Below are 54,470 nucleotides of genomic sequence, written 5' to 3'. Positions count from 1 at the left end.
GAGGTGTTGACATAGGCAACGACAGGCACGCCGGGGAATTTTTCGCGGAGCAGGCGGACGTCGGCGCCGGTGATGCTGGCAGCGAGCGAGCAGCCGGCGCGAGTATCAGGAATCAGCACCATCTTGTCCGGATTGAGCAGTTTCGACGTCTCCGCCATGAAGTGCACGCCGCACTGGACGATGATGCCGGCCTTCACCCTGCTGGCTTCGACCGCGAGCTGGAGCGAATCACCGCCGAGGTCGGCGACGCAGTGGAAGATCTCCGGCGTCTGGTAATTGTGCGCGAGGATCACCGCGCCCCGGGCCCGCTTCACCTCGTTGATCGCCTTGATGGTCGGCGCCAGCAGCGGCCATTCGATCGGCGGGATCACATGTTTGACGCGCTCGTAAAGCGGCGCGGTGGCGCGCTCGACCTCTGGCGTCCATTCCAGTGAAGGCATCGGCAATGCGGGCCTCGAGCCCGCTGGGACGGAACGCGGCGCAGCGGTGGTTTGGCCCTGCGGCCGGTTGGCAAAGTTGTCGGGGCCGTAAAGTCCAGAGATCGGCATGAAGCCTCCAGCAGATATTAAATAAGCTCAATTTGAGCACATATGGAGCCTGAGAAACCCGGCCGAGAGGCCGGGTTCGATTTCAGCAGCGTCAAATATGCTCAATGAGTACATTAGAGCAGGACAACTAACACTACTCCAAGAGCTCCACGGTTGAATTTTTGGATCTCGACTGAACCTATAAGGGGCGACCAGGCTGCAAAGTGTGAAGTCGCATAACCCGTCGAGTAACACGCGCTCGTGGACGGCAACTGCGACCGAGACGCGACAGCGCAATGCGCTTGAATCCCTCGTTCAGGCCATCAATTTCGATGAATTTCACCGCAGCGCCTGTGCGAGGTTGCGCCCCAAAGCTGCTCAGTATGGAAGCCATTTCGAAGCCGTTGCCCCGGATCCGGCAACAGACCTTCGAATTGGCGCTATCGAAGCGGACGAAACGCCGCGCCGCTGCGCGAGACTACGGATCGAGATCTTCCTTTGAACGTGCACTTCGGTGAGATTGCTAGCATTCGCAACTCAGCTAGGCGCGTCCGCCAACGGCGGGCCGAGATTCTCCTCGAAACACCAGTAATCCGAATCACTAGTAATCGTTCTTAAATCGTGGGCGCAGGTGAGCGCGTGATGCTTGCACAGGATCGCTGCAACGAGCAGAGATCCTCTGTTGAAATCTTGTCAGTGCGAACGAGCTCTGAGGATAGGGCCTAACATCCGGTGGCGCCGCATTTGACCAAGCCAGCAACGCAAGTCGGGAACGACTCTGCTGACACTCAGCTGCTGGTGCGGCGATTAACGTTGGAGGTCCGATCCCTCAACATCTGTCTGGAGGATTTTCTTCAAGTCCGGGCCAAGGCAATCGGCATCACTGGACCACAATTGACAATCTTGATGGCAGTGACAGACTTGGCGAGCGAGGGGGATGTTGCAGTCAGCACGGTGGCAAAATTGCTGAAAGTTGACCCGTCGTTCATTACAATAAATTCCAAGGCGCTGGAGAAAGCCGGATTTCTGCGGCGCAAGCCCTGTATCAGGGATGGTCGGGTCGTCCACATGTCACTGACGGACAAGGCTTGTAAGCGCCTCGCGAACGTCGCTGCACAACAGAAGGAACTCGATCAATTTGTGTTCGGTGAGCTTGGCGTTGAGGAATTGACCAAACTGTCCAGCCGATTTGCAGCGCTCAGGGGACGGTTGGACGGAGCTCGTTTAAAGGCCGCCATGGATATTGGCGCGGTGACAACCCGAGGCAGGGGACGACTTCAGTCGACGAAGGGAAGCTCGTTGGCTCGCTGATGGTTGCCTTTGCGAAGGTACCACGCACGTCCAGGCACCGTCATCATCAAGCGCCCATCGGCTCATCGCATTGCAATTCCACCTCAGCGTTCGACGAGCGCCGATCTATCAGGTGCTCGGGGCGACAACACGGTCACATCCGCTTCGTGAGACGTTGCAGCAGCAAGTAAGGGCGAACCTGGTTGGCTCATGTCATGAAGACAATGAGCAGATTTGCCATCCCCGCCCGTACGATGCTTGATCCTGGGCTCATGCCGCTTTTCTGGAAGTCCCGATCAAGATGGATTCGGTATGCGACCGAGCTCTACGCGTGGGGCGCAGAGTTCTGGAGTGGCTTGACTCATCGCACGCGAACTTGGTTTCTAAGCGTCTCGGTGCGGCATATCAAAGTGCTTGCAGATGGTGACGAACGCCTTTTTCGCCTCGACATTCTCGAAGCAAAAATGTGCCCCCTCATCGGCGCGCTCAATCGACCAGTCGATTTTGGCAGCCCGTGCAATGCGCGATGCCTCTTCGCGCAAGACATCCAATTGCCTCCCGTGGGCCCGAACGATCACACAATCTGGCATTTAGAACCCTCGCTAACCCGAATGTCCAGTTCACGATGTATGGCCGCCGGGCTCACAGCGCCATTCATCCAAACCATGGCACTTGCAGTCCTCGTGATATAGCTGACCTCGTCGAGGCAACACCGTTACGCGCTTTGATGCAAGCCACGCCGAAACAGGTCCGGGCCGATTGCACATGATTGGAAACAAGGCGGCAGTGATCTCTTCCGGACGCCTCCCCCTTTCGAGCAAACCCGGATCGGCGCGCGTAAAGGTTTCTGAACGGCGGAACTATGAAGAGAGACGTTTTGTGTGTAGGGTCGCTGGCACCGGGGCTGGACCGCATTTTTTCACGATAGGCATTTTGAACCCGGGAAGGCCGCCGCCAATATTGTCGGCGGCCTTTTTCAGCAATAACCCGATTTGGGACTGGCCTACATGCGACGGCTTCGGTGCTTATAGCCGCAGCTCGGATTATGATGAATTAGCTGGCCAGCACAGCAGTGCCGCATGGGGGCGTTAATGCACGATTGGAAGAACGAACTTGACGCACTGGTCGCGGAAACGATGGCATTTACCAAATCGCTGAAGCTAGAGAACCAGCTGCCCGGGTCTCTGCCGAAGGAAGCCGTCGAGCGGGGTGACCTGAGCGCGTCAGAGTATGACGGCAGCGAACGTGAAGAGATCAAGAAGCGGGTCGAGAGCTTCAAAGCGCACCAAAAGCACTTCACGCGCGAGCGCGAGGAATATGCCAATTCCCAACTGCGCCTGATCAGACCGATCACGAGAGCCTAGACGAGCTTGAGCCCGCCGAAGCTTCCCTGCACACTCAGCGGCACAAATTGAGGTAGCGATAGTCCGCCGATCTGGGCTTGATAAGTGCGCAGGTTTGCGGCTGTCCCAAACCGGCTATTGCCGCGCGCGGAGTTCCCAAGCTCGGATCGGCCTATTCTCCTAGGTTTTTCAAACGCACGAACCCCCACCGCGCTTAAAAAATGCATTCCATCCGCAAAACTCGCAGGAAAGCTGCTCCAAAACCCGAGTGCCTGACGCTTAGACTTACTTTGAAACCGATCGGTCAAACCGTCTACTAAGCGTTTTGCCATTGACCAAGATCAAAGCGTCAATTCTACACTCTCTATCCTCTCAAGACTTCACGGAGGCTAGATCATGCGCAACCTTCTTTATATTGCTGTGCTTGCACTTCCCATGCTCGTCTGCTTTGGATCACCTTCGACCGCCGCTCCGCGGGCTCGTTCGTACATCCCCCCAGCTCGGCAGGACGTTTATTGCCTGCAGGGACGTACCTGGGGATATCCTGGCAACTGCCAGTTCTCAACCTACGATCAATGCATGGCCACTGCATCCGGCACCCTCGCATATTGCGGTCTGAATCCCATCTACGCGTTCCAGCGACAGGCAGGACAATCACGCTGATCTGCGATCGCCACGAGATCGTTGTCAATTCCTGGTCGAGATTGTCCCTTTTGCGGAGCCTCACCATCCGATCGTGCGACAGGTTGATAATTCGGCAGTCGAGATTATTGCTATTGTCGATTTGCTGACCACGCCGGAAGAACACTCTCTTATCGATGATTCTGTTTGCATGGGATCATCAAGAGCTTCGACACGGACTCTTTGATGGAGGCAGACCGGGAAACACTACTTGAACAGCTATTCCAGGACCGTTTGGGCTAGCAAAAAACAAACTCTTGCGGGACTCGACCCCGCCTCTGCAACATACAACATACAACATACAGGTAACCGACCTTATCAGTCAGTGGAAAGAAGATTACATATACTGCGCGACGCGGCTTATGGACTGCTGGAAACAGGGTCGCAAAGGCATTGTTGTTGTCCTCGACAACACCGACCAATATTCTTCCCAAGGCCAAGACCTTTGTTTTCAAGTTGCCCAAGACATATCCAAAAGACTTCAGTGCGTAACCTTCTCTCGATGAGAGAGGAGCGATTTCCCGACCCTTAGACCAGTGTCAAACCTGTGCGTGGCCGGGCTCCATATTTCTGCATCGACGCGTGATCGTTTACGACCCGAGACCATAATTGCGTGCGATGGACATCGAGTACGACGTGAGCGCGAGGCAGTGCCGGCGATGAAGCTCGCCGCCGAAACCGATGGTGTAGCGCGCGGCCGCAGGCGACTGGGCCCTCGCGCCCCATGTAGACGACAACAAGCTAGATGAAGTGACACTGGGAAACGTTTGAGGGTAGCAGCATTGGGCAGTGCAGGACGAGTTAAAACCTGCCTTGTTTATTACGCAGAAAATGCCCAAGAGCAGGGCCGGCCGCAGCGTGCGCGGTGCCGGTGTCGCTGCGACAGTCGCCGGATCATTGCTTCCCGCGTGCCAGCAACGTCCAGACCGGTGACGTGCCGTCCCAGCGCCGAAGCCGCCCGTAGAACCGCACCCGAACCCCGGCCTCTTTCAGCCGCTCAACCACGAGATGCAGCGCGATCACGTCGCCCTCTGCCAGCTCCACGCAACCGCGCTTGCCAGACCACACCGCGCCCGGGAAGCGAAACAGGTTGTACTTCAGCCATCGGCCGCCGCGCTCGGATAGCGGTTCTAGGTCTACTTGTGCGCCGTTCCCAGGCCGCAGGCCGACATCCGGCCGACGGAGCAAATTGGCGATCCAACCCACTAAATTCGGCTCCTAAATCGAGGCAGTCTTTCGGTACAGTCGCAATAGCAGTGCACAGGCCATGTTAACGAGGCAAGCCGAATGACACGAGAGATGCTCCGCCGATCTCGGGAGCAGATCGCGGCGGCGAAGGCACTGCTTCAGTAAAAGGTCCGAGTATCTGGCATCCTGAGCTTCCAGAACAATAGAAACCTGGCGTTGAGCGGAATGGCGAAACAAGAAGCCAACTAGCTGCCGATCTGTGCAGCTGCAACAAGGCTATGGTCTTTACGGACGCAGTTCGTCGGACGGACTTGCGTGCGTCGGTTCGTGTACGATAGCTGAAGCGAGGAGCGCAACGACGTTGGTGGTGAGCTCTTAGTCAGTGTTTCTGACGGCCTCAGCCAGCATGGAGTAGAGCTGCTGCTTGCTGAATTCCTTGGGCTGTTGCCTCTCCGCTGTGTTCCGCGACACCTTCCGTGCGACTGGACGAGCGCAGGCTGCCGACGACGTCGGCCTCAGCTTCGGGGACGGCCTTATCTTGGGCGTTGCTGTGGGCGGCTTGTGGCCGCGCTTCAGGCCCAGACGGGTCAGCATGCCGCAGACCGCGTTACGACTGCACCCGAGACGACGCGCTATCTGCGCCGCGCTCTGTCCTGCGGACCAGAGCCTATTGAGGAGCGCTATGTCATTCGCATGCCAGCCCATGACAAATATTATACCCCTCGCTGCCGAACACGCTAGTCTAGTCGTCGTCCGGCTCGCGCAGGACCGGCGGTTCGTCAGCGTCATCTTCCTCTTCGTCGACTTCGTCCTCCTCGTCTTCATCGGGATCTCTTGGCGGCGTTGCGGTGCCCATAAGCACAAGCGGTGTCCAGTAGATCGCGGTGGTGGAAAATGCTTCGAAGGTATGTTGCTTCATGTGGCTGCTACTCCTCGAAAACACGCGTAGTCGCATATTCATGGCGGACGGCACGCGCGCCCAGGGCGCGATCGGTGCAAACGAGATGGGAACATCAAGTCGACGACATGAGCAAAGGAGGGCATCCGCCACGCAAATGGCAGCGTTTTCGGCTACTTTATGCCCGAGTACTCATTCGGCTCTACTGGACTGCACCTCTTAAGTGAGACACGATACTTTCATGCGGGGCTTCGTTCAAGGTGCGGATCGCCAGCAGATGCCGCTGTCGCCGGAATGCCTCGATGATTGGGTCGATGAGAGCAATTCTATTAGCGCGGTCGATGTGTGCGTGGATGCGTTAGATCCTCGCGACCTCGGGTTCGAATAGCCGCGCTCCCGAGCAGCCGACTACGGTTTCGGACCGGGCTTGAACGGGCCCTTCGAGATCGAGAGGCGAGGGTCAGGCTGCTGGCGGACAACATCGCCGATATTGTCATCGTGATGGATAGGAAGGGGTACCTGCGCTACGTGTCCCCCTTAGTCACCGTGCTGGGGAAAACTGAAACCGACTTCCTGGGACGTTTGTGTCTCGACGTAGTTCACGAGGATGATCGCGAAAGGGTCTTTGGCGGCAAGCCGGGAGTTGAAGGGCGCGACCGCTTCTCGTTTCGGTTCGCTTTCGCATGCGGCGCGGCGACGACGTGATGATCTGGCTCGAGGCCAATTTCAAGATCGCCGAACACTCGCCGGGCGATGACCTGGAACTTGTCGGCGTTCTTCTCGACGTTTCCAAGCAAAAGGCCGTTGAGGATGAGCTATCTTCAGCCAACCTGAAGCTGGGGCAGCTTGCGACGCCTGACGGGCTTACCGGGCTGGCGAACAGACGCAGCTTCGATGCATCCTTCGCGAAGCCTATGCCCAAGATCAAGTGCTTTCTGTGCTCTTGATGGACATCGATCACTTCAAAGGATTCAACGACGCTTTCGGTCACCAGGCCGGCGATGCTTGCCTTCGACGCATCTCCGAAGTGATTGGAAGTGGACGGCAAACACCGGAGGGCTCTCAGCGCGATACGGCGGCGAGGAGTTCGCGGTGGTCCTGCCGGGTGTAAGCGAGGAGAGACCAGTCAAAGTTGCTGACGCAATCCGGTTGCTGGTCACCCGATTGCACATCTACCATCCTGGAGCACAACGACAATATGTGACGATCAGTGTTGGCATCGCTGCGAAGAGCGATGCGACGGCAGATGAACTAAGGCTGACGCGCAACGCCGACATAGCCCTCTACACCGCCAAAGAGCACGGAAGAGATTGCACCATCGCGAGTTCCACGATGGTCGCCTCGCGACAGGAACTGACATCTCTCGCGTCTTCGCTCCCAGATATGGAGCGAGCCCAATTATCCCTGACAAGAGAGCAACGCACCGAGTGTCGTTCGAGAGGCCTGTCACTGCCAACATGATAGCGATAGATGGGACATGGCGGCGCGCCTGTACGCTCAAGGATGTCTCAGACACTGGAGCGAAGCTGATGGTCGAGGGTTCAGTCCAAGGACTTCCCCTCAAGGGATTCCTCCTGGTGCTCTCCTCAGTACGGTTGGCCTATCGTCGCCGCGAGCTTGCCTGGGTGGATGGCGAGGAGTTGGGAGTCACGTTTATCGAGACAAACCCGAAAAACAGGAGAGTCCGGGCGGCAGTGCCTGCCGGGCCGTAGCGAACCGGCTCCGGTGTCCCGCCCCGGCACAATGAACCTTGGCACAGTATGTGCTGACACATGGTATCGGGATTTTGCAATTTTCCCTCCCGGGGCTGGAAGCCGCCGCCTGCGACCATTTAAGCAGGCGGCGGCCTCTGCGAGCAGAACGGTGTCCGGGTGTGGCTCAAGAGTGTCCGAAGGCGGACGGCACCGGCCGCCCGTAGTGGCCTGTTCTCGAACATCACTCCTCGATCCGGACAGCCCCAGGCCCAGGATGCGTTCCTGATTGGTGGAGCGCGTCAGCCTCTGCTGAAGACCGTTTACCAATCCCAGTATGGAATGGGCGGGCGGGCGATCATCAGCCAGAAGATCACCAGCACGGCTGCGAACGCCGGAAATCCGAAGGCGAACCACCATCGAAAGAGTTGGTAATACCGGGCAGGCAGCTTGACGTTGGTCTCTATCGCACCGACGGCAAGATCGCGCATTTGCATCTGCATCCACACCACCGGGAGCCAGCAGGCGCCGGTCACCAGGTAGAGTGCGATGGACGCCGCAATCCACCCATCGCGAAGGGAATATCCGCTCGACCAAGCGAGCCATGTGCCGGTGATCGGCTGCAGGACCACGGCACTTGCCGTAAACAGGAAGTCGGCCAGTACTACCGTCCGCGCAACCCCTGCGATCTCGCGCGGGTCACCGCGCAGATGCGCCACCAGCATGAAAAAGGCGATGCCAGCCCCCGTACCGAGCAGGACGGCAGCACCGATGATGTGCACCATCTTGAGAAGGAAATAGAACATCAGCGATCCTCCCGGATCGCCATGGCAACCAGATTGAGCATCAGCACCGGCCAGATCTTCAGCATTGGCCCAAGCGGATCGGCCCACAGCCGCGGCACCAGCGCCGTGCCGATCACGACGTAGGTTAGCGAGATGATCAGTGCTGCCCAGAGCCCGTAACGGCTCAGAGGCCGCCAAAGAATCGCGACGCCGATACCGATGTCGGCGAGCGCGCCGGCGATGACGGTGAGAGAAGCGAATTTTTCCGGCATCCTGCCTTCCCGTAGCAACGACATTCCAATTTCCCAGCCAGGGCCGAGGGAGATGATGCCTGTGACGATCCAGAACAGGCCGAAGACGCCGAATATCAGCGGCTTGAGCGCATATAGCCGGGCAAACCAGCGTTCCTGCACGGACCCGGGCTCGCGTGCGAGCGCGCCTTCAAGATCGCGCGGCCTCAAGCCGGTAAGCTGACGCCAGGGCTCGGGATCGCCGGTCGCGCCGCGCCGCATTTCCGCCTTTGCCGTCGAACTGATGGGCGTTCCCCAACCCAGCATCTGGGCCAGGTCTCCCGCGAGGTAAGCGCCCGAAGCCACCCAACCACGCAGGTGCAGGCGGTAGGCGGGCCTCCAGCGTAGCCATGCGCGAAACAGCGCCACCGCGTCGCTGAAGGCGATCTGCCGTGGACCGGCTAGATCAAGTGCGATGCGCGAAGGAGCCCCGGGTTGCAGGAAGAACAGAACCGTTTCTACCACATCGTCGAGATATACGGGCTGAATAGCTGCCGTGTCCGGCATGACGGGTAGAACCGGGAGTGATGCCAGCCCTCGCAACAGCGCGCTGCCCCCATAGGCGGGCCGGCCCACCACCACGGAAGGCCGCAAGACGACCCAATCGAGGTCGCGCGCCATCAAGGCTGCTTCGCCTTCCCGCTTGGTACGAGAAAAATCAGTGGGCGCATCGCGGTCGATGCCGATCGCCGAGAACAGTATGACACGGCGGACGCCCGCGCTTTCGCACGCCGTATAAAGAGCTGCGCTGCCGGCGACGTGAACCCCTTGCATGTCCTGACCCTGCAGGGCACCCGCCGCATTGATGACGGCATCGAGGCCGGCAACAATGCCCTTCCATTTCGCAGCGTCGGTGGTCCTTGCAACATCGAGGGTGACGTGTTGAGCAGGCGCCGCGCCCGGATGGCGCGACACCAATACGCATTCATGCCCCTCGGTGGACAGCCTGTCGTGGATCGCCGATCCAACAAGCCCCGTGCCGCCGACGAGAAGGATGCGCATTGACCGGGTCCTTCGATCGGCGGCCGGATATCGCAAGCCGCCATCAAATTCTTGAAGGTGCGGAACGACTAAAGCGGAACTGATGCAATCGTTCCTCCGGGCGGAACGGATGAGTCGGGGCCGCAGGCAGAGCCTTGTCTTTGGCAAGCATCGCCTTCGGGAGACGACGCTTGCGATTAATGTTGCGGCGCCGCCGATATCGATGAGCCGTTCGTTCAAACACCCTGGATTAACGCAGTTACGGCCTTCCGCTCGTGGGTCCATTGCGCTGGTCGGCGAAGCAGCGACATTTCTGAAGCGAGAGGTAGAGCGAAAGTCGTCCCACTGAGTGGCCTACCGCCACCTCTGACCCGCAGCAGACATTTGCCGGAGGATTCACGCGCCGCGCAGACAGGCATTCGCCTGCAGAATTTCTCGCTGGCGGTAAAAATTTGCGGGGCGCTACGGCTCCTGCTTCTCGCGCAGCTAAGCTAAGCTCCAGCTCTCTGAGCTGCTCGATCAGCCGATCAAGATCTGCTCGCAGTCCGATGGCGTCAGTGAATGCACGCCGTGTAACGTCAGTTGGTTCTGGAGGATCGTCGCCATCGTGGCTTTGACGCTCATGGGGACCTCGACTGAAAATCAGTTCGTCATCGAATTCAATCTGAAGTAGATGCCAAAGATGGCGGATGCACAATGGCCGTAAGATTGCATACGCGAGGTGGCAAAAGCTTTCGCGCTGCCCAAAGGCGAGATGTGTCGCGTCGCGCGCTTTTTGGTCTTTCGAGCTGATCCGCCGCCGGCGAGGCGCCGCGGCTACTTCTTCAACAATATCCCCATCATTCGCGCCATTCGCCTCACTGATCCGGCGTGGCGGCCCAGTTCGGCGGCAATCTTCGATACACCAGCTCCTGCCCGCGCCACTAAACAATTGCTGGAGCTCGCGCTGGGCCATTGCTTCGGCTTCGGTGTTTTCATTGTGCGGCGCTCACAACCTGCCGCTCTGCGTACCAGTGAGACTGGTGCCAACACTTGGGAAATTTACGGGTGGTGTCTTTCCGCAATCACGAAGCTAACGTGCGACGCCGACTAGCCACTGCGAGCTCGCCAGATGGCCGTGTGCGCGTCCCGATATGTTGCGGAGTTGGGATCCGATCGTAGCAGGGGAGAGTTGCGCGCGGGTGGGCTAGGTCCTCGTAGAACCTGCCGTATGCGAGCGCCGGACCGCCGCTTCTGGCGTGTCGCGTCAGTTGGCACAGCGCAGGTCCTAAGCAAGGTTGGCGCGCTAATTTGCCGTTGTGTATCGTTTGATACGTCGCGATTGGGTCTGCCTTGCTACTGTTTCCCGAACAATGGGGAGCGGGCATGGACCGGCAAAAGAAAGCACTTGGGCAGTTCGAACACCCGGGCTGTGCGAATTGCCGCACCACCATGAGATGGTTTCGCTCGGATCTGGTGCGAGATACTCTAGAACCGATAATCGCCCACCTTTTCGTCTGCCCCAACTGCAAGCGCGCTTAGCGGAGCGATACAGCCCTGACCGCGGTTCGCGGCCCGCCTGACAAATTGGCAATCCCCCGGTTTCGTGTCTTAAGGGGCGGAAAGTAGACACACCTCAATGGCCGTCCTCTTTGTTCCCGCATGCAAGTCCGCTGATGGCCTGAAGGCGTAGATCGCGATGGCGTCGGCCGTGTCGGGAAGTGAGGCGAGACCGGCCACGGCGGCCAGCAGTTCGACGCTGTTGACGTTAGCAGGCAACTTGTGCCGCTGGGCGACCGCCTGCTAGGAAAGTGCTGATTTCCGGGAACTACTTAGCCACGTGCCCGTACAAACTCTAATTGCCCGCTGGCACGCCTGCCAAGCTTAGGCCCTCGTAGATGCGCTCGCGCTGGGCCAGGAAGGTCGGGTTTTCACTGCGTCGCTCGTTCCGAAATCTTGCAACAGTAAAGTGCGGGTCCAGCTCGAGGCCGGCATTCCGCGCCTCCCTGCCCTCGGCAGCGCGGCCGCTCAGCGCGAAGGCCGCGGCCAGAAAAAAGTGAGCCATCGCGACGTTCGGATTCATTTCGACCGAGTTGCGCAGACGGTCCAACGCTGAGTTAAGCCTGCCGAGGAATAGGTCGGCGATACCAAGTAGGGCATACCAGCGATCGAGCCCGGGGTCCCGCGGGCTAAGCCGGATCGCGTTTGTGAGGTCAGCTTCTGCCTCTTCAGCGCGCCCCAGTAGAACCTTCAAAAAGCCTGCATCAGCATGGGCCCAAGCTAGATTACGATCGAGCGCAATAGCGAACTGAAGTTCGCGCAGCGCGCGTTCCGTCGCGCCTGAGACATGGAGGAGATTGGCGTGAACGAAATGGGCTAAAGCGTTGGAGGGAGCAAGCCTCAGTGCCTCAGTGATGGCCATGTGGGCGATACGTAGCTGTTCGTCCCGATTGGTCGAGGCGAAGGTGCGAAGGTCGTTGCCATGATAGAAAGCAAGACCGACCAACGCCTCGACGTTGCGATCGTCCAACCGGAGCGCCGCGTCGAACAGGTCACACGCGGCGCGGTCGCGGCGCAGCGACAAGGGTTGGTTGAGGATTGCCCAGCCGCGCATGGCCAAGTCCCCGGCATCCATATTGTTCGGTCGTTCGCGTTCGGCCCGGCGACCCTCTGCGGCAGCGAGCTCGACACCCACGGTCCGGGCGAGGCGCGTGGTGATTTCGTCCTGCATGTCGAAGATATCGGCGCGCGGCTTGTCGAAGCGCTCGGCCCAGAGGTGTGCGCCGGTTTCCGTGTCGATGAGCTGCGCGTTGACGCGAATGCGGTCCCCGCCACCCTGCACGCTGGCTTCCATCACGTAGCGCACACCAAGTTCTCGCCCGATCACCCGGACGTCCACTGGCTTGCCTTTGAAAGTGAGGCAGTGTTGCGAGCTATGACAAAGGCGCCAGGAATACGCGACAGGTCGGTTGTGAGGCTTTCAGTGACACCGTCGACGAAGTAGTCCTGCTCGCTGCTGCCATCGAGATTGACGAAGGGCAAGACAACGATAGAGAGTCGCGGTGCGACGGTCGTGTGCGGCGCTGCTGCTGCGGGTTGCGCGGGTGAAATCGAATAGATCTGCACCAGCTCGGCGATGTTCTTTAGCTGCTGCCGACCGCGATCTTGCGCGGTGATATCCATTTTGCCACGCACCTGGTCATAGACTGCAGTAGAAAGGCAAATACCACCAGGGTCGGCAGTGCCCTCCAATCGCGCCGCCACATTGACGCCGTCGCCCATGAGGTCGCCATCGTCCTCCACGACCACGTCACCGAGATTGATTCCGATGCGGAACTCAATGCGCCTATCCTGTACGAGGCCAGAATTGCTCTCGGCCATGGCCTGTTGCATAGCGATCGCCGAACGAACTGCATCCACAACCGAGGCGAACTCGGCCAGCAAGCCATCCCCATTAGTTTTGACGATACGCCCGCGATGGGCGGCGATCATAGGATCGATGAGGTCATTGCGGACCGTCCGGAGGCGATCGAGCGTGCCTTCCTCGTCAATTCCCACAAGCCGACTGTAGCCGACTGCATCAGCCGCGAGGATCGTCGTCAGCCGTCGGTTTGGCCGCTCGATCGCCAAAGCTCTCTCCTGGCTCGTTCGGGGCTAGTCTACGCATTTGGGTGCAGGTGCCAAGGGAGTCGACGATGAGGATCGCGGTCGAAATGTCCGGTGATCGCCCATCACGTCGGTTGGCACACCGCAGTGACATGTCTGGAGCGAGAGGTAGAGCGGAAGTCGTCCCAAGTCCGGGTCCGACCGCCGCCTTTGACCCAATGCAGAAGTCATCTACTCGGCCCGACAAACGCCGCCCCTGCTTCGGTATGACGTAGGCCAGCAATCGCGCCGGGGGTTGAAAGCGCGAATAGAGGGTGCGTTCAGGCCGTGCGTCACTGATGGTCATTCGTCGACCGCTTGATTGCTCCGATCGATCAACGGTGTCATCGGCACCTCACGAACACGTGTCCCGCAACAGAGCATGGACGCGAAAATCACCATTGAAGTACGATCGTAATTTCATATTATGACCGTAATGGCATTGAGCTGAGCCGCTGTTTGGCGGCAGCGGGATGCCGCCTAACAGCTCTTTGCGAGGATTTCATGGACGACACGACCGCCACTTCACGCCAGGTTGCATCGAGAGACACTACAGATCTGACCTCGCTTGGGCTCGCAGCCGCTGCAGCAGCGGTTCGCAACGGCGACATCACGTCGGAAGCCTACACTACTGCGCTTCTGCAGCGCGCCCGAACGCTTGCCGAACTGAACGCCTTCATCACCATCGACGGGGCCGCTGTGCTCGAGGCCGCGAGGGACGCGGACAAGGCGCATGCGGCCGGCTGGGCGGCTCCGCTCCTTGGCGTGCCCCTCGGGGTGAAGGACAGCTATTTGACGAAAGGGCTGCCTACCAGCCTGGGCGTCGAAGGTCTCGCTTGTTTCGTGCCGCGCGAAGATGCCGACGCCGTCCGCGCCATTAAGAGCGCGGGCGCTTTGGTCTTGGGCAAGAACAACCTCGTCGAGATGTCCTACGGCTTGACCGGTCACAACGCACGTTACGGCCAAGTGAAGAATCCGCGCGCACGAGATCGCGTGTCGGGCGGCTCCTCGAGCGGCTCCGCCGCTTCCGTGGCCGCCGGCCTCGTTCCCGCGTCCCTGGGCGGTGACACCGTCGGGTCGATCCGGGTGCCCGCATCGTTCTGTGGCGTCGTGGGATTCAAGCCGACCACCGGGCGTTGGCCGCGCAAGGGCGTTGCGCCGATCTCCCATACGCTCGACACGACGGGCGCATTCGCCCGAAGCGTCGCGGACTGCATATTGGTCGATCAGGTCGTGACTGGTGAACAGGCTGCGGAGTTCTCCGACGGCGGCTACAACCTGAAGGGAGCCAGACTGGCCTTCGCGCCGCGACAGTTCCTGGCTCTGGTGGACTCGGAAGTTGAGAGCCGCTTCCGCGAGGTGGTTCGGCGGCTGCAGGACGCCGGCGCCGAGGTCGTTGAGGTAGACCTTGGCGACGATTTCAATGCCCTCATCCAAACCGCGACATGGGGCATCTTCGCTCATGAGACGATGGGCGCAATTTCGGAATTCCTTCGACGCCACGACATTCCCACCACATTCGAGGCGATCTACGAGAGCCTCAAGCCCCAGCTTCGCCAGGCGTGGGGGCACATCGTACTGCCAGGCGGTGCGGGCGCTACCTCGGCAGAGGCCTACCAGACAGCGCTCAACGTGAGCCGCCCGGAAATCCAGCGCCGCCTCAACGCGGCGTTCGTCTCTCGTGGTGCGCAGGTCATTCTGCAACCGACCACGCCCTGCACGGCGCCGTTGATCGCGGAGCAGGCGACGGTCCATATCGCGGGGCAGGAAGTCAGCTACCTCGCTTTGGCGAACCACACCGTGTCGGCGAGCAGCGTGGGGCTGCCGGGTATCAGCCTTCCTGTTGGCTTGTCTCGCGCTGGGCTGCCGATTGGCCTTGAGCTGGACGCCTCCTTAGGGAGCGACCGGGGGCTTCTGCACCTTGCCCGCGGCATCGAAGGCATCTTGGACGAAGAGTCGCGTGCGATCTAACGCCGTAGCCCTTTCGCGTGGCGAAGGGACTACCTGCAAGCAACCACAACCGATTAGAGGATCAACAGATGGCCAATGCACGGTACTCAACGCGTGTCATTCCGGTCGAGCACGTCACCATCCGGTCAACACAATCTTTCGAGGACGTTCGTGCCAAGCTCGCGACCTTGGCACCCCGCATCGATGACGGGATCTTCACTCTCCGGCGATATGGTGAAAGCACGCGGGCGTTTCGAGAGTTGGAGGCATGTCCGCCGCTCACCATTTTCGGTCAGCGTGACCACGGAGCGCTCCTGGCTATTGCTGGGCTGACGCGCCGATCCATCCAGTTCGATATCGGAAATCCGCTCACCGCATCCAAGATGACCCGCCACCAATTGTCGGCCGGGCTCTATGCGCCCATCAGCGTTCTATTGCGCGAGGATGACGATGGCGGTGTCGCGTTTGAATATGACCGACCAGCATCCGTTTCGGCCAGTTTCGCAGCGATAATGTCGATGCAGTAGCCCATTGTCTTGATCGCGAGCTCCAATTCTTGTTGGAGGCGGCTGCAGCGTAGAGCTGCGGGATATTAGAAGAGTGGAGAGAAGATGCGTTTCGAGAAAGGTCATAAAGCAGCGACACGGCGGCACATCGTCGATGTAGCGTCGAAGTGCGTGCGCCGAGACGGCATCTCCGCCGCCGGGATCGCCGGGATCATGGGCGAGGCTGGCCTGACCAAAGGGGCTTTCTCTCCGCACTTCGAGTCCAAGGAGGCGCTCGTCCGCGAGGCGCTGGCGAGCGCGCTCGGAGACCAGCAACATCGGCTCGATGAAGATCAGCAGAGGGGCCTGGCCCTCGAGGGGGCGATCCGGAGATACCTCAACCGCGCTCACCTCGAAGACCCGGCGGAAGGGTGCCCTTCGGCGGCGTTGCTCCCGGAAATCGCCCGCCAGCCCCTGTCCACTCGGCAGGACTACGAGAAAGCGCTGCGAAGCTACGTTTCGTCTCTGGCCGCACTGCTTCCGGATGCCGATTCTGCAGCGAGCCGCCGCCGCGCGACCGCCATCTTCGGCCTCATGGTGGGCACCCTCCAGTTAGCGCGGGCCGTCCCCGACGCTGTCCAGGCGGACCAGATCCTGGAAGGCGGCGTTGAGGCCGCGTTGCACTTGGCGCGAGTTTGATCTTGCTAGATTAGGAAGGGCGGAGAGGTGCGAAAAGACTTTCCTTTCTGGCCCGTCGCCGAACTTCGTTTGCAGGGCCGCTATGCCTGACTTGAGGAGATAAGCCGACCTCGGTCCATGGCTGATAGAAGCTGCAGGGTGTCTACCGCCACACCTTGTCGATTCACGCCCTCAAATATGGTCGCAACCGTGGCGCGGTCCTCGATCGTCGAATACTGCACCGGCACTCGCATTTCCTTAAACACGGATTGCATCTCATTAATGCGCTTCGCGTCTTCGTCCTTGAGGTCTTTGGTTGCTGCGCGCTAGGGGACGGTGTCAAACAAGGCTTTCAGAGGAAAATACCTGCCTGGATCTGCTTCCGAGTCGGAGAGTGCAACGAATTGCGTGTCCTGTGCGCCGCTCTCGGCCTTCCCTCTCGAAGAAGATGTTCAGCCTGGGGCAACGACCCTAAACCAGTCGCGCATGGTCTGCCGATGCGCTCGACCTGTTCAACAGGAACCCGATTTTTCGAGTTCCTTTATCCGGAGCTCATTTACCCGTGCGCATCTAATAATGCGCGAACAGCCAAAACTGTGAACTGGCTCTCACAAGCAAAGCGCCGTCTAGCGTAACGTAGCGATAAGAAGCCAGTGATGTAGCATCGCTACCCGTCGAACAGGCCGATTGCTGCATACTTGGTGGTGCTTTTCGTCCCATGGGGCTTATTTTTGCAGGAGCATCCGAGATGCAGACGCTTGGACAGACTGCGCATTTCAACATTCAGTACGACGAAACCCTGCTCGGCCCCGATGGCAATCCGAACGCGATCTCGCGGGCTCAGCGAGTCCTGGGAGTCTGTGAAGCTGAATTCGGTCTCTTGGCTAGCTGGTATAAAATCACGGATGGGTTTGGACCCGACAATCGCATCACAGTTCAGATCATTGCGGACTTTGCAGCGGGTGGGGCAAGCAACAACGGGTACAAGGGAAGCAACACGATCATCAAGATCGGCAACCAGACGGCAAACGCCAACGCGATTGCTGCGGGTCAGAGCAGCTGCATGTCTTTTGTGGCTGAATTGGTCGAGGTTTTTGCTAGCTATCGCAACCAGCACGGAAACGCCGCCTGGAACGCGAGCAAGAGCGATGGCGAGGGCCTGTCGTTGCTTTGCGCCCGCGAGCGCTTCGGTACCGGGTATTCACTGTTTTTCGCAACGCCATGGGTGAACAGCTGGTTACAGTCCAGCCGCGACACGCAGTGGATCAACGCCTCCGAGAACACCGACAAGAATCCGCTCAGCTTCGGATTGTCCCTGCTGTTTCTCTACTATCTCAAGAACCAACTGAACCACTCCATTCCAGACATCATTGCGGCGGGAGGGGACAGCCTTGCGCAAACGTATCAAAACCTCACAGGCAAAAACGACGCAGCCGCAGCCTTCTCGCAATTGATTAATAAATATTTCCGGCCGGGGAGCACGCCCCAGCTCGCCACTGAAAATCCATTTCCGCTCCTGGAGGGATTGCGGCGGGAGATAAAGCTCTCGCTTGACCCCGAGCCCGAGGGAAAGCCGTTCCACGTGAATGAAGGCGTGGCGTTGACGTCACCATTCTTCACCTGCCCAAAGGATCTCTACAAGTGGTTTGTCGACAGTGCTCCGAAGAAAGTGACTTGCGTTGCGACTGTGCGTGGATTTGGCCTTCCCATATACCGATGGCGAGTTAATGGGGTCGACCTGAATCCACCGGCGCAACTGGACCAGCCAAACGTGCAGGGATCCATCACGGTTCAGGCGACAGTGGCGACCGATCATGCAGCCCAGCCATCTACGTCAGCCCTGCAGGACGTCCTCATCAACTATGGCGTCGGAGAGGACGATTTCAGTTCGAACCTGGTCTTTGACTTGCCGGGGGTCGTTGGCCACGTCGATTTGTCAATCGAGGCGAGTGCAAGCGAGCGTTTTGCGTCCACGGACGTTAGTTGGACGGCTCAAAGCATAACCGTTGACAATGAAAGTCTTCATTGGGAGGCACGTTACTACGCCGACCGAGAGCGCTGCATGAAACCCTTCCTTGATGTTGCGGCACGTTATATTCGGTCCGACCCGTTCTTTAGTTTGGTGAAGTCGCTTCCCGATCCTCCGCAGGAATATACTCGAGTGATTAGAGAGCTAACGGAAGCCTCCGCTCAGATTACTACTCTGGCGCAGCACGCGCCTGACCAGGCACGAGAGTTGCGCCATGCTATGTCGTCGGCGCTGGGCATAGCTCCTGCCGTTTTGGACGAACTCGGCAAAGCGAACATCAGGTCGACCGCGGTGCCCCACGAAGTGCCGGAGACCCTCCTAAAAGGAATGGGTCAGCAGAGTGGCTAACTATCCTAATAGTCATGCACTGCCCGCAATACCAGCGATGAAGCGGTTAGCGGCGCCATTGTCAGCGACTTCGCCTTTTCGCACGCCTTAGCGATTCGACGATTGGTCCGATCCTTTCATCCACCGTCTTGTTGCTTATGCTGAAGGATATGCGATCCGTGCTCCTAGCCGAAGCATCAATGCGGGCCTTTTGAAGATTTGAAAGATGCTCATCCTCAGGCCAGAGCTCATCTTGGATATGGCAGAAACCAACCGTTCTGCGAGGGTGAAACCAACAGAAGTTATTACCCGTTGATCCAAGTGCTACGTGATGCTTGTTGGATGACAGGCGTTCCTCGAGCCCAGCCGCCTTCAGGGCGGTTGCAATCTTGTCCATGACGGCCAATGAAGCAAAGTCGCGCTTCTTCTCCCAATACTTCCGATCCGTTCGTTCAGCCTCCTCCGAAGTATGTGCTTCAGGGGTCTCTCCGGTAACGTCCAACACAGTGACGCCATGAAGAACCACGTTGCTTTCGTCCAGCTTAAAAGCTCCGACCTGCACTGCGATCATCGGCACTGAACGATTGAGGACCCGTAGCACGTTGAAAAACGGCTCGTGATTCTCTCTGCGACAATTACGGCTCTGTGTTCTGACCCGGGACGACGCTGCCGCTCAACACCCCAATATTCGATGGTGCGGATATGTGACTCTCGTCCAACGCTCCCAGCATTACCTCTTCTTCGTAGAAGGTGTCCGCTTCCTCCGAGTACATCAGGAAGTCGCTCTTGCCGCCATGCGGCTGACGGCGCTCTCGCGCTAGACTTCAAGCTCGCCCAGACCAAGTATGCTGGTATCGTTCAATATCTGAGTCTGGAGACTTCTCGACCAACCCAGCTGCGCGAAGTTCAACCGCTTCAATGTTTTTCAGCGCGAAAGCCATTCCTGAGCTGCACCCCGGTTCCGAAGACACGGGGTGTGTTATGGGCATGCTCGGCGACTTTGGCCCTGCGACATGTCGGCAGCCTGCCAGGCCGGCATGACTCACAATATTCGAATGTCAACTCGGCGGAGAGACCGGCCGTCTATTCAGGATCGCGCGGTCATTGTCGTTCGTCGTTGCACCTCGGAACACAGCAACAAATCGATCCCCTTGCCAAAGCTCAACGTCGTGCTCGGCATGCATTTGCTCGGCTCGACGCCGCGCCGCCTGCTCGTCAATGCAGTCGAGCTTCGCCACGCAGATCACTTGTCGGCTGCTGTCCACCACGAATGCTTTGTACCGCATTCCGCAATCCGATCCCAACGGGGACCGTCATCGTAATCGAATGTCCGTCTAAGGCGGTGGGCAAACTAAGTGTGGGCGGGCGGAACCTTTGTACGTGTGGCAATTCGGCTATACCTGGAATTCATCGATCGCGCGGCGACACGCGTAATGCCTAGCTATTGCGCTACCTCACTGGCGTAATCTCACCGCGCGCCGAAGCCTGCGGCTCGAGCTTAGGATTGAGAAGCCACCAAGCATTATCAGCAGCATACCTGACCAAGTTGCCGTCCAGCTGCGTGCCTCGTCGTGCGCGTCTGCAACGCGCGCGCCCACTAGCAAAGCTGGAGGGGAGCCGGCGAGCGCGGGCGCGAGGAGCTGCTCAACGTCGACTTGGCCCGGCACGGAGTGCTCAGGCGGAAGCCGCCGGCTCTGCGCTGACGTCATGGCGTTGCCAATATCGAGCACGGCAGCGGCATCAGCCACCTTGATTTCGGCTGCAGGCGGCTGAGACGGCTCGGCCGGTGCGGAGCGCAGCAACTCCGCGCGCGCATCAACCACCGCGCTGTGCCTGGACTGCGCAGTTTCTCGTCCAAACTGGCGGTGCGATCTTCGGCCCCGCGATGACGAACTATCTTCTTCACCTTCGCGACACCCTCGGTCAGGAACCAGCATTTACGGTGACCGTCGAACCGATAGACCCAATGCGCCCCGTCCGCGGTCGTGTTGCCGGGTCGCGGCAAGCATTGCGGTTGCGCCAAAGAGGTCGCTGCGGGCTCGCGAGGAGCGGCATTGAATAAGTCGGCAAACGGGTCGGAGACCGCAGGTGTCGCCGAAAGACCTCCAACAAGAGCCAAACCGGCGAAGCAAGATCGCAAATGACGGGACATCAGAAACTCCCGGTGTTGCGCCCCACCCGCCACGACCCTTCGCGCCTACATGGGCCGCCATGCGGCTCAATTCCGGCGGCGCCATGGATTCATTGTGCGCCTGAACGACATCCCGGTCCGAATTGAAAACCCAGTGCAGCAGCCGAGGTTGCCAACCGTTCGGGAAGGTTTGCTCCCGACCGAGGGAGCGGCACAAGTCGGGAACCCACGCGAATGCGCAAGCTGTTCCGCCGCCCATCATTAAACCGGCCCAGCGTTATGTGCCCCTGGGGCGATCGCATTTCCATGTGCGACCTGACTACCATTCTGGATCGTCGAAGCCGCCGTAGTCCCGAACGATGTACTCTCGGGTGAAGCGCTCGACCGGACGCCAGCGCTCGTGAATAACGATGGTTGCAGTCGGCGGCCTCCAATAATCAGGATGGATGACGATGGTCGGGGACGGCGGGTAGGGATAGCGCGAATGAATGCGCCAGCAAAAATCCCCCTGGCATGCGATGGCGGCCGAGGCGCTCGCGGCGGAGAGGGCCAGGAGACCGGCAGCGGCGCTTGTTGCAATAAGAAGTCTCACAGGCGTGGTATTCATTGTCTTCCTCCTCCTTCTTCATTTTACGCACCGTAAACGGCCGTGCTTGTCGCTTCGTTTCAAAAAGTAAAATTAAAACAGGAACGCAGGAGTTCGACCGCTGCCCACGGCGCAGCCGAGGGGCCTGCGTTTGCGGCGCAGCACGCGGTTCTTGGAGCAACCCGATCCGACGATAGGCCTTAGCGTAAACGAGCATCGCAAACGGACCACCGGTACGGTATCGTAGGCGAGCTCTCGCCCGACGGAGGCGCACATGAAGCGCAGCTGGTCGATGTTGATCGCCGTCGCTGGGGTGGTGATTGTGTTCTTCTCCATGCTCGCCATTCGGGAGCAGCGCGCCGGCTTCGATGCGTTTGGCAAGCAAGGGGCACCCGCAGGCGTCGATCTATATGACGATCCCGCTCTCCGGGAGATCAGCGAGCGTAGCCCCTACATGCGCAACGAGCGCTGAGTCGGCTTGCTTCCTGCCGCGATCATAGGCACCCGTCACAAATCTTCCCGCAGGCCTTGAAGATCGGGTGGCCGGACCTTCTTCTCCGCCACTTCGCGCGGTACTCGACCTCGGCCAGCAGCTTCGGCCCGACCCGGAGGCCCTTTTGGCGATCCGCTTAGCGACGAAACGCGTGCCCCGTGAGCCTGCTTCGTTGGCATCCGTCCATGCGTTGCGAAAGTCGGCGTCGGCGGCCATCATCGCGATGCTGCCCCGCCCATCCAGAACTTCAGATCCGATGCCACTCAGCCACTCCGAGAGACGGCGCAACCAATGCTCGGAAGAGACCTGCGGTTTGATAAACCTCAATCGTTCCGCCAAATCCAAGGCCTCACCCGCAACGGGAACTTGCGTAAACAATGAGCAGCTTGACACCCCTTGCTCTGGAACGAACTGTCGCACGCAGACATTCTCCAACTCACGAAGTGAAGGAGAATAGGATGCGCAAGTACTTGTTTGCTGCGGCGATCGTGAGTGCAATCGCGACACCCGCAATCGCGGATGAAGTCGGTGTCGGCGTTCAGGCCGGTCCGGTCGGCGGAGGCGTCACAGTCGGAGAGTCTCACGAGCACCGACCCGTTGATCGGGACCGCACAACGGTCATCAGGGAGCCTGAGCATAGGGAAAGTGACAGAACGACGGTCATTAAGAAAGAGAATGAGGACGGCAGCCGAGAGAAAACCGTCATTCATCACGACAACGACTAACAAATGTGCCCGGACCACCGTCCGGGCTTTTCTTTTGCCTTGCGACACAGAGACGATTCGTTTGCTTCGCTACTTCTTACTCGGATCGTCTGCGGGATTGACGTAAGTTATCCCGAGTGGCCCTTGGCCATGAATTTGAACAACGGAAGGACTACTTGTCCAACCATAGTGGTTCATTTTGGCAGGCGCTTCGGCGTATCCGCCCGCTCTTAGCTCGATCGCTTTCTTCTCATCGAGTTTGTCGCCCATTCCGATGTGAAAGTTGCCCGATATGACGGTAGCGCCTTCATCTGTTGGATGATTATGGGCGGGAATTTTATAACCGCTTGGCATTCTTAGGCGGAGAACGAACAGCCCTTCTTTGGACGGGTCGCCCGAGAGTACCGCGATGTCGGCCCCCTTCGGCAAGGTGGGTGGTGCTGCCTCCCATTTAAGCTCACCAGAGTTAATCGGCATTTTCATATCATCGGCAATGGCTGTGTTCACACCTGCCAGGACGAAAGCCGAAGCGAGCAAGCGACTGAGCATGATCTCCTCCTTTTGGTGAGGTACCATCGTGTGCCAGCGGTGAAGCAAGTCAACTGAAAGTTAGCCTGCCGCTGCCGCATTCTAACGATTGGAGGCCTTAGCAGATTTATGATCAAGAGTGACAGCTCCGCTGACCTTGGCTTGCCAACGCTCGGACGAAACATCGAAGAACTCGGCCCGTTGCATTTTCTCGCTCGAAGCTTACTCAGCTACTGCTCCAACCCACGAGCCCATGTTTCAGCTTAACGCTGCGTGGGTTAACCACACCAAGCGAGCAGCCTCATTTTGGACCAACTGATCATGACCGTTGGGCCGCTCTGCACCGGGAGCCGCCACGTGATTAGAATTGTCGTGCTTGGAGTGGCTTGCCTAGTTGGACTGGGCGCTATTGCTGCAGCCACGAAGAAATCCGGGCCGCCGCCCGCGGCCGGTGTGGTCATGCCAATAGTAGCCGGTAACAAGGCTGATCGCCTGCCATTCACAATCAAACTGGATATGCCAGCTGCCGGTGAGCGCGCGGATGTTACGTACGTCCAGCCTGGCGAAGAAGAGCAAGCTGATTTTACCGCCATCCGCACCAAAGCAAGTCGCTCTTCCACCGCGTCGCGACTTTACGCCTCGTCATTGGCACGATCCCCATGACCTGAACGCCAGGGCCGCAAACAAAAGAGCCGACGCCGCGAAAGGACCAAGAAAGGGCGCCGCTGATCAGCCTCTAAAGCAGGCTGAGGCTAAGCGGTGCCGTTCGGACGGGCTGGATCCCCTGTTAAGAAAGCTGAACTTATCGCCGCCGTGCGATTCATGACCCCACCTCTAGTCGCCCGCTGCGCAATGGTTCTAATCAATATTGATCTGGCGGCTCATTCGCCGTTAATGATTGATTCAGTTCGCAGCATGATCATTGGGGAGCGACAAGGGATGCGATCATGCGATTGCGCCAGGCGAATACCTTGGAAGAGACCGAGGCGAGGGTCGCTGAAGCCAGCGAAGACCCGATGGCGCGTGTGACGCTGAGCGCGCGGGATTTCTCGAGTGCCAGCCGAGAAGAGGTTCTTGCATTATTGAAAGCAGACGGCGATCGAAAGCGCACCAATCGGCTGGTCGCAGGGGCGGTGATCGCTGGTTTTGCGCTGGGATGGGCTGCCGGTTTTGGTCGGTACGGTCCTATAACTTTCGCGTCGCTCAATTCAACCACTCAGACACAAACGCCTTCGCGTCGAATCGCCGAAACGAAGTCAGGCCGCAGGACCGGAGGCGAGGCCCGCGAAAGACGGTATCGACTTTGGGTTTGCGAACACCGCCAGGCGTAAGTCAATTCTCCGCAGATGGAGCGAGCATTTCCGCCGAACCTACAGCCACATGGTCCGACAGGGCTCATCAATCCGTGGACGTATCGAGCACCGTTTCTCAGGCCATCGAAGCAGATATGACGGCGACCGGCTCGATAGTGCCCAGCGGACCTCTCATGCCTGCCCCGGAGATAAGACCAGCAACCATTGAGGGTTGGACCGTTCTTGACGTTCGCGGCGGAGCGGCAGTTCTCGGAGGGCCCGATGGGGTTCGGATGGCAATGCGCGGCGATACAGTTCCCGGCAAAGGATCTCTTCCGACTCCAAGCAGAGGAATATGTCGCGGTCGAAGCCCGCCTCGCAAAGATCGAACCCAAGCTGATGAGGTGGCACCGCGACGATGATGTCAGCAGGCGGATCGCGACGATTCCCGGCGCCGCCGGAGACGTTCAGGTCAGGCCGCGACTTTGCCGCTTGGCTCGGACTGACACCCAAGGATCATTCGACGGGCGGCCGGCAAAGATATGGCGGAATCACAAAGGCCGGAGACTCAATGCTCCGATCGACGCTGTCAGCGTCACAGCTAGATGAGAGGAAAGTCTGATGAATCTTCTTGTTCGCATCGGTATGGACACTTCCAAGTCGGTTTTCCAGCTTCATGGTGTTGATGAGAACGAGGTGGTGGTGGTCCGCCGCCAGTTCCGGCGAGCCGAGATGATCCGCTACTTCGAGCGGCTTCCACCGGGTCTCGTCGCCATCGAGTCCTGCGGCAGCTCGCATCATTGGGCGCGCCTGCTGCAGTCGTTCGGTCACGAGGTGAAGCTGATCCCACCTCAGTACGTCAAGGCTTACGTGAAGCGCGGCAAGAACGACGCGGCCGAGCTTCCGTAGATTACACTGGCATCATCAAGGTCGCCTATGTGCTTGGAGCGTGCGTAGCGAACACCATCTTGGCCAGCGGACTTTGTCCGCGCAAACAGGCCGGACATCTGATAGCAAGCGATCAGGTCAAAAGTCTGCTACCATCCTGACAAGTATCTGTATTGCGCCGCGGCCGCTCTGCAGACTCTCGTCGATATCTGGGACGAAGCCCAGCCCCATGAGTCGCTGAGCGCCCCCCGCCGGCCGGTGGAAACGAACGTAGCAGCGCGTTTTTAAGCACCACGTGCCCGTCTTGGGTAAGTATCGATTCCGGGTGGAACTGCACACCAAAAGTTGGGTGATAGCGATGTGCGAGGGCCATGATCTCGCCCTCGTCGGAACGCGCTCTCACCGTAAGATTCGGTGCGCATGACTCATCGAGCTCAACAACAAGAGAATGGTAGCGGCCAACGCAAAGTGGCGACGGTAGCTCCCGGAATAGCCCTCGGCCGTCATGCGTTACATACGAGGACCTACCGTGCATAGGGCAACGTGCACGCGCCACCCGTCCGCCGAATACGCTCCCAATACACTGGTGTCCCAGGCAGATGCCGAGAATTGGAACGCGACCCGAAAGTTCACGGACGAGGGCCGTAGATATTCCAGCCTCAATTGGAGTGCACGGACCGGGGAGATGACCAGTGCGCGCGGCTTGAGGTCAATGAGGTCGCTGACGCTGACCACGTCGTTCCGGAATACTTCCGTTCCTTCACCAAGCTCCTGGAAATAGCGGGCAATGTTGAAGACGAAGGAGTCGTAGTTGTCGATGATGACAATCAAAGCGCACCGGATGTTTCAGCACCAAATGCGTCAAAGATTCGCTGCGCCTTGGCAAGCGTCTCCTCGTATTCTGCCGCCGGGTCCGACATCGCCGTTATACCGCTACCTGCATGAAATACAGCCATATCGTCGTCGATTGTTACAGTGCGGATCGCGATATTCGTATCCATCTGCCCGTTGAAGCCGATGAAACCGATTGCCCCGCAATAGACCTCGCGCGCCACACGCTCGATTTCAGTAATTATCTGCATCGCTCGCACCTTGGGCGCCCCCGTAATGGAGCCACCAGGAAAGCAAGCTCGCAGTAGCGTAACCGCATCTTCGTCTCCCGCGAGTGTACCCGTAACGATGGAGACGAGGTGATGCACTGAGGCATAGGACTCGAGATCGCACAGGGCTGGAACGTCGACTGAATGTGGAGTGCAAACACGTGATAGATCGTTGCGCAGGAGGTCGACGATCATAATGTTCTCGGCACGATCCTTTTCGGACGCAACGAGCACGTTAGCGCGGCGCTGGTCTTCGTTGGAATCAGCCGAACGCGCGATCGTGCCTTTGATCGGTCGTGTTTCGACCTTTGTTCCGTCGAGCTTCAGGAATCGCTCAGGCGAGCTCGATGCGATGGTCAGCTTTCCGTACCGTAGGAGGGCCCCAAAGGGTGCCGGGTTCAATGACCGCAGTTGACGATAGAAGGTGAGCGGATCGAATATAGTCGACAGCCTGGCCGTGAAGCGCTGCGCAATGTTGGCTTGGAAGAGGTCTCCGGCCAGAATCAAGTCGATGACGCGCTGTACCGCCGTAATGTATGCTTCTCGGCTGAAGTTTGAATTCCATGCACCCGCTTTGCCAGGGAGCACAATCCGCGGCGACTTTGGGTTGGCAAGTAGTGCTGCGAACTCATCGGCTCGACGACGTGCGCGCTCGCCGCGACGTGCGGGATCCTGCTCCGGCCATCCGGTCGAGACGATCCAGCATCTGTTGTTCCGGTGGTCGTAGCTGACGACCACGTCGTAAAGATGCAGAATGGATTGCGGCAAGCGCTGACCGGGAATTGCCGGCGCCGACAATCGCTCCAGCGTCCTGTTCCAATCGTACGCAAAGAAGCCAGCCGCGCCTGCCTGAAATGGCGGGAGATCGGGACGATGCTCTTGCGGATAGTTGGCGAGAAGAGTGCGAAGAACTTCCCATGGATCGCCATCGATATCTTCGCCGTTGCAACTCGCCCGTCCACCCGCAACTATGCAGGTGCTGAATGGATCGCAGGTCACATATGAGTAACGCCCGAGCAACTCATGCGTTGCTGCGCTATCGAGAAACGAGAGGTGCGGTCGATGCGCGAGACATTGCACCGCTGTAATAGGCTCAATCCACTGTAGTTCACGGACGTGCATCGCCTATGAGTCACCGCTGACTGGCGTGCTGTTAGACACGCTTCGATTATGATCCCGACCACAACGAGAGCGACGCTGGTCGGAGCGCCGCAAGCTCTCGAGATTGACTGTCAGACTAAGCCCTGTCGGGGGATACGATGCGCGGACTAAGTTGGACTCCGCCTGCCGCTGAGACGAAACGCGCATCTGTTGATACGTCATAGTCGGCCGCGAGGCGCAGCTCGCGCAGCGGTCGTGCTCGCCTGATCGATTCCTGGTAGAGCTCATGCGCTTTGTAGGCTGCGAGTTCCGTCTCGTTGTCGAACTCACCATAGACCACGACGTCGATATCGTTGCCAAACTGTTCGGCCTTGCGATTGCGAGCAATCTCGAGCCGCCGGGCATGCGAGATCGTGGTGAGAAGCGACAGGCCTTCGATCATTTGGTCGATATGGGCCTTATCTTTGGCGGTAAACAAGACGATGTGACGGATCATGGATGGCCATAGGTTAAATCGCGAGCAGATCGCATAGCTATCTTGGAATCGAGCCCGCTGCAACGCTAGTGCCACATGCCGCCTCGCGCGGCAAACAGACAGGGTTTGACACTCTTGCGATGGCCTGCGGCCTGAAGCGGAGCCCGCCAATCTCATTCTGGTCAGGACGCGGGAAGGGCAAGGCGCTCAATCGTTTGAATGTGGCGTGCGAGCAGGTTGCAGGCTTGATCGACGTTGCGCGCTCGCAGTGCCTGCAGAATCAGGCGGTGATCCTGATTGGATCGCGGTCGCCCCCCAGCATTGCGCGCCATCGCGAACACCAATCGCGAATTCGCAAGCTGTAGTCCGTCGAGACTGGCGAGCAGGCGCGGCATCGCGCACGGCGCCACCAGCGCCTGGTGAAAGGCGCGGTTGGCCATCTCAAAATCCTGAATCGTCTGGGCGTTGTCTCCTTCAATCAGGGCAAGCTCAATTCGTGCCAAATGGGTGGATGTGAACTTTGGCGCCGCATTGCGCAATGCGACCACTTCGAGCGCGGCACGCATCTCGGCGATCTCTTTCACTGAATTGGTATCAAGCGGGGCAACCCGAACGCCACGACGGGGCACAACGACGACAAGATGTTGCGCCTCCAGTTGCCGAAAAGCCTCGCGAACCGGGACGTGGCTCGAGTTGAACTCCCGCGCGACATGATCCTGCCGCAGCGGGGCATCTGGCTGGATGGCGCCGCTGATGATGCGCTCTCCGATTGACTCGGCAATGCGCCAGGCAACAGTCGTACTCTCGCCGTCGACCATCATAGATTATCTATCAAAAAAGTGGGTGCGTTTGCGGGCGTCGTGGATTAGCATCAAGATGAAGACCAACGATCATAGATAATCGCCGGTATTATCTATGATCTTTCATGGTAAGGAACGCAAGTCTAAATGATTGCCTCTGGGAGAGTAGAGCGGAACGACAGTAGAAACGGCGCTCAGGTTCGCAGTAACTGGGAGCGCGCCGAGGCCCAAGCGCTCTATAGCCTGCCGTTTACCGACCTGATGTTTCAGGCGCAGAGCGTTCATCGCGACAACTTCGATCCAAACCACGTCGAAACCGCAAGCCTGCTCAGCATCAAGACGGGCGGCTGTCCGGAAGATTGCGGCTACTGCTCGCAGAGCGCGCATTACCAGACCGGTCTGAAAGCGACCCGCCTGATGGATTGCGCCGATGTGGTCGCCAGCGCACAGGGCGCCAAAGATGCCGGCGCGAGCCGCTTCTGCATGGCCGCGGCCTGGCGCAGTCCAAAAGACCGCGATCTCGATCAGGTCTGCGATATGGTTAGCGCGGTCAAAGGTCTTGGAATGGAAACCTGCGTCACGCTCGGCATGTTGACTCCGAACCAGGCCGTACAGCTCTTTGAGGCTGGACTCGACTTCTACAATCACAACGTCGACACCTCGCCGGAGTTCTACGGCAAGATCATCAGCACCCGTACTTTGCAGGATCGCATCGACACACTCGCACATGTTCGAGAGGCCGGCATCAAGGTGTGCAGCGGCGGCATTATCGGCATGGGCGAGCGCGTCGAGGATCGTGTTGGCATGCTCGTGCTGCTCGCCAATCTCCCCAGCCATCCGGAGAGCGTTCCAATCAACATGTGGAACGAGGTCGAGGGCGTGCCGGTCAACGACACCGCGGAGCGTCCCGAACCCTTTGCGCTGGTCCGCCTGGTGGCGACCGCTCGGATCATGATGCCGAAGAGCGTCGTGCGGTTGTCCGCTGGACGGCAGTATATGACCGATGAACTGCAGGCGCTGTGCTTTTTTGCCGGCGCGAATTCGATCTTCATCGGCGACACGCTCTTGACCACGAAGAACCCGCAGCGCGATCGCGACACGAACTTGCTGGACCGGCTCGGCATCGCGTCCAGCCTGGCCTGAATCAATCAGAGCAGCGCGCGCCGCGCACAAATCCAGCTTGGGCGAGAAATGCAGATTACGTTGATGAAAGGCAAAATCCATCGCGCCTCGGTCACCGAAGCCGACCTGCACTATGAAGGTTCGATTTCGATTGACCGTGCGCTGCTGAATGCTGCGGGATTCTTGATCAACGAACGCGTTGAAATCTACAACATCGACACTGGAGCGCGGTTTGCCACCTATGTGATCGAAGCGCCTACAGGGTCAGGTATCATAGGTCTGAATGGTGCGGCTGCCCGTCTCGCCATGCCCGGAGACGAAGTTATTATCGTTGCATATGCCTCCTTTGACGAAGCCGACGCAAAAACGTTCAAGCCGCACGTTGTGCTGGTCGACCGAGACAATCGCATCTTGCCAGGCTGAAGCCGCGGGCCCGAAGTTCTTCCCTGCCATCAGAACCCTTGAGACACCAATCATACTCTCCGAGTGAAGAATGAATCCAATCCATGCGACCAAAGTTGCCGACTATGTCGCAGCCTTGCATGCCCTGAAAGAAGATGACCGGCTGCGCGGCCTCAAGCGGCGCGCGGGGATCGATTTCGCGTCGAACGACTATCTCGCGCTGGCGAACGCGCCGCGCATGAAAAAGGCTGTCTTGGACGCGATCGAGGCCGGTACACCGATCGGTGCCGGCGGGTCGCGGCTTTTGCGCGGCAATTGCGAGGAGCACGAACGTCTCGAAGCAGAAGCTGCAAGGTTCTTTGCGGCGGAGACAGCGCTTTTCTTTGGCGGCGGTTATGTTGCAAATTTCGCTGTCCTGACAACGCTGCCGCAGCGGGGCGATTTGCTCGTTCTCGATTCTCTGGTGCACGCGAGTATTCATGAAGGCGCGCGAGCTGGCCGGGCCGACTTTCGGACAAGCGCGCATAACGATCCGGAGTCGGTCGAAAGCGCGATTCGTGACTGGCGGGCCGGTGGCGGAATGGGCCGGATCTGGATCGTGGTCGAAAGTCTCTACAGCATGGACGGCGACTTTGCGCCTCTCAAGGATATGGTCGCGCTCGCCGACCGGCATGATGCGTTCCTGATGGTAGACGAGGCCCACGCAACAGGCGTTTACGGCGAGCAGGGACGAGGACTCACCGCGCCCTATGAGGGACGCGAAAATCTGCTGGTCGTTCATACCTGCGGCAAGGCGCTGGGCGCGGCCGGCGCGCTCGTCACTGCGTCCGGCGTGCTACGAGACTTTATGGTCAATCGTTGCCGTCCATTCATCTTCGCGACCGCGCCATCGCCGCTGATGGCTGTCGCCGTGAGGGAGGCGATTCTGATCCTGCAGCAGGAACCCGAGCGACAGCAGCGTCTCACCAAGCTGGTCGCGTTCTCGCATCGGGAGATGAGAGAGCGCGGCTGGAAAAGTCCTTCGGATTCGCAGATCGTACCATGCATCGTAGGCGACAATGCGCGCACGATGCGGCTCGCCTCTGCATTGCAGGCTCGCGGGTTCGATATCCGCGGAATCCGGCCGCCAACCGTGCCGGCGGGCACGGCCCGGTTGCGAATTTCACTGACGCTTAACGTGGGGGAGGACGGCGTGCGTGCAATGCTCGATGCCTTGATCGAGGAGACGAAAGGCGAGCTTCAATGAGTGTCAAAATCGTCGTGACGGGCACAGGTACCGGAATTGGAAAGACCGTGTTTTCCGCGGGGCTCGCCAATCTCCTCGGAGCGGACTATTGGAAGCCGATTCAGGCCGGCCTCGAGGGAGAAACCGATACCGAGGTCGTCTCTTGTCTTGGCGGCCTCTCGGCCGATCGCATCCTGCCGGAACGCTACCGCCTTCAGACCCCCGCTTCTCCCCATCATTCTGCCGAACTTGACGGAGTTCGCATCGAGGCGGATTTGCTCGATGTGCCCGATACCGGGGAGCGGCCATTGGTGATCGAGGGCGCGGGCGGGCTGATGGTGCCGCTGAGCGGCGACACACTCTACATTGATATCTTCGAGCGATGGCGGCTTCCAGTGGTGCTTTGCGCAAGCACAGCGCTGGGCACCATCAATCACTCGCTGCTGTCGATAGAGGCTCTCCGAAAACGTGAGATCCGCATTCTTGGAATGGCCTTCATTGGCGAAAGAAATGCTGAGACTCAGGTTGCGATTCGCGAGATGGGGCGGGTGCGCTGGCTAGGGCGATTGCCATGGCTTTCTCCCCTCACGGCAGACACGCTGCGGGCCGCATTCCAAGCCTCATTTCGTGCTGATGATTTCAATCCGTGATGCCGAAGATAAGGTCGCCGATCTGGCATCCGTTCACGCAACACGCGCTTCAAGGCGAAATGACAAAGGTCGTGCGTGCTGACGGTGCTTATCTCCACACCGCAGACGGGCGCCGTATTATCGATGCAATCTCATCCTGGTGGGTCGTAACGCATGGTCATTGCCATCCCCATATTGTAAGCGCCATTCAGGAACAAGCCGGTAAGCTCAATCAGATCATCTTTGCCGGCTATACCCACGATCCGGCTGAGGAGCTTGCTGCGCAACTGTTGAAAGTCGCACCCCGTGGTCTCGACTATGTCTTCTTCTCCGACAGCGGCTCCACCAGTGTCGAAGTCGCCTTGAAGATGGCACTCGGGTATTGGCATAATATCGGTCAGCAGCGAAGACGCATTGTCGTAATGCAACACTCCTACCACGGCGATACGGTTGGGGCGATGTCCGTTGGTGCCAGAGGCGTGTTCAACGCGGCGTACGGGCCGCTGCTGTTCGATGTTACCTCGATCCCGTTCCCAGCGAGCGGTCGTGAGCAGGCGACACTCGCTGCGCTCGAGTCCGCGTGTCGAAACGAAATGCCAGCCGCCTTTATTGTGGAGCCTCTGATATTTGGGGCAGGCGGGATGCTGATGTACCCAGCCTGGGTGCTAACAGCGATGAAGCGGATCTGCGAGGCGTCGGACGTCCTGTTCATTGCCGACGAGGTCATGACGGGCTGGGGCCGCACCGGATCGCTATTTGCTTGCGAACAGGCCAATGTCACGCCCGATATCGCTTGCTATTCGAAAGGTCTCACGGGAGGGGCGCTCCCACTCGCGGTTACGCTCTGCCGTGCGGACATTTTCGACGCGCATTATTCGAAAGATCGCATGCGTACGTTCTATCATTCGAGTTCATATACGGCGAATCCGGTAGCCTGTGCCGCTGCAAAAGCGAACCTGGATCTTTGGTGGTATCAGGACTCCCGCGAGCGCGCCGCTTCGCTCGCCGCCATGCAAGAGCGGGCAATTGAGCCATTCCGCGCCGATGCGCGCTTTGAAAACGTTCGTCGTTCCGGAACCATCACAGCGCTTGATTTGAAAACGAGCGATGGCGGCTATTTGGCGGACATCGGTCCGAAGCTTCAGGCTTTCTTTAACGACCGAAATCTGCTGCTGCGCCCGCTCGGCAATACCATCTACGTGATGCCGCCCTATTGCGTCACCGCGGCAGATCTCGACGAAATCTACGCTGGCATCAGCGATGCTGCCGATGCGCTGGTTTGAAGGCGCGCTTCTCGAGTTCGGACTCGCGCTCCACCTCCGTAGCAATTCTCGTCACAGAAAGAAGGCCGAAAGACGTTCTGTACAAAGCACGCTTGCGTTAATGAAGTCCGTGACTTCCCGGGAATTGACCAATGAAGCTTGGGAGTGACGGACCATGTCGGTGGCGCAAGCCGGCTTGATGGCTCGCAGTTCCTGACGTCAGTCCGCATCAGATTTTCGATCTTGCTGCCGTCGCGCTCGCTCCCAGGATGGTAACGAGGCAGGACCCGTGCTGACCGCAGGTCGCCAATAGTAGAGGCGTTGAAATCCACCGAAGAAGCCGGAGATCCAACAGGATTTGAGCGCGATAACGGGACGTGTTGCATTGATGGATTGTCCGAAGTGCTCCAATATGAAGCTGAAACGACGCAAGTGTGAAGCCGAGACAACGCTCTCATGTGACCGAGACTAGTTGCAGACAATGTCTGGGGAGCAAAGGCGCAAGATCTGGTAAAGTCAGCGTGCCCCAGCCAGAACATGGGGCAACGCCGCCGGGAGATATGATGTTGGACCGTGACGGTGACTTGATCTTTCAACTTCTGCTTTACCTTAGTCTAGTGCTTATTGTTGGGTCTCTGATGGGCTTAAGCGCGATGGGGATTGCAGCATGGTCGAGCGAATGACCGTCAGCAAGTATCAGTTCGCGTGCGAGCTGCGGCAGTTGATCGAGAAGCACATCGGCCCGTCGAGCACGTTCGAAGACTACGTCCTCATAATCGGGGAGCTGGAAGGGGCGAAGAACAGGCTGGAGCTGGAGTCCGAGAAGTTCTCGGACGAGGAGGTTGACGCCTGCGAATTATAGCGAGCGCGCACAGATCTGGTAGGCGGAGGATAGTCCCGCAGGATATGTCGATTGAGCAATTTGCGCCAGCAGCTCATCCTTCGGCATGAGATGCTGAGCATTCTAAGCCCGGTCGACTGGCCGCGAGCAATTATGATCGGGGTGAAGTGGCGGCGCTGCGCCGGCGGCGCCTCAGAATGACTTATCACTCGACTGAATGCCGGGTGCACTCGTTCCTCAGATTAATTCAGTGTTCGCACCGGCTGCCCTTGTAGGCGCACTTCCGGCGCTTGGAGATCAAGTCCTCGATTTCTATCCGGCAGGCCGCCCAGAACAGATCTGGCGCGATCTCGCCTTGCTCAAAAGGCGTCACGAAGATGCCTTCGGACCGACCGCGCGGAGAAGCGCCGCGTGAACTGCTCGTCGTCTTCCATACCATTTGCGGTGCCGTATAGGACAAAGTCAGCGTCGCCTCTGACTTAAGATCCAAACACGACTTCAGCTGACGATTTGAGGGCCTTCTTGAACTTGTCGATTATATCCGAACGCTCCCGCCCAGGTGACCAGGCCGCGATTTCCATCACCAAAGCGCTCTTCTGGAGGACGGGCAGAGGCTTCACCTCACCCCGGCGAGAGCGCAGTCACGATCCTCTTTCCCTGGCGATCGTAATCAACCTCGGCGCTATGATGACGCGTTGAAGGGATCGGATTCTTGGGGCCTCCCAAGTTCGGATGTGATCCCTGGTTCCCACCCAAAGTGAACGTGACTCAGGGGACGAACTCTTCGTGGTCGAGCTGCATCGGATGGATTCGAACCACCCTTGATCGACGGTTCACGGCCCGATCGATAGGAACGCGCGGGCAATTCATTTTGGTGAGCATCTTAGCGCGACTCTTTCCAGAATACCTTATGGGCGTCTCGGCGGGTCATACGCGGATTTCCGTCCATACAACGACCGAGATTGGGACATTCGGACTCAAGCCCTGTGGCGCGGCTGGGCTTTCTCTGAGAATCGCTCCGTCCGTCGTCGGGTCGCTTGGATCGGCTTTGGGATGCAGCGGCGGTGTGCGTAGCCGCCGAGGACGACAACACGCGGCCCGATCTGTCCGCAATGAATGCACCGCCTCAACTTGTGGCCCCAGGGATCTCTCGGTGGCATTGGCGCGGATCCTAGGGGGTTTCGCGCGGACGCCGGCGAACGGTCTCGCCGCCGTGCGGAAGCCTGATTGTCTGCATGGTCGGTCCCTCGATATTTTCCAATTGCTCAAGGTTGCTCTCGCCGGCGCGCCGCGCCTTGAGGTCGCGCGCGTGCTCGGCCGATGTCCGCGAGCCGCCGCGCCTGGCCCGCGCCTCGGCGCTCCTCAACGATGCCTTGCGGGATCGCTTGCTGGGCCGGGGTTGGCATGGTTGCGCCTCCTTGGTTTTCAGTCGGCGTCGCGGCTGGGGCGCCCTCCGTGATGATCGCAGAGCTCGAGGAATTGACCGCGAGCAACTCCCGCAGGCACTCCATGCGGGCGATCTGGAAAGGATAGGCAGGCTTGATCATCGAGGCAGGTCTCTCTGATTGAATGAGAGGACGCCGACAATGAAGATGATGAGGAGCGTGCACGCGAAAAGTTTTATCAGCGGTCTGGACTGGTCGTTGACCGCATAACCCAAGTCCGCGCCATAGATGCGTGCCATCTGGCGATGGGCGCTGCTGACAAAGGCCCGCTTGATGGAGCGTGCGGCAATGCATCAAGCGAGCAGTGCGAGGACGCGGGCTAAATAGTCATCCCTGCGGGGGCAGCTGCGGCCTGAGGGAAAATCCCCGCACCGCATTCCCTTTTGATCCCCGTGGCGGGAACAATCGATATCACCCTAGAAGCTGGCGAGGCATGGAGTCAATCTCCGGTCTGAAGCAGGCAAACCTGAAGTTGTTTGCCAAATAGGTCCACCGGGCCGAATAGTAATCGGCGCGAGTGGAGTAGCGGGTACCATGTCCGAGTAGCGCAGAAGGCGAGTTCGTGCTGCTCGCGAAAGCTAGTCGAACGTTGGTGCGCTGTTTGGTGACAAAATTGCACCCGCGGTTTTTGCCGCGACAAAGCCGCCGAACAGACCATCAAGTGGAGAGACGACCACGTCAGACTGCTCTCCCGCCCATAACAGATGCCGTTGAATTGCGTCGAAGACTACGGCCAAACGCAGGATTTCAGCATGGGGCGCGGCACTTTGCATTAATCAACATTGAAATATGATTACTGTCAGTAGAGAGGAAACACACATGCGATCGCAGCGCATATCTTCACGCCCAGCAACACCTCGGCGACCTCGGAATGTCGCTTCTCCTTGTGGGTTCGGCTCCAGCAGCAGAGCTCATGCTGAAAGTCAAATGGCGGGATTTTTTGTAGGAACCGCTCCAGTCCGAAGCCGAGACGACACACTCAGTTGAATGCGAGATTTGGTCGCTCGTTACGTACCCTGTTTGTCGGAGCAAAAGCCCCCAACTTCGCCATCGCCGCCGGAAACGAACGTTGCACAGTGGCGCACTGTTCTCGGCCAAGATGGCTTCCTGGAAGCGGCCTTGTCTCCAGGGGCCTGCCTCAAGCTGTAAGTAGCTATTCGAGCAGGAGAAATGTGAGAGAGCCTATGACACGCTATTTCTTCAATGTCGGCGGCAGCCGCCCATTTCAGGACACCCTCGGGGAAGAGTTGCTCGACGACAATGCGGCTTGGCAAGCTGCTCTTGATATAGCGCGCCATATTGCAGCAAGCCTAACGCCCGGCGACGACTATCGGCTTGAAGTAATGAATGCAGGTCGGCTGATCCATTCTATAGAGACAACCAAAGTATCTTACACTCCTGCTTTGGTTGATCTATCACACTAAGTGACGCTGACTCGGATGATCTCAGCTGCAGAGCTGGCCCACAACAGGGTTATGTCAGAAGTTCTCTTATGTTTCTGACAATGGAGTGTGATCCATGCCCCCTGAGCACGCCGGATTTTGGAAATCACCAAAGAACTGCCGAAGGCGCACCCATTGGTGCCAAGGCCCTGTTGCACCTTGGCAAGCGTGCTGCTGTCGATCAGGCCCTTTGGCGTCTTGCCCACCGTCGAGCATCGCCCCATCGACTAGCGGGAACGATCGCGCTCGGATTGGCCTGCGAGGCTGGATGGACGTGCCACGCCTCAGCTGTCCGTTCTCTTTTGCCCATTTTCGCGATCAAACAGTACCGCGAGGATTTGATCGTTCTCGAATGCCCGCAGCGCTACAAACACACATCCACAATAATCGGTGCCCAATCCGAAGCGGAAGTCCCAGAAGGAAACAACGCCGCTCACCGGGTATATTGGCAAGCGGCGTTGTGTATCAAACCGGGCCTGAAATATCCCCAGCACTTACCGGTTAGCAAGCGGGGATACCAGCACTCGAGACCCGAAGCGCGGGCGAAGCGTGGAAGACGAGAGGCCGCGACCCGAATTTGACGGCATCGCAGGTCCCATAACTCCCCGCGTGGCGGGGCGGATGATATTCGGCAACCGACAAGCCTGTTGGCTCGGAAGCGCCATCACACGCTTACGTAATACGCCTCGCCTCGGTCTCTGCGTGTCACGACGACGCAAGTCGTGCCCCGCAGGGGAGGCTGAGTCGTTGCCAGGTCCTGCGCTAGTCGCTCTGCCGCACGAAACGCTTGCAGCTCGCTTTCGAATGCAAAGCCGCCAGGATCGTCGATATTCTGCTTGCCCACAAGATTAAAGTAGAAACGAGCCATTGTTCGCTCACTCGATTGTACCTAGGGACAATGAATATTAGCGGGCCGCGAGGCAGAAAATCCGCAATGAATGGCCTCATATCGCCGGAACTCGACGCACCACGCTGCTCGTCCGGAGGTCGCTCTTGCTCAATTCGGCAATGGGCCGCTCCGCAGTTCACGGCTTTCAAAAGTTTCGAAGATACCTCAGTGCGGTGCTTGGGGGCGCCTCATGGCATGCGATCAGGCTAGAACGATGCTGCGCGACACGATTCTGCCGGCGACGGACCCCTGCAGCTCTTCACCATCGTCTATGATCGCGTCAACGAGAAGATGAAATAGGGACTGGAATTTCGAGCAAGGCGAGATGAATACGATCAATGGAGCGGCCGCGTCGGATTTGCCGCCCCGTTTTGCGCAAGTCTCCAGAGCGCATTTTTTGCTCGCTCTGGTTCCCATCTTCGCGAGGCTGTCCGCGGCGGCAGCCTGGCTCAATAGCGAGAAATTTGCCGAGGCGTCGCCGGCGCGCGAAGCTGCCTCACTGCTGGAATCGTCACCCGAGGTGAGGGCCATGCTTTCGCAGATCCAATCGGAGCAACAGAAGTTAAATGACGAAATCGCCGAGCTCGGCCGCGAAATTGGTGCGCAGCAGGCGGGCCTAGAGCGGATTTCAGATCAACTCGCGGCGTGATCTCCAATATCGATTCTCGGCAGAATCCGGCTGTACCTTCATCGCTTAACCCGGCTGCCTCTCCTCCGCCGGCATCTCCTCCGCCCGCTCATACGGTTTCGAAGCCGGCCAAGCGAGTCATGCGGCCGTCTAAACCGGAGGGGGCGGTATCAGTCGGAGGCGCGCCACTGAGCTCCGACGCAAGCTCGGACGAGCGTTGATCGCGGCCTGAACTCTCGAAGACGCTATCCAGACGACCAGAAACCGCTTCAATGCGCGGGCCGCTCCCTGACAAGTCGAGCTGCAAGTGCGCAGCGCGCAATCCATGCGCAAATGGTTAGTCTATCAAACATATGCTCACTGCAAGCGTAAACGCAGTGATCTAACGCGTCTCCAGGGACCACAATCGGTCCACTTGCTCGTCCGAAGCAGGCGCGTGGCGTACTTGTTTGTCAGTGACGGTTATGCGCCATGTTGAACCGAAGCACCTCCTCGAAGACGCGATTTCGCGCCTTTGCATCTGTGATCAATGCCGAGGCGGGCATAACGTAGAGATGCAGTGGAATATCGTCCGATGCTCCGATGGCGAAGTCATCATAGACAACTCGCTCACTCAAAGAAAATACGTCTTTGAATCCAGTTCTCTTCATGTCTTTGTAGAATTCGTCGTCAATCTCAACCACTGAGAAGGCAAAGACCTCTCTTAACGTTTTGATCCGGTCAACCAGTTCAGCGGCGTACAGGCGGCACTGGAGGAGAGCCTTGTTGTTCTCAAAAATATCCGCGCCGGGCTTCTTAAATTCGACGATGACAAGCTTGTTTGGGCGGCCTTCGTTGTCCTTAGAAAAGAACGCCGCAACGTCGGGCTTGCGTTGCTGCTTCGATTCTGTCTCCGCACCAACTTCGCGGACTATTCTTACCAAGGTCTCATCGCTATAGATGCTGCTGTAGGACAGGAATTTGTCGTCCACCAGCCAAACGTTGTTTTCGCGGATATCGTCTCCGTCGCTTCTCTTGCGCAGGATCGCGTTGTGGAGAACGTCTTCCGCTGACTCTCGCGGCATTTTGGCCAGTGAATCGATCAGCAGGGCGCGATGGATGATGAACCGCGCCAAGTCGTCACTGGCGAGGTGGGAAATATCGTCGAAATCGACCTTCCGGCCTTCTTCTATGGCCTCGACGATCTGGTCTTCGCGTCTCGCTTGTTGCGCTCTGTAGGTTTTGACGATCTCGTCCGCGTCTAGCATGGCGGCGTCCCCGTGCAGCGACTCGATCGTGATGAACGGGTAGTATTTCCTCAATTTGTCAATGTTTCCGAGTTTGAACGCATCAATATCCCCTTCCGCCGTCTCGTTGATCATGGCTAGGCATTCTTCGTGAATACGCGGCATGAGCTTTTCGCGGCTAATCGGCGACACCAGATCGGTATCTGCATCGGCCTTTGGTATTTCGAGCTTCTGGCGTTCGATATTAGAGCTTCGGTTCAGATAGTTCGAAGTGATCGAGATCAAGTAGCGGCAAATGTCGAACCGCTTGCTGATCTGATACTCCTCTACGCAAAGTTCATCCGCGCAAAGCATTGCAATGATGCCTTTTCGCGGCGCATCTTCACGAAAGAGATAACAATCGAAGATCTCACCGCTGACCTCAAAGGTCCTAGTCTTCAAGGCCTCGATGTGCTCGCCCGAAAATATGAAATCCTCAGTGAACGGCTGCTTGGAGTTATGGGTGAATTTGATCGCTATAATTTGGCCAGCCTGTTTCTTCAGAAACAGCAAAAGCCGCAGATCGTCGCACATCGAATTGACGAGCTTAGCGACCTGTGTGTTGATCTTCTCCCTCAGGTCGGTGAGGGTGATCGTCGTTTTCTGCGACCCGGATGAGGTCGTTCGCTTAACATCGTCCGGCTTGAAGTCGGGTGTATAGCGAAATTCGACTAGCTGTGCGGAAAGCTGACTCCGGATCTCGACCCGACTGGCATATTTGAGGAACGCAAGGCGGCCGACACCTTTGCCGCCGATATCGTCTTTGTGGCCCGTGCAGATCTCGTCGAAATAATTAAGATTGTCCTGCGTGAAGCCTTCGCCGTCGTCGCAAATAGTTATCCTGTCGAGGACCGTGCGCTCTTCGTCGCCGAACAACCCCGACTGCCTCTCGAACCACAGATCGACTGAAATGGTTCTTGCACCGGCCTGGATCGAATTCGTGACGGCCTCGCGGATGACGTCCCGCGCTGTGACGCCGCCCTTATAGTGTTCGGCAATAAATTTCTTTAGATTGATCCGGGCCATAACGACTGTCTAGTGAAACGGACTAGGGCAGACAAGTGCACCGCCAGAGTGTGTGCAACAAAAACTCTATAATTCAGATGAATCAGCATGCACCGGACGAACCTGGCAGCACAAGAGCGGTGTGCCCGGCGGATGGAGGGCGCGGGCCGCCTCCGCCTTCCCATGTCACCCGGCTTCACTACCCGGGTTTGGCGCTCATAGTTGCCGCGCCCATCATGGCTGCGGCATAGAGAATCCGGCAGTTTTTGCGGTGATGACTGACCCCACGCCTTCCGCGGCGGACATTAGGCGGAGTCAGAGGTCGGCGGCGAGATTCGGGCCGATCTTGCGCATGGAGATCATATGGTTGGTGCCGCGCCTGATCTGCAGCCAACGATCGGTGCGGACGAATTCGTCGTCATACCAGCCGTTGGCGATGGTCCCGTTGATGTTTGCCGCCTCGAGATGACGGCTTCGCCAGGGACGAGCCGGGGTCCCGAGCGTTGTTCGTGCTCGACCTGGACGATCTGAAGATCGTCAACGATACGTTCGGCCATTTAGCGGGCGACGCATTGATCCGCACCGCCGCGACCAGGATTTCGCGGGCAATGGTACCCGATGTGACTTTCCGGCTCAGCAGCGGCAAATCCGCGGTCATCGTCCAGGCATCGGATGCGCTCGCCGATCTCGAGGCGGCTGCGGGCAGCATTCTCGGCGAGCTTGAGGCGCCCGCCGTGTGCGAAGGCCATTCGGTCGTGCCGCGCGGGACGATCGGCGGGGCGGTTCTCGGGCCGTCGGAAGCTACGACGGTTTCGGTGAACGAGGCGGCCGACTTCGCGCTCTACCATGCCCAGGAGACCGGCCGCGGCGGCTTTGTCCGCTATTAGCCTACATCGGGACGAGGATCACGCGCCGTCGGGACGCTATTCGCGACGTCGCGAATGCTTTGGCGGAGGAGCGGATCGAGGCGTATTACCAGCCGATCGTGACGCTGGATACGAACGAGATCGTCGGCCTGAAAGCCTTATATCGGATGAGGACGATTGACGGTGAGATGGTCCCGGCGCAGGCGTTCCGCGAAGCGACGACGGATGCCCATGTCGCGGTCGGCTGACCCAGTGCATGCTGGGGAAGGTCGCCGAGGATATCGCCTTCTGGCCGGGCCAAGGCTGCCGATCAACCACGTCGCCGTCAACGTGTCGACGGCGGATTTCTACACCGCCAGGCGAAAAGCCGAGGGCGCCTTCGGCCGCGCCGGCATCAGTCTCGAACATCTGATAATGGAGGTGAGCGAGGACTCTATATCGGGGCGGCGGGGCCGGGTGGTGGCGCGCGAGATCGCGGCGCTCAGGTGGCCGGCGTCCGGGTGACGCTCGACGATTTCGGGACGGGCCGCGCCTCGCTGACGCATCTGGTCAACGTGCCTGTCGACTTTATCAAGATCGACCAAGCCTTTATCGGCCGGCTGTGGCCCGAGGATCCGAGCCTGGTGATCGTCGAGGGCCTGATCGACATTGCGCGGCGCCTTGGGGTGTGCGTCATCGCCGAGAGAACCGAGGCGGAGGTCCAGGCAAGACAGCTCTGGGCGATAGGCTGCGAGGTTCGGGGCTTTGCCTTTGCGCGCGCGGGAGATCGCGACGCGACAGCCACTCTGATGCGCCGGCACGCCACCGGCGTCAAGGGGGCGACGCCGCTCTATGCCGGGCGCGACGCGACTCTTCGCGAGGCCGAACCGGCAGCGACCGCCTCGCGTCGGACAGCGGCAGACTGAGGCGACCGGCAGAATCCCGCGGCTGCGCGGCGGGAAGCCGGAACTCCGTAGAAAGGCGTTTCAGGATTTCAGAGCGCGAGCGTCGCGCAAACGCGATACGCAGAAGCTCCTTGCCGGCAAGGGACGGAGCAATTCTTCTTCCGGGCTGGTCAGGTCGAGCCAGGCCATGCGCTGATCCCACCGCAGCACGGCCAAGGCGCCCCACGAAGGGCCCGCCGCGCATGGCATTTTTCGTTCCTTTCAGGACAGGCGCGAATTGAGCAGACTGGTGTCGATGACATGCGACCCACTTCGCGCGCCCATGCTTGCGGTAAAACGTTGCGCAGAACCTTGCCCGAAATATGTATAATAGATGGGCAGAAGGGGCGAGGCGCGCCGCAGGCGGCGCCAGAACGGAGCATGATGGCCGATCTCAATCTTGCGGATCGACTGAAGCGGATAGAGCAGCTCGAGGATGAGCTGATGCGAAAAGGTGCGGGCGTCCTCGGCGCCGGGGCCGACCTCTCGCATGCCGACTTCTTCATTTTTGGCGCGATGCGCCGGACGTTGGCGCAGGCCCGCGGTTTCCGCGACCTTATCAATGCTCGCAATTTTCCCTGCGCCGCCGCCATTTTGCGTCTGCAGCTCGACACGGCAATGCGGGTCCATGCGCTGTCGATTGTCGATGACGTGGATTCGGCGTGCGAGGCCGTTCTTGACGGCGAGCAGTTCAACCGGCTCAAGGACCGGGACGGGAACAAGCTATCAGACGCGCATATTCGTAAGAAGCTCGCGGAAACGCATCCGTGGATCAGCCCGGTGTATGAACGCGCCTCGGAGTTCGTGCATCTATCGGGAAAGCATTTCGAGGTGTCGATCGCCCGTACGGACGACGAAACGCGCATGGCGTACTTCCAGATCAGTGGACATGACCCTCATCGAAGTGACGAAACCTACTTCGAGGCCGTCGACACTTTCTTCGAAGCGACTAAACTGGCGGGGATGTTGCTTCTCGCCTTCTGGACAGCGCGCCATCGGCGGGAAACTGTGATGGCCTCGATGCCGAAGGACGGCGCCTGAATCGTTGCGAGCGGCAACGTCCTGACATTCACGTCGCAAATTGGCACGAGGGCTTGCTTGCCGCCCCGGGCCAAAAGGGGGGATATTGCAAACAAGCGACCAGTTGCCGCGCATCTTCCAGGCCAATCTGGCGCGGCTGTTTGAAAGGGTGATTCAGCCCGCAATGGAGGCTCTGCCGGTCCACGCGTCGCCCGAATGCGGCGAAGCGGCGACGATAGAGCAATTTCTCGATCGCGCCGCAGCGCAGGTCGACAACTATACCGCCAACGAGGCGGCTAAGGCGTTCAGCCTGACGCTCGCCGCGATCTTCGAGCGCCAACTAAGCATCTGGGCGCGGGCCATCTATCGCGGCGATGCGATCGACCTGCCGAAGTCGCCCGGCTTCCAGGAATTTCTGACGCTCTGCGCCGAACGCACCGGCATCGACCTCGATCAGGGCGCGTTGGGGGCCGATCTAACCGAGATGTTCATGGCCGCCAATGTCGTTCGCCATGGCGAAGGCCCTTCGTGCGAGAAGCTGAAGACGATCGCGCCCGCGCTGTGCGACGATGCTGCCAACGACTATCACGATCTCCTGGCGGGGCCGCGGATCGCGAGCGAGCACCTCAGGATCCGGATGCGCGACCTGATTCGCTACATTTGGGCGACGACGCGGTTCTGGGGGTTGGCCGATCCTCTGCCGATGGCTGTGACGGATCCGCCGTATCGGGTCGCAAGGGGCGGGGACATCGTATGACCGACGCCGAGGAGTTCGACGATGAGCGAGACGATCAGCCCCGCTACCGTGAGGTCGCCGAGATCGGAACGAGTGATCTTTATGAAGCCTTGATCAGTTTGGCCGGCTTTGCCGAGAATCCTTACCTTGCGATGCAGGCGAACCAGCTTTGCCTCGTCGACAATACGCTGAACGCGCTCGAGGATGAGGTCATGAGCCACCAGTTCGATGATGAGCCCCCGCGCGGGAAGATCGCGTTGCTGGGCGCGCTCTCACCGATGTGGATCTATGCCGCTTACGAGTTACATCGGACTTGGCGTCAACGATGCGAGGAGGTCATCAAGCTCGCCGAGAATTCGGGTATCGATCTCAAAGCTGCCCATCTGGAACGAGCGCTGGGATATCGCCACTACGATCGCGAGCTGCGCGCGCAGCAATTGCGCGACGCCCAGCAGCGACCCGAGCTTGTCGAGCAGATGCGCCTCGACCTGCGGCGGACGGAGATGGGCTTCACCACGCTCGAATTCATCCGGGTGGCGCTCGCCAAGCATGAAGTGAGTAAGAAGGGCAACAAGAAGCCAATCGCGTTCGCGCCAGGTCTTGCGCGTCCGAATCGCTGGTGCGGCTCGATGGAATATGAGTTGAGCAATGGTGGTGCGATCATCAGCTACGTCACGCGCCGCGACATCGCCGAGACCATCCGATTCATCCCAGAGGCGGAGAATCCAAGCGACGAGGATCTGGCCGGCTTGCGAGCCTATATGAACCCGCCCGATGTCGAAGCGCTGGGCGGCTGATGGGATCATGAGCGGCCAGCTACCACCGCGACCCGGGAAGACCAAGGCCTTCGACCTGCTCGCGTCGGTGGCTGCTTTTGCGCGCGAACACGCCATCGCGCTGAACGATCCGTCGCTGGTGGCGCGATTCATCGCCGACGCTGGTCCCAAGCTGAAGGAGGCATTGGCAGACCCGACTCTGATCCACGGCTGGCGAACCGAGCGCCTGTTCGAGGCGACGGTCCTCAGCCTGGGGCGTTTTCGTTTACTGAAGACTGAGGACGCCGGCCCCGTTCATGCCGCTGGCACCTTCCGCGCTCCGGATTTCCGGGTGGTCCTCGACGAGGGCGAGCAGTGGCTGGTCGAGGTCAAGAATGTCCGGATCTGGGATCCGTTCAAGCAGGAGACGCGGATGTCCGCGGCCTATCTAGCTTCGCTGCAGGCCTATGCAGACATGGTCGGAACGCCGGTGAAGCTGGCGATATTCTGGTCGCTGTGGAACATCTGGACGGTCATTTCCCCGGATCGCTTTCGCACCCAAAATGGCGGTCTTCGAGTCACGATGAAGGATGCGGTTCTCGCTAACGAGTCCGAGCGGCTCGGCGAGGTGATCATCATGACCAAGCCACCGCTGCGGCTTGTGCTTGGGGCAGCGACCGATATGCCGCGATCGCTGAGCCCTGAGCGGCTGGCCAACTTCATCATCGGATCAGCGAAACTTTTCAGCGGTGACGTCGAGCTGACCGATCCCAGGGACCGAAAGCTCGCAGAAGTGCTTCTGTTCTATGGCGAGTGGTCTACCGAAGGTCCGCTTGCAGTGACCGACGGCGGCGAGTTCGCCGGTGTTGAGTTCGTCGCCACGCCGGAAGAACCTTCCGACCAGGGTTGGGATGGCATTGGCTGGGCGAGCCGGATTTTCAGCCGTTATTATGCCGCGCAGACCATCGATGGCGACCAGGTCATCCAGCTCCATGGCGAGGCGGCGCCGGAATGGTTTGCGCCGCTATCGGATTGGGATTTCAAGAATAGCAAGTTGCCGCTTTTGCTGGGGCGGGTTCAGGCGCCGGACGATCGGGCGGCCTGCGATCCGGAGTTGTCTGTATGACGCCCGTTTCTGCGGGCATCGTCTGGCCGGGCTGCTTTCCGGCATAGGCTTAGTCGTCATCAGCCGGCGGCTCAGGGGGCGGCGGCACCCAGCCGTCGGACTGCAGGAAGGTGAGAACGTCTTCGTATTTGTCGATCCGGCGCATCCGAACAATGTGTTGATAGAAGCGATTCCGTGCGTCATGGCTCGGCCGGTCGGCGGGCGTCGCGTTGCGCAGCAGAGCAAGCAGAAACGTATCTGTCTCGGCTGCGTCCCAGTTCTGTCCGTTGTCGATCACGGCATCGAGGAGCTGGTCGAGTTGCTGGCCGTTGAGGCGGCCGGCGAATGGCGTGATGAGGTCGCTGAAGTTCGCTTCTGATCTACGCCAGCTACCAGAGCCTTGATATTCTTCGACTGCCCGGGGCCACAAGTCGGCGAGCGGCTGTGAGGCGACCGCGTTGACCAGGTGTTCTCGATCGAGGCCGGCGATGACGGCTAACAGTGCTGCGCGGAATTGCGGGACGGTGACGCCAGCCAGGATGCGATAGTCGGTGAGGACGGCGGAGACGGCGTTGTTGACCGTCGCCTGCAGGGCTGTCCGTGTCGCCTCTTGAAGCTGGGGCCAGAAATCCGGAAAAGCAGCGATGAATGCAATGGCGCGGGGCCGGTTCCCCGGCTCGAGATTGTCGATCAGCCTGAGGATGGCCGCAAAGATGTCCGGCCAAGCTTGAGGGGCGCGGTCACGCACAGTGACCAGCGAGGGGATGATCTTGCGATGGAGCGGCTCCCACTGCACCGGTACGCCCTTGAGAAGGGATTTTGCGAGCACCGTGCCAAAATTGCGGACGTTCTGCGCGCGAACCCGCGCGAGGTAGCGTTGCTCGACGTAGTCGAAGATGCGCTCATAGGCCGTTGGAAAGCCCGGTGACTGAACGTCGACGTCGTAGAGGTCGAAGATCGCCTTGCCCTGCAGAGGTTCCTGCGACAGCACGAGATCGACCGCGTTGACGAGATGGAGCCGCACCAGCTCCGGCGATGGCTCGAAGAGATCGGCCTCGGCTGAAAAAGCCGGGTGGGCGCAAAGATGTCGATCCTCGCGAAGGCGCTCCAGATGCGTTCGGGCAATGCGGTTGACGACCTGCGTGTTTGCCGTCGCATCTTCGAGGATGCCTGCCTCGAGCTGCAGCAGCTTGGCGATATCGCCCGCGGCAGTGGCGTTGTCCCATGATTGCAGAAAGGCCGTCGCGGCCGCATCGCCCATGGCGCTGAGCTCGCGGTATTTTGCGATCAGATCGTAGGCGAGAGCAACCCAGGCGGACGTGAGTGCGCCGCGCAACGCACCTGCCTTGTAGGCCTTCACAGCGTCGAGAAAGTGCACCTTCGACTGGAGATGCCGAATTCGGGTGATGAGTATGTCGAGATCTACAAATCCAGAGTCCACGGTTCTCTATCCAGGGGGTGTAATGTGCTGAGATAATATCACCCTGTCATACGCTACCGAAAATCCCGCGTCTTCACCTTAATGGTATCGATGTGGAGGTCGAGCATGTAAATGTCGCGCGTTCGCGGGCCCTTAGGGGGAAGCCCACACGGATCGGGACCGGAGCTGCCGTTGCGGACCTAGTCGCTACGGCCGTGAGGCGGCGGAAACGCCGCATTGCGACTGTCGACGATGGCAAGATCGGCCGAGAGGTTGGTGATACGCTCAGCGACGAGGTGAATGACGTCGTACTCGCGCTGGATACGGCCGCGAATCGCCATCATGCTGGCCGACAGGACGGGCGCGGCGGTTGGCCTCGAGCACCTTTGCCCAGCTGCTACGGCGACCGCTCAGGGCGCAATTCTTTGTTCATTTCGGGCTGACCGGACGCGGGGAGTGGAAATCAAGCCTTGCGGCCTTCGCTAACCGCGGCCTGCGCGGATCGCCGTTTAAAGATCATCTTAGCCGGAGTGTCTGATGCGAGGTCGAATGGCGCCCACGTCATGTCATCAACGAGTCGGTCCCGTCCGCAGATCATGTGCCGGACCTTTGGAAAGTGCGCGAACTGGCCCGCGACGCTGCGGTTGAAGCCGTGCGCCAGCTCGATCGGCATCTCCCCGTTCATGAAGGCTCCATCGAAGTCGCCGACGACGACCAGGATCAGCGTGTGCGGGTCGACCGCCAGCACGCGCTGGAACGGCACCATTCCCGGGAGGGGCAAATCCATCGCGGCATGTGCAGGAGCAGGCGCGGGCAGCACGGGCGTGGTCGAAGACCGGAGCGGGATCGGCGACCGTGCCACCTGGATCAGCGAACGGTCATAATCGTCTGCGAACGAGCGCAGGGCCATCACGTTGAACATGAGCTTCGCAAGATCTGGGTCGGCGCGCAGGGTCGTGTACATCTCCCGCTCTTCCTGGGTGAACTCCATCTCGGAAGAAGGATCGGCCGCCATCGCGGCGAGCTCTGCGCTCGTTTGAAGATAGTGGGGTGTGCGGCCCTCGAGATGCCGAACGAGCGAATAGAGAATAGGCCGGTCGGTCTGGTCGAGGTCGGCCGAGCGTCCACCGACAATCTTGTCCCAGGTGTCGCTCCGACTGATCGGCGTCTCGACCGTCCGGTTGATATCCCTCTCGACCGAAATCGGGCGATTGCCCTGCATATGTACGTAGAAGTCGCGCTCGTACCCGATGCTCTTGATCGAGCGCTCCATCCACACGGCGACGGCTCCCTCCTTAGCCAGAGTGGTTACCTTCGTGCGCGCCTCGTCGATGGCGAAGTTGCGGAGGAAGAATTGTGGAACGACGTGAAGGTCGTGTGGATCGTCCATCGGAAACTGCTCCCTTCACCCGACTTCGATAGGACTTCTCCTGACCGATCCCTGATCGGCCGCAGAAGGCCTGTTACTCCGGTCCCGTTGCCCTCCGAGCGGGAGCGTGGCTACGACAACCGCCGGCTCTACGGCGAACGCACCATTGAGGGCGGGACCAGCATCGGTCAAGCCGGGCGCCGCCCCGTGGGCCGTCGCGCTGTGAACTGTATATCTCGTCGTGACTGTGATTGCGCGAAGCACCAACCATTGGTTGAATAAGCAAAGGTTCTGCGCCGTCTTACACTTGGCTACGTCTGGAAGCAGAAGCAGATTCCCGTCTTGCTGCGTCGAACCGGTCGTGGTGAGAAGCTCCGAGTGCGACTACCGTTCGCCGATGGTAATCGGCAATGGCTGCAGAACGGCCGGCGAACGGAGCCTGAATGGATCGGCGGCGATCACGCGTACTGGGAGCTGCCAAAGGCATAGTTTAATGACTGCGTCGATCGAGCCCTGTTGCGATACGGCAAAGTCTATACTATCCAGCCTACCGCGAGCAGGAGATCTGCGCGCTGGCGTGTCAGGAAGCGCTGGGGCATGAATGCCAGGGCACCAATCATGGCATCGGTAATGATGGAAGCTGGTTTGAGGTTTCCGACACCTTCTCAACCCGTTGGGGGGAGCGCGAGCTCGCCTGCCGTTTGCTCACAGCCCGGTAAGGACGAGTGGCTGATGAGTCGCCTGCGTCATCGGGCAACGGATGAATTTCTCGACCGCGCCATCGAGAAACACCCGCTCGATGTGATGTCCGGCGCCTTCAACGAGACTGCGTGCCACCATCGGGAGCTCCCGAACGGACCGCTGCACATCATCCATCGCGATCGGTGCGTCGCTTTCCGGCACATCAATCCGCGTGACGTTGTTCTTGCCGACCAGCAGATAGGCCTGGCCGAGCGCATTGCGGGATTGCGCGCGGGCGGCCGCATTGTCCTCGACACCGCGGTAGTAAGACGGGGCCGCTGTCGTATGGAGCTGGCGGCCGCCTCGGGCGAAAGGCCCGGTGGCGGATCCCGGCGGGCGATTTCGAGTGTCCGATTTCGCGCGTGCGGATCTGCGCGGTCCTGCATTCAGCCATGGTACACACACTCGCGGATCGCGCCTGCCTCCTGCAACACGGCTATCGCCCACCCCCGTACCGTGCGGATCGCCGTCCGCCTCTCCTTGGTCATCAGCATCAAGATCGCTCCTCCGCGAACGACGAATCCTTGCAGCCCTCGGCTCGTTCCGGGCTGCTAACACAGAGCAGGGATTCCAAATCATCGGGGCAGGTGCTTGTCCACGTGTTCCGCCGCCCTGTGCAAAACCAGCCACGCCGCAATCTTGTCCTTCCTTGTCCGCATCGCGCATGACGACGTTCAGCCCCTCGTCTGGTAAAGGGCGCTGCAGCGCCTTGCGTCCTCCGAAAGGGGCGCGCTGGGACGAATTTACGCGCTTCGCCGGCTGAACAGCGGGCAACCAACGCGACCGGCGAAGTTATAAAGAATGACGGCGTCTGGAAGGTATATGAATTCACTTGGCTGATGGACGCAATTCTGCTCTGGGCTCGCTCCGAGGGACGCTGGCGGCGCCGCACGGAGTTTCACTATCCCGAGCGGCCCGCGAACCTGCCAGCGCTGAAGCCACTCGTGAACTGGCCGAAATCCAATCCGCGAGATTTGCAGTAGCTACAAGGTCATTGGAATGCATCGAACCTCTGTCGCATTGATTATCGCCATTCTGTCGAGCGTAGCGTTGGCCGACGATTTTGTCGGCCAGGCCAGTGTGATCGACGGCGACACATTGGAAATACATGGAGTGCGCATCCGGCTCTGGGGCATCGATGCACCGGAGAGCAGCCAGCTGTGCCGTGGCGACGACAGCTTACAATATCGGTGTGGTGCGCAGGCCGCGAACGACCTTGATGCCTTCATTGGCCGCAGTGCCGTCAATTGTGTTCCAGTCAGCCTCGACCCGTATGGCCGCACGGTCGCGACCTGTTCGGTCGCAGGCAAGGATCTCGGTGGTTGGCTTGTACGCAACGGTCTTGCGCTGGATTGGCCCCAATACTCGAAGGGCAGGTATCACGAAGCTCAGCGCGAGGCTGAGCGCGCGGGCCGAGGACTTTGGAAGGGCAGCTACGTCGAGCCGTGGCTCTATCGTGCATGCATCCGCGCAAGTGGAAGGCCGTCTGCCTGTTCGGACGATGCAAATGCCCATCCTTGATGCGATCCCTGCGGGGCACCAATCCAGAACGGGCGTTAGCCAATCACGGCACTTGGGCAGGTGGCTCTGGCGCCGTTTGGGCTGCTCACTCTACCCATCATTTCCAATCCCCTCACTGCACAACGGGAATGAAATGGTTGCAGCCACCGGTGAATAGCCGGCCTCTGGCTACGCGCTTGAAGTGGACGGCCGGCTCAACGCCGAATTTGCAACCAGAGACGGCGCCAGGGCAGGTGGAAGAAGCAAGAAGCGTTTTCCCATGCTTCAGATCAGGATCTATGAGGCGCAAACCAATGCCCGCGAGGAAATCTAGGTCCTCCGACTTAAGCCCCGGTGGAGTTCTTCCGCTTGTGCGCGTGCGGCTTCCGCCGCATCGGGCTCTCGTTGAACCGAGCCGCGTGGCGTCTCGGCCGTGCGGCTTCGATCCCTCGCGCAAGAGCTGCGGAGCTCCTCGCCGGGGGCACTCGGGAAAGGGGCCCGCCTGCGGCGATCGCTATCACTGCCCCGTTCCCGGGTGCCACTATTGAACCGGTCTCGTCGCTGCACTCGGACCCGCGTGCCCCTTCGGGTCGCTATGCTCACGCTCTCCGGGTGCCATTTCCCGTCGAGGCGATGCGCTCTTGGCGCACGCCCGGTCGGGCCTGCGGCCCCAGGCATCTCAGTATCTAGTCCTGAAAACTTGGGACGGAAGGCGGACCGGACCGCAAATGTCGCATTCTGAATTAGAGGCTGAGAGTAAGAGTGTCGCGCGGTTTTGCCGTGACGGGTTACAGGCTGCGAGAGAGGCTCGCGGCGCCCGTCGCGGAGATCCGCGATGTCCAGACATCATCCTCGGGCGCGCACCGGTGAGGACCGGACGAGCCTTTATGACGACATCACCAACAAGATCATCGCCGAACTGGAGGCCGGCCGTGTGCCGTGGGTGCAGCCTTGGGGCACCGCGGCGGCGACGGCGCCTTTGGCCATGCCGAAAAGCGCCGCGACCGGCCGCCAATACAGCGGCGTTAACATACTAATTCTCTGGGGGGCTGCCACTGAACACGCATTCACAGGTCAGAGCTGGCTCACATTCCGCCAGGCGCTATCGCTCGGTGGTCACGTTCGCAGGGGCGAGCGCGGCACGACCGTCGTCTATACCGACCGCTTTGTGCCGGTCGACGAACAGCGCCGCGCGAGCGAGAACGGTGAGGAAGCGCAGACCATTCCGTTCCTCAAGCGCTTCACACTTTTCAACATCGATCAATGCGAGGGCTTGCCTCCGGAGATCGCAACAACAGCGCCGCCTCCGCCGCCAGACCTGATCGAGCCGCAGGTCGAAAAGCTCATCAAGGCGACTGGCATCGACTTCCGCATCGGCGGCAACCGCGCCTTTTATGCGCCGACAGAAGATTATGTGCAGGTGCCGCCACCGCAAGCTTATTTCGAGCCGATCAACTGGCATCGAACGGCCTTGCATGAGCTGGCGCATGCCAGCGGGCATCCGTCACGTCTCAACCGCGACTTGTCGGGCAGCTTTGGTACCAGGAAGTATGCCTTTGAGGAGTTGGTCGCGGAAATTGCCTCTGCGTTCGGTTGCGCGTCGCTCGGTATCGTACCGACGGTGCGGCACGCCGATTATATCGGCTCGTGGTTGGAGTAATGGCGAGCTTGCCATTATTCAAGTAATCAGCAGCAGATCATAATGTGAAGGAAGATTCTTAGCGCGGCCGGCTTGTGGAGATCGGCTAAAACGGCTTGCGATCTGCTGCGCATTATTTCCGGCATGAGACCCTCGGCTGTTGATCAAACACAGTTGAGGAAGCCTTCATGACACATGGATACAGCGCCCTTGTCTCGGAGCTTAGGGATGCTCTCACGCGACTGCGATATAACCGAGTTGCAGTTCATAACTATTGCCGCAACGCCGACCACTTTCTTGCGTATCTGACGGTACGCGAAATTGCTCTCGAAGCAGTCACGCCGGCCGACGTAACGGCTTATCTGCGGTTTGCGGTTCGACAATTTCGCAAGCGTCATGGCCGCGCTCCAGCTCGCTATTGGATAGGCATTCCCAGATCAGGAATCCACGCGCTGCTGAAACTCGCGTTGAAGCGCTGGCCACCCGAACCTACGGCCACCGATGCCGGCGAGCTTCTCTGTCGAGAGGTGTGCGATCAGTATCAGACATGGCTGCGGGAGGAACGCGGGCTCGCCACGGCCTCGGTCGACGCCTTACTGTGGGAAGCTCGAAATTTTCGTGCCTGGCTCATCAAGCATTCGAACGCCAATTTTGCAGGCCTGACCGTCCGCGATCTCGATATTTACATGGATATGCGGGCTCGCGGGCTGACGCGGAAATCCTTGAAAGATGTCGCCGAGCGGCTTCGTTCGCTGCTGAAACATCTTCACAGGACAGGTCGCACCACGGCCGATCTCTCCCAGCACGTTATTGCTCCGCTGCTCTATGCCTATGAAGGCATCCCGTCCGCGTTAAGTTCGGATCATATCTCGATTGTCCTGAAATCTGTTCGAAAAGACCGGTCGCCGATGGGCTTGCGCGACTATGCCATCCTTCAGCTTCTTGCGACCTATGGGTTACGTTCCGGCGAGATAAGCCGTTTGCGGTTAGAAGACATCGATTGGCGGGCGGACATTCTGCACATCCGCCGCTCCAAAACGGGTGATCATTCTCTTCTGCCCTTGTTTGAGGCCGTTGGGGAAGCGCTGATCGAGTACCTCCGGCACGGCCGCCCTGAAACTGGTGTGCGGGAGATCTTTGTTCGCACCCGCGCACCCTACGTTCCCATGGTGCGCATTTATAACGAAGTCAGCCGGCGGATCGAGGCGGCAGGCGTCACACCAAGCGGCAAACGCGGCCCGCATACCTTCCGGCATGCACGTGCAGTCAGTCTGCTAGGGCGTCGGTCCCGCGAAAGCTGATCGGAGACGTATTGGGTCATCGTTCAACGGAATCGACGATCCCCTACCTGAAACTTGCCACGGAGGACCTGCGCG

The 54,470-nt window shown here is 59.3% G+C and carries 54 protein-coding genes, 9 pseudogenes and 1 riboswitch; of the genes and pseudogenes, 37 read left to right on the top strand and 26 right to left on the bottom strand.

Annotation, left to right across the window (positions count from 1 at the left end; translation table 11 throughout):
- Positions 1-548 (bottom strand): quinolinate synthase NadA (gene nadA, locus IVB36_RS32285; RefSeq protein WP_247394327.1); only part of this gene is annotated, 548 nt, incomplete at its 3' end.
- A gap of 723 nt (positions 549-1,271) precedes the next feature.
- Between nadA and IVB36_RS32280 the strand changes: the two genes are divergently transcribed.
- On the top strand, positions 1,272-1,838 hold the full coding sequence (locus IVB36_RS32280; RefSeq protein ID WP_247394325.1) for a MarR family transcriptional regulator: 567 nt from the start codon (positions 1,272-1,274) through the stop codon (positions 1,836-1,838).
- 362 nt (positions 1,839-2,200) lie between these two features.
- Here IVB36_RS32280 and IVB36_RS32275 read toward each other — a convergent pair whose 3' ends face one another.
- Positions 2,201-2,368 (bottom strand): hypothetical protein, encoded by a 168-nt coding sequence (locus tag IVB36_RS32275; protein WP_247394323.1) that lies wholly within the window; start codon positions 2,366-2,368, stop codon positions 2,201-2,203.
- A gap of 540 nt (positions 2,369-2,908) precedes the next feature.
- Here IVB36_RS32275 and IVB36_RS32270 point away from each other — a divergent pair.
- Both IVB36_RS32270 and IVB36_RS32265 read left to right on the top strand, forming a co-directional pair.
- Entirely contained in the window at positions 2,909-3,181 is a 273-nt protein-coding gene (locus IVB36_RS32270; protein WP_247394321.1) for a hypothetical protein, read from the top strand.
- A 375-nt stretch (positions 3,182-3,556) separates the two neighbouring features.
- Positions 3,557-3,823 (top strand): DUF3551 domain-containing protein, encoded by a 267-nt coding sequence (locus IVB36_RS32265; RefSeq protein WP_083926480.1) that lies wholly within the window; start codon positions 3,557-3,559, stop codon positions 3,821-3,823.
- 912 nt (positions 3,824-4,735) lie between these two features.
- On the opposite strand, the gene IVB36_RS32260 is transcribed toward IVB36_RS32265, so the two are convergent.
- The 3 genes from IVB36_RS32260 to IVB36_RS32250 form a co-directional block, all read right to left on the bottom strand.
- Positions 4,736-5,047: a hypothetical protein gene (locus IVB36_RS32260; RefSeq protein ID WP_247394319.1), complete on the bottom strand. Its 312-nt coding sequence runs from the start codon at positions 5,045-5,047 to the stop codon at positions 4,736-4,738.
- Positions 5,048-5,404: 357 nt separating this feature from the next.
- Positions 5,405-5,734 (bottom strand): GcrA family cell cycle regulator, encoded by a 330-nt coding sequence (locus IVB36_RS32255; protein WP_247282304.1) that lies wholly within the window; start codon positions 5,732-5,734, stop codon positions 5,405-5,407.
- Between the two features lie 37 nt (positions 5,735-5,771).
- The gene (locus tag IVB36_RS32250) at positions 5,772-5,948 is read right to left on the bottom strand and encodes a hypothetical protein (RefSeq protein WP_247394317.1); all 177 of its coding nucleotides are present in this window, start codon (positions 5,946-5,948) and stop codon (positions 5,772-5,774) included.
- A gap of 220 nt (positions 5,949-6,168) precedes the next feature.
- On the opposite strand from IVB36_RS32250, the pseudogene IVB36_RS32245 reads away from it, so the two are divergent.
- From IVB36_RS32245 to IVB36_RS32225, 6 genes and pseudogenes are all read left to right on the top strand, one after another.
- Positions 6,169-6,312 (top strand): annotated as a pseudogene (locus IVB36_RS32245) (IS5/IS1182 family transposase); the annotation flags it as partial.
- Entirely contained in the window at positions 6,273-6,632 is a 360-nt protein-coding gene (locus IVB36_RS32240) for a PAS domain-containing protein (protein WP_346731072.1), read from the top strand. The pseudogene IVB36_RS32245 and the gene IVB36_RS32240, both read left to right, overlap by 40 nt.
- On the top strand, positions 6,611-6,874 hold the full coding sequence (locus tag IVB36_RS32235; RefSeq protein ID WP_247394316.1) for a hypothetical protein: 264 nt from the start codon (positions 6,611-6,613) through the stop codon (positions 6,872-6,874). The genes IVB36_RS32240 and IVB36_RS32235 overlap by 22 nt, the downstream gene beginning before the upstream one ends.
- A pseudogene (locus IVB36_RS40210) lies at positions 6,856-6,912 on the top strand (hypothetical protein); the annotation flags it as partial. The gene IVB36_RS32235 and the pseudogene IVB36_RS40210, both read left to right, overlap by 19 nt.
- A gap of 20 nt (positions 6,913-6,932) precedes the next feature.
- The gene (locus IVB36_RS32230; protein ID WP_256467279.1) at positions 6,933-7,388 is read left to right on the top strand and encodes a diguanylate cyclase; all 456 of its coding nucleotides are present in this window, start codon (positions 6,933-6,935) and stop codon (positions 7,386-7,388) included.
- Positions 7,385-7,639, top strand: coding sequence for a PilZ domain-containing protein (locus IVB36_RS32225; protein ID WP_247394330.1), 255 nt, complete (start codon positions 7,385-7,387; stop codon positions 7,637-7,639). Before IVB36_RS32230 ends, IVB36_RS32225 begins: the two co-directional genes overlap by 4 nt.
- Before the next feature lie 302 nt (positions 7,640-7,941).
- On the opposite strand, the gene IVB36_RS32220 is transcribed toward IVB36_RS32225, so the two are convergent.
- On the bottom strand, positions 7,942-8,424 hold the full coding sequence (locus IVB36_RS32220) for a DUF2269 domain-containing protein (RefSeq protein ID WP_247394314.1): 483 nt from the start codon (positions 8,422-8,424) through the stop codon (positions 7,942-7,944).
- Positions 8,424-9,695 (bottom strand): SDR family oxidoreductase, encoded by a 1,272-nt coding sequence (locus IVB36_RS32215; RefSeq protein WP_247394311.1) that lies wholly within the window; start codon positions 9,693-9,695, stop codon positions 8,424-8,426. The genes IVB36_RS32220 and IVB36_RS32215 overlap by 1 nt, the downstream gene beginning before the upstream one ends.
- A 700-nt stretch (positions 9,696-10,395) precedes the next feature.
- On the opposite strand from IVB36_RS32215, the gene IVB36_RS32210 reads away from it, so the two are divergent.
- Positions 10,396-10,767, top strand: a complete 372-nt coding sequence (locus tag IVB36_RS32210) for a hypothetical protein (protein ID WP_247394309.1) — start codon at positions 10,396-10,398, stop codon at positions 10,765-10,767.
- Positions 10,768-11,508: 741 nt separating this feature from the next.
- Here IVB36_RS32210 and IVB36_RS32205 read toward each other — a convergent pair.
- Both IVB36_RS32205 and IVB36_RS32200 read right to left on the bottom strand, forming a co-directional pair.
- A complete protein-coding gene (locus tag IVB36_RS32205; RefSeq protein WP_247394307.1) occupies positions 11,509-12,519 on the bottom strand; it encodes an adenylate cyclase in 1,011 nt (336 codons plus the stop codon).
- A 17-nt stretch (positions 12,520-12,536) separates the two neighbouring features.
- Positions 12,537-13,283: an adenylate/guanylate cyclase domain-containing protein gene (locus IVB36_RS32200; RefSeq protein ID WP_247394305.1), complete on the bottom strand. Its 747-nt coding sequence runs from the start codon at positions 13,281-13,283 to the stop codon at positions 12,537-12,539.
- A 519-nt stretch (positions 13,284-13,802) separates the two neighbouring features.
- Between IVB36_RS32200 and IVB36_RS32195 the strand changes: the two genes are divergently transcribed.
- From IVB36_RS32195 to IVB36_RS32180, 4 genes are all read left to right on the top strand, one after another.
- Complete coding sequence (locus IVB36_RS32195; RefSeq protein WP_247394303.1) at positions 13,803-15,269, top strand: amidase family protein; 1,467 nt, start codon at positions 13,803-13,805, stop codon at positions 15,267-15,269.
- Positions 15,270-15,337: 68 nt separating this feature from the next.
- On the top strand, positions 15,338-15,775 hold the full coding sequence (locus IVB36_RS32190) for a DUF302 domain-containing protein (protein ID WP_247394301.1): 438 nt from the start codon (positions 15,338-15,340) through the stop codon (positions 15,773-15,775).
- 84 nt (positions 15,776-15,859) lie between these two features.
- A complete protein-coding gene (locus tag IVB36_RS32185; RefSeq protein WP_247394300.1) occupies positions 15,860-16,432 on the top strand; it encodes a TetR/AcrR family transcriptional regulator in 573 nt (190 codons plus the stop codon).
- Positions 16,433-17,159: 727 nt separating this feature from the next.
- On the top strand, positions 17,160-18,788 hold the full coding sequence (locus IVB36_RS32180) for a hypothetical protein (protein ID WP_247394298.1): 1,629 nt from the start codon (positions 17,160-17,162) through the stop codon (positions 18,786-18,788).
- A 61-nt stretch (positions 18,789-18,849) separates the two neighbouring features.
- Here IVB36_RS32180 and IVB36_RS32175 read toward each other — a convergent pair whose 3' ends face one another.
- From IVB36_RS32175 to IVB36_RS32165, 3 genes are all read right to left on the bottom strand, one after another.
- The gene (locus tag IVB36_RS32175) at positions 18,850-19,344 is read right to left on the bottom strand and encodes a hypothetical protein (protein ID WP_247394296.1); all 495 of its coding nucleotides are present in this window, start codon (positions 19,342-19,344) and stop codon (positions 18,850-18,852) included.
- Between the two features lie 481 nt (positions 19,345-19,825).
- Complete coding sequence (locus IVB36_RS32170; protein ID WP_247394294.1) at positions 19,826-20,053, bottom strand: hypothetical protein; 228 nt, start codon at positions 20,051-20,053, stop codon at positions 19,826-19,828.
- A gap of 1,164 nt (positions 20,054-21,217) precedes the next feature.
- The gene (locus tag IVB36_RS32165) at positions 21,218-21,505 is read right to left on the bottom strand and encodes a hypothetical protein (RefSeq protein WP_247370437.1); all 288 of its coding nucleotides are present in this window, start codon (positions 21,503-21,505) and stop codon (positions 21,218-21,220) included.
- Between the two features lie 253 nt (positions 21,506-21,758).
- On the opposite strand from IVB36_RS32165, the gene IVB36_RS32160 reads away from it, so the two are divergent.
- Together IVB36_RS32160 and IVB36_RS32155 are read left to right on the top strand one after the other, a co-directional pair.
- Positions 21,759-21,956 carry a hypothetical protein gene (locus IVB36_RS32160; protein WP_247300081.1) on the top strand — a complete coding sequence of 66 codons (198 nt, stop codon included), beginning with the start codon at positions 21,759-21,761 and terminating at the stop codon, positions 21,954-21,956.
- 479 nt (positions 21,957-22,435) lie between these two features.
- Positions 22,436-22,702 carry a hypothetical protein gene (locus tag IVB36_RS32155; protein ID WP_247351119.1) on the top strand — a complete coding sequence of 89 codons (267 nt, stop codon included), beginning with the start codon at positions 22,436-22,438 and terminating at the stop codon, positions 22,700-22,702.
- Between the two features lie 69 nt (positions 22,703-22,771).
- Here IVB36_RS32155 and IVB36_RS32150 read toward each other — a convergent pair whose 3' ends face one another.
- Positions 22,772-23,230, bottom strand: coding sequence for a cupin domain-containing protein (locus IVB36_RS32150; RefSeq protein WP_247394292.1), 459 nt, complete (start codon positions 23,228-23,230; stop codon positions 22,772-22,774).
- A gap of 926 nt (positions 23,231-24,156) precedes the next feature.
- Between IVB36_RS32150 and IVB36_RS32145 the strand changes: the two genes are divergently transcribed.
- From IVB36_RS32145 to IVB36_RS32135, 3 genes and pseudogenes are all read left to right on the top strand, one after another.
- The gene (locus tag IVB36_RS32145; RefSeq protein ID WP_247394290.1) at positions 24,157-24,540 is read left to right on the top strand and encodes a hypothetical protein; all 384 of its coding nucleotides are present in this window, start codon (positions 24,157-24,159) and stop codon (positions 24,538-24,540) included.
- A 269-nt stretch (positions 24,541-24,809) separates the two neighbouring features.
- Positions 24,810-25,096, top strand: a pseudogene (locus IVB36_RS32140) (transposase); the annotation flags it as partial.
- Between the two features lie 26 nt (positions 25,097-25,122).
- Positions 25,123-25,401, top strand: a pseudogene (locus IVB36_RS32135) (IS110 family transposase); the annotation flags it as partial.
- A 121-nt stretch (positions 25,402-25,522) separates the two neighbouring features.
- On the opposite strand, the pseudogene IVB36_RS32130 reads toward IVB36_RS32135, so the two are convergent.
- The 4 genes and pseudogenes from IVB36_RS32130 to IVB36_RS32115 all read right to left on the bottom strand — a co-directional run bounded on the left by IVB36_RS32130 (position 25,523) and on the right by IVB36_RS32115 (position 28,886).
- Positions 25,523-26,220, bottom strand: a pseudogene (locus IVB36_RS32130) (aminodeoxychorismate/anthranilate synthase component II).
- Complete coding sequence (gene pabB, locus IVB36_RS32125) at positions 26,217-27,611, bottom strand: aminodeoxychorismate synthase component I (protein ID WP_247394288.1); 1,395 nt, start codon at positions 27,609-27,611, stop codon at positions 26,217-26,219. Before pabB ends, IVB36_RS32130 begins: the two are co-directional and overlap by 4 nt.
- Positions 27,612-27,726: 115 nt before the next feature.
- Positions 27,727-28,086, bottom strand: a complete 360-nt coding sequence (locus IVB36_RS32120) for a Dabb family protein (protein WP_247394286.1) — start codon at positions 28,084-28,086, stop codon at positions 27,727-27,729.
- A 161-nt stretch (positions 28,087-28,247) separates the two neighbouring features.
- The gene (locus tag IVB36_RS32115; protein ID WP_247394285.1) at positions 28,248-28,886 is read right to left on the bottom strand and encodes a GntR family transcriptional regulator; all 639 of its coding nucleotides are present in this window, start codon (positions 28,884-28,886) and stop codon (positions 28,248-28,250) included.
- A 126-nt stretch (positions 28,887-29,012) separates the two neighbouring features.
- Here IVB36_RS32115 and bioB point away from each other — a divergent pair, with 126 nt between their 5' ends.
- The 6 genes from bioB (at position 29,013) to IVB36_RS32085 (ending at position 34,367) form a co-directional block, all read left to right on the top strand.
- The gene (gene bioB / locus IVB36_RS32110) at positions 29,013-30,008 is read left to right on the top strand and encodes a biotin synthase BioB (protein WP_247394283.1); all 996 of its coding nucleotides are present in this window, start codon (positions 29,013-29,015) and stop codon (positions 30,006-30,008) included.
- A 48-nt stretch (positions 30,009-30,056) separates the two neighbouring features.
- Positions 30,057-30,410, top strand: a complete 354-nt coding sequence (gene panD, locus IVB36_RS32105) for an aspartate 1-decarboxylase (RefSeq protein ID WP_247394282.1) — start codon at positions 30,057-30,059, stop codon at positions 30,408-30,410.
- Between the two features lie 70 nt (positions 30,411-30,480).
- Complete coding sequence (locus tag IVB36_RS32100) at positions 30,481-31,635, top strand: 8-amino-7-oxononanoate synthase (protein WP_018457427.1); 1,155 nt, start codon at positions 30,481-30,483, stop codon at positions 31,633-31,635.
- Positions 31,632-32,264 (top strand): dethiobiotin synthase, encoded by a 633-nt coding sequence (bioD, locus tag IVB36_RS32095; RefSeq protein ID WP_247394280.1) that lies wholly within the window; start codon positions 31,632-31,634, stop codon positions 32,262-32,264. Before IVB36_RS32100 ends, bioD begins: the two co-directional genes overlap by 4 nt.
- Positions 32,264-33,526 (top strand): adenosylmethionine--8-amino-7-oxononanoate transaminase, encoded by a 1,263-nt coding sequence (locus IVB36_RS32090; protein WP_247394329.1) that lies wholly within the window; start codon positions 32,264-32,266, stop codon positions 33,524-33,526. Before bioD ends, IVB36_RS32090 begins: the two co-directional genes overlap by 1 nt.
- Positions 33,527-34,172: 646 nt before the next feature.
- Positions 34,173-34,367, top strand: coding sequence for a hypothetical protein (locus tag IVB36_RS32085; protein ID WP_247383929.1), 195 nt, complete (start codon positions 34,173-34,175; stop codon positions 34,365-34,367).
- A gap of 226 nt (positions 34,368-34,593) precedes the next feature.
- Here IVB36_RS32085 and IVB36_RS32080 read toward each other — a convergent pair whose 3' ends face one another.
- From IVB36_RS32080 to IVB36_RS32070, 3 genes and pseudogenes are all read right to left on the bottom strand, one after another.
- Positions 34,594-34,785 (bottom strand): hypothetical protein, encoded by a 192-nt coding sequence (locus tag IVB36_RS32080; RefSeq protein WP_247394335.1) that lies wholly within the window; start codon positions 34,783-34,785, stop codon positions 34,594-34,596.
- A pseudogene (locus IVB36_RS32075) lies at positions 34,748-34,900 on the bottom strand (ArsR family transcriptional regulator); the annotation flags it as partial. The pseudogene IVB36_RS32075 and the gene IVB36_RS32080, both read right to left, overlap by 38 nt.
- A gap of 711 nt (positions 34,901-35,611) precedes the next feature.
- Positions 35,612-35,893 carry a hypothetical protein gene (locus IVB36_RS32070; RefSeq protein WP_247394278.1) on the bottom strand — a complete coding sequence of 94 codons (282 nt, stop codon included), beginning with the start codon at positions 35,891-35,893 and terminating at the stop codon, positions 35,612-35,614.
- 193 nt (positions 35,894-36,086) lie between these two features.
- A riboswitch (cobalamin riboswitch) is annotated at positions 36,087-36,213 on the bottom strand.
- A gap of 762 nt (positions 36,214-36,975) precedes the next feature.
- Here IVB36_RS32070 and IVB36_RS32065 point away from each other — a divergent pair.
- A complete protein-coding gene (locus IVB36_RS32065; protein WP_247394276.1) occupies positions 36,976-37,215 on the top strand; it encodes a hypothetical protein in 240 nt (79 codons plus the stop codon).
- 1,232 nt (positions 37,216-38,447) lie between these two features.
- Positions 38,448-38,771 carry a hypothetical protein gene (locus tag IVB36_RS32060; protein ID WP_247394273.1) on the top strand — a complete coding sequence of 108 codons (324 nt, stop codon included), beginning with the start codon at positions 38,448-38,450 and terminating at the stop codon, positions 38,769-38,771.
- A gap of 431 nt (positions 38,772-39,202) precedes the next feature.
- Here the strand turns inward: IVB36_RS32060 and IVB36_RS32055 are convergent, their stop codons facing one another.
- On the bottom strand, positions 39,203-41,041 hold the full coding sequence (locus IVB36_RS32055; protein ID WP_247394270.1) for an ATP-binding protein: 1,839 nt from the start codon (positions 41,039-41,041) through the stop codon (positions 39,203-39,205).
- Positions 41,042-41,472: 431 nt separating this feature from the next.
- Between IVB36_RS32055 and IVB36_RS32050 the strand changes: the two genes are divergently transcribed.
- From IVB36_RS32050 to IVB36_RS32040, 3 genes are all read left to right on the top strand, one after another.
- On the top strand, positions 41,473-41,907 hold the full coding sequence (locus tag IVB36_RS32050; protein ID WP_346731071.1) for a GGDEF domain-containing protein: 435 nt from the start codon (positions 41,473-41,475) through the stop codon (positions 41,905-41,907).
- Positions 41,908-41,912: 5 nt separating this feature from the next.
- Positions 41,913-42,134: an EAL domain-containing protein gene (locus IVB36_RS32045; protein WP_346731073.1), complete on the top strand. Its 222-nt coding sequence runs from the start codon at positions 41,913-41,915 to the stop codon at positions 42,132-42,134.
- A gap of 237 nt (positions 42,135-42,371) precedes the next feature.
- Entirely contained in the window at positions 42,372-42,791 is a 420-nt protein-coding gene (locus IVB36_RS32040; RefSeq protein WP_346731070.1) for an EAL domain-containing protein, read from the top strand.
- A 60-nt stretch (positions 42,792-42,851) separates the two neighbouring features.
- Here the strand turns inward: IVB36_RS32040 and IVB36_RS32035 are convergent.
- Positions 42,852-42,983, bottom strand: a pseudogene (locus tag IVB36_RS32035) (SOS response-associated peptidase); the annotation flags it as partial.
- Positions 42,984-43,190: 207 nt separating this feature from the next.
- Here IVB36_RS32035 and IVB36_RS32030 point away from each other — a divergent pair.
- The 4 genes from IVB36_RS32030 (at position 43,191) to IVB36_RS32015 (ending at position 46,446) form a co-directional block, all read left to right on the top strand.
- Entirely contained in the window at positions 43,191-43,850 is a 660-nt protein-coding gene (locus tag IVB36_RS32030; RefSeq protein WP_247394258.1) for a hypothetical protein, read from the top strand.
- An 85-nt stretch (positions 43,851-43,935) separates the two neighbouring features.
- Positions 43,936-44,586 carry a hypothetical protein gene (locus IVB36_RS32025; protein ID WP_247394255.1) on the top strand — a complete coding sequence of 217 codons (651 nt, stop codon included), beginning with the start codon at positions 43,936-43,938 and terminating at the stop codon, positions 44,584-44,586.
- Positions 44,583-45,362 (top strand): hypothetical protein, encoded by a 780-nt coding sequence (locus tag IVB36_RS32020; protein ID WP_247394252.1) that lies wholly within the window; start codon positions 44,583-44,585, stop codon positions 45,360-45,362. Before IVB36_RS32025 ends, IVB36_RS32020 begins: the two co-directional genes overlap by 4 nt.
- Entirely contained in the window at positions 45,340-46,446 is a 1,107-nt protein-coding gene (locus IVB36_RS32015; RefSeq protein WP_247394249.1) for a hypothetical protein, read from the top strand. Before IVB36_RS32020 ends, IVB36_RS32015 begins: the two co-directional genes overlap by 23 nt.
- A gap of 49 nt (positions 46,447-46,495) precedes the next feature.
- On the opposite strand, the gene IVB36_RS32010 is transcribed toward IVB36_RS32015, so the two are convergent.
- The 4 genes and pseudogenes from IVB36_RS32010 to IVB36_RS31995 form a co-directional block, all read right to left on the bottom strand.
- Positions 46,496-47,866, bottom strand: a complete 1,371-nt coding sequence (locus IVB36_RS32010; protein ID WP_247394247.1) for a hypothetical protein — start codon at positions 47,864-47,866, stop codon at positions 46,496-46,498.
- A 179-nt stretch (positions 47,867-48,045) separates the two neighbouring features.
- Positions 48,046-48,189, bottom strand: coding sequence for a hypothetical protein (locus IVB36_RS32005; protein WP_247394246.1), 144 nt, complete (start codon positions 48,187-48,189; stop codon positions 48,046-48,048).
- Positions 48,190-48,308: 119 nt separating this feature from the next.
- Positions 48,309-49,235: a DUF4238 domain-containing protein gene (locus IVB36_RS32000; RefSeq protein ID WP_247394244.1), complete on the bottom strand. Its 927-nt coding sequence runs from the start codon at positions 49,233-49,235 to the stop codon at positions 48,309-48,311.
- 1,001 nt (positions 49,236-50,236) lie between these two features.
- Positions 50,237-50,449 (bottom strand): annotated as a pseudogene (locus IVB36_RS31995) (hypothetical protein); the annotation flags it as partial.
- 505 nt (positions 50,450-50,954) lie between these two features.
- Here IVB36_RS31995 and IVB36_RS31990 point away from each other — a divergent pair.
- From IVB36_RS31990 to IVB36_RS31980, 3 genes and pseudogenes are all read left to right on the top strand, one after another.
- Complete coding sequence (locus tag IVB36_RS31990; protein WP_247394242.1) at positions 50,955-51,476, top strand: thermonuclease family protein; 522 nt, start codon at positions 50,955-50,957, stop codon at positions 51,474-51,476.
- An 814-nt stretch (positions 51,477-52,290) separates the two neighbouring features.
- A pseudogene (locus IVB36_RS31985) lies at positions 52,291-53,163 on the top strand (zincin-like metallopeptidase domain-containing protein).
- Between the two features lie 119 nt (positions 53,164-53,282).
- Positions 53,283-54,395 (top strand): tyrosine-type recombinase/integrase, encoded by a 1,113-nt coding sequence (locus tag IVB36_RS31980; protein ID WP_346731069.1) that lies wholly within the window; start codon positions 53,283-53,285, stop codon positions 54,393-54,395.
- The last annotated feature ends 75 nt before the right edge of the window (positions 54,396-54,470 follow it).

The organism is Bradyrhizobium sp. 35, assembly GCF_023073215.1.
In the GTDB taxonomy this organism is placed as follows: Bacteria; Pseudomonadota; Alphaproteobacteria; order Rhizobiales; family Xanthobacteraceae; genus Bradyrhizobium; species Bradyrhizobium canariense_D.
Note: the sequence above shows the minus strand (reverse complement) of the source record. Positions and strands in the feature narration are given on the sequence as shown.

Coding starts and splice junctions, on each gene's coding strand:
- IVB36_RS32250 (WP_247394317.1), bottom strand. CDS start 5,948: ATGAAGCAACATACCTTCGAAGCATTTTCCACCACCGCGATCTACTGG.
- bioD (WP_247394280.1), top strand. CDS start 31,632: ATGAGTGTCAAAATCGTCGTGACGGGCACAGGTACCGGAATTGGAAAG.
- IVB36_RS31990 (WP_247394242.1), top strand. CDS start 50,955: ATGCATCGAACCTCTGTCGCATTGATTATCGCCATTCTGTCGAGCGTA.
- IVB36_RS32170 (WP_247394294.1), bottom strand. CDS start 20,053: ATGCGGTACAAAGCATTCGTGGTGGACAGCAGCCGACAAGTGATCTGC.
- IVB36_RS32115 (WP_247394285.1), bottom strand. CDS start 28,886: ATGATGGTCGACGGCGAGAGTACGACTGTTGCCTGGCGCATTGCCGAG.
- panD (WP_247394282.1), top strand. CDS start 30,057: ATGCAGATTACGTTGATGAAAGGCAAAATCCATCGCGCCTCGGTCACC.
- IVB36_RS32180 (WP_247394298.1), top strand. CDS start 17,160: ATGCAGACGCTTGGACAGACTGCGCATTTCAACATTCAGTACGACGAA.
- IVB36_RS31980 (WP_346731069.1), top strand. CDS start 53,283: ATGACACATGGATACAGCGCCCTTGTCTCGGAGCTTAGGGATGCTCTC.
- IVB36_RS32055 (WP_247394270.1), bottom strand. CDS start 41,041: ATGGCCCGGATCAATCTAAAGAAATTTATTGCCGAACACTATAAGGGC.
- IVB36_RS32235 (WP_247394316.1), top strand. CDS start 6,611: ATGCGGCGCGGCGACGACGTGATGATCTGGCTCGAGGCCAATTTCAAG.
- IVB36_RS32070 (WP_247394278.1), bottom strand. CDS start 35,893: ATGATCAAGCCTGCCTATCCTTTCCAGATCGCCCGCATGGAGTGCCTG.
- IVB36_RS32215 (WP_247394311.1), bottom strand. CDS start 9,695: ATGCGCATCCTTCTCGTCGGCGGCACGGGGCTTGTTGGATCGGCGATC.
- IVB36_RS32065 (WP_247394276.1), top strand. CDS start 36,976: ATGACACGCTATTTCTTCAATGTCGGCGGCAGCCGCCCATTTCAGGAC.
- IVB36_RS32060 (WP_247394273.1), top strand. CDS start 38,448: ATGAATACGATCAATGGAGCGGCCGCGTCGGATTTGCCGCCCCGTTTT.
- IVB36_RS32100 (WP_018457427.1), top strand. CDS start 30,481: ATGAATCCAATCCATGCGACCAAAGTTGCCGACTATGTCGCAGCCTTG.
- IVB36_RS32155 (WP_247351119.1), top strand. CDS start 22,436: ATGCGCAAGTACTTGTTTGCTGCGGCGATCGTGAGTGCAATCGCGACA.
- IVB36_RS32220 (WP_247394314.1), bottom strand. CDS start 8,424: ATGTTCTATTTCCTTCTCAAGATGGTGCACATCATCGGTGCTGCCGTC.
- bioB (WP_247394283.1), top strand. CDS start 29,013: ATGATTGCCTCTGGGAGAGTAGAGCGGAACGACAGTAGAAACGGCGCT.
- IVB36_RS32020 (WP_247394252.1), top strand. CDS start 44,583: ATGACCGACGCCGAGGAGTTCGACGATGAGCGAGACGATCAGCCCCGC.
- IVB36_RS32255 (WP_247282304.1), bottom strand. CDS start 5,734: ATGGGCTGGCATGCGAATGACATAGCGCTCCTCAATAGGCTCTGGTCC.
- IVB36_RS32085 (WP_247383929.1), top strand. CDS start 34,173: ATGGTCGAGCGAATGACCGTCAGCAAGTATCAGTTCGCGTGCGAGCTG.
- IVB36_RS32195 (WP_247394303.1), top strand. CDS start 13,803: ATGGACGACACGACCGCCACTTCACGCCAGGTTGCATCGAGAGACACT.
- IVB36_RS32005 (WP_247394246.1), bottom strand. CDS start 48,189: ATGATGGCGATTCGCGGCCGTATCCAGCGCGAGTACGACGTCATTCAC.
- IVB36_RS32000 (WP_247394244.1), bottom strand. CDS start 49,235: ATGGACGATCCACACGACCTTCACGTCGTTCCACAATTCTTCCTCCGC.
- IVB36_RS32080 (WP_247394335.1), bottom strand. CDS start 34,785: ATGGTATGGAAGACGACGAGCAGTTCACGCGGCGCTTCTCCGCGCGGT.
- IVB36_RS32270 (WP_247394321.1), top strand. CDS start 2,909: ATGCACGATTGGAAGAACGAACTTGACGCACTGGTCGCGGAAACGATG.
- IVB36_RS32225 (WP_247394330.1), top strand. CDS start 7,385: ATGATAGCGATAGATGGGACATGGCGGCGCGCCTGTACGCTCAAGGAT.
- IVB36_RS32160 (WP_247300081.1), top strand. CDS start 21,759: ATGAAGCGCAGCTGGTCGATGTTGATCGCCGTCGCTGGGGTGGTGATT.
- IVB36_RS32145 (WP_247394290.1), top strand. CDS start 24,157: ATGCGATTGCGCCAGGCGAATACCTTGGAAGAGACCGAGGCGAGGGTC.
- pabB (WP_247394288.1), bottom strand. CDS start 27,611: ATGCACGTCCGTGAACTACAGTGGATTGAGCCTATTACAGCGGTGCAA.
- IVB36_RS32185 (WP_247394300.1), top strand. CDS start 15,860: ATGCGTTTCGAGAAAGGTCATAAAGCAGCGACACGGCGGCACATCGTC.
- IVB36_RS32165 (WP_247370437.1), bottom strand. CDS start 21,505: ATGAATACCACGCCTGTGAGACTTCTTATTGCAACAAGCGCCGCTGCC.
- IVB36_RS32265 (WP_083926480.1), top strand. CDS start 3,557: ATGCGCAACCTTCTTTATATTGCTGTGCTTGCACTTCCCATGCTCGTC.
- IVB36_RS32150 (WP_247394292.1), bottom strand. CDS start 23,230: ATGCTCAGTCGCTTGCTCGCTTCGGCTTTCGTCCTGGCAGGTGTGAAC.
- IVB36_RS32015 (WP_247394249.1), top strand. CDS start 45,340: ATGTCGAAGCGCTGGGCGGCTGATGGGATCATGAGCGGCCAGCTACCA.
- IVB36_RS32120 (WP_247394286.1), bottom strand. CDS start 28,086: ATGATCCGTCACATCGTCTTGTTTACCGCCAAAGATAAGGCCCATATC.
- IVB36_RS32190 (WP_247394301.1), top strand. CDS start 15,338: ATGGCCAATGCACGGTACTCAACGCGTGTCATTCCGGTCGAGCACGTC.
- IVB36_RS32030 (WP_247394258.1), top strand. CDS start 43,191: ATGATGGCCGATCTCAATCTTGCGGATCGACTGAAGCGGATAGAGCAG.
- IVB36_RS32090 (WP_247394329.1), top strand. CDS start 32,264: ATGCCGAAGATAAGGTCGCCGATCTGGCATCCGTTCACGCAACACGCG.